The 53,790-nt window shown below is 67.4% G+C and carries 59 protein-coding genes (2 of these 59 only partly in view); 29 read left to right on the forward strand and 30 right to left on the reverse strand.

The features are described from left to right. Together IPU70_RS05150 and IPU70_RS05155 are read left to right on the forward strand one after the other, a co-directional pair. On the forward strand, window positions 1–1,295 hold the 3' portion of the coding sequence (locus tag IPU70_RS05150; protein WP_207465508.1) for a dicarboxylate/amino acid:cation symporter. Its footprint begins 4 nt before the window's first position; only the last 1,295 of its 1,299 coding nucleotides appear in the window; the start codon falls outside the window, past its left edge; it ends in the stop codon at window positions 1,293–1,295. A 149-nt stretch (window positions 1,296–1,444) separates the two neighbouring features. Next, window positions 1,445–1,834, forward strand: a complete 390-nt coding sequence (locus tag IPU70_RS05155) for a hypothetical protein (protein WP_242702329.1) — start codon at window positions 1,445–1,447, stop codon at window positions 1,832–1,834. 13 nt (window positions 1,835–1,847) lie between these two features. Here the strand turns inward: IPU70_RS05155 and IPU70_RS05160 are convergent, their stop codons facing one another. From IPU70_RS05160 to phnG, 9 genes are all read right to left on the reverse strand, one after another. Continuing rightward, entirely contained in the window at window positions 1,848–2,282 is a 435-nt protein-coding gene (locus IPU70_RS05160; RefSeq protein WP_013395680.1) for a hypothetical protein, read from the reverse strand. Between the two features lie 137 nt (window positions 2,283–2,419). Further along, on the reverse strand, window positions 2,420–2,962 hold the full coding sequence (locus IPU70_RS05165; protein WP_207465986.1) for an MOSC domain-containing protein: 543 nt from the start codon (window positions 2,960–2,962) through the stop codon (window positions 2,420–2,422). 21 nt (window positions 2,963–2,983) lie between these two features. Continuing rightward, window positions 2,984–4,183 (reverse strand): alpha-D-ribose 1-methylphosphonate 5-triphosphate diphosphatase, encoded by a 1,200-nt coding sequence (locus IPU70_RS05170; RefSeq protein ID WP_207465988.1) that lies wholly within the window; start codon window positions 4,181–4,183, stop codon window positions 2,984–2,986. Continuing rightward, window positions 4,183–4,905 carry a phosphonate C-P lyase system protein PhnL gene (phnL, locus tag IPU70_RS05175; protein ID WP_207465510.1) on the reverse strand — a complete coding sequence of 241 codons (723 nt, stop codon included), beginning with the start codon at window positions 4,903–4,905 and terminating at the stop codon, window positions 4,183–4,185. The genes IPU70_RS05170 and phnL overlap by 1 nt, the downstream gene beginning before the upstream one ends. 2 nt (window positions 4,906–4,907) lie before the next feature. Beyond that, complete coding sequence (phnK, locus tag IPU70_RS05180) at window positions 4,908–5,684, reverse strand: phosphonate C-P lyase system protein PhnK (protein ID WP_013395684.1); 777 nt, start codon at window positions 5,682–5,684, stop codon at window positions 4,908–4,910. Next, entirely contained in the window at window positions 5,681–6,574 is an 894-nt protein-coding gene (locus IPU70_RS05185; RefSeq protein ID WP_207465511.1) for an alpha-D-ribose 1-methylphosphonate 5-phosphate C-P-lyase PhnJ, read from the reverse strand. Before IPU70_RS05185 ends, phnK begins: the two co-directional genes overlap by 4 nt. Continuing rightward, window positions 6,571–7,686, reverse strand: coding sequence for a carbon-phosphorus lyase complex subunit PhnI (locus IPU70_RS05190; protein WP_207465512.1), 1,116 nt, complete (start codon window positions 7,684–7,686; stop codon window positions 6,571–6,573). Before IPU70_RS05190 ends, IPU70_RS05185 begins: the two co-directional genes overlap by 4 nt. 1 nt (window position 7,687) lies before the next feature. Further along, complete coding sequence (phnH, locus tag IPU70_RS05195; RefSeq protein WP_207465513.1) at window positions 7,688–8,305, reverse strand: phosphonate C-P lyase system protein PhnH; 618 nt, start codon at window positions 8,303–8,305, stop codon at window positions 7,688–7,690. 1 nt (window position 8,306) lies between these two features. After that, window positions 8,307–8,777 carry a phosphonate C-P lyase system protein PhnG gene (phnG, locus tag IPU70_RS05200; RefSeq protein ID WP_207465514.1) on the reverse strand — a complete coding sequence of 157 codons (471 nt, stop codon included), beginning with the start codon at window positions 8,775–8,777 and terminating at the stop codon, window positions 8,307–8,309. 184 nt (window positions 8,778–8,961) lie between these two features. Here phnG and phnF point away from each other — a divergent pair, with 184 nt between their 5' ends. From phnF to phnN, 4 genes are all read left to right on the forward strand, one after another. After that, window positions 8,962–9,684, forward strand: a complete 723-nt coding sequence (gene phnF / locus IPU70_RS05205; protein ID WP_013395689.1) for a phosphonate metabolism transcriptional regulator PhnF — start codon at window positions 8,962–8,964, stop codon at window positions 9,682–9,684. A gap of 103 nt (window positions 9,685–9,787) precedes the next feature. After that, a complete protein-coding gene (locus tag IPU70_RS05210) occupies window positions 9,788–10,987 on the forward strand; it encodes an alpha-D-ribose 1-methylphosphonate 5-triphosphate diphosphatase (RefSeq protein WP_207465516.1) in 1,200 nt (399 codons plus the stop codon). Window positions 10,988–10,989: 2 nt separating this feature from the next. Next, on the forward strand, window positions 10,990–11,733 hold the full coding sequence (locus IPU70_RS05215) for a DUF1045 domain-containing protein (RefSeq protein WP_207465517.1): 744 nt from the start codon (window positions 10,990–10,992) through the stop codon (window positions 11,731–11,733). Continuing rightward, complete coding sequence (gene phnN, locus IPU70_RS05220; protein WP_013395692.1) at window positions 11,730–12,308, forward strand: phosphonate metabolism protein/1,5-bisphosphokinase (PRPP-forming) PhnN; 579 nt, start codon at window positions 11,730–11,732, stop codon at window positions 12,306–12,308. Before IPU70_RS05215 ends, phnN begins: the two co-directional genes overlap by 4 nt. Before the next feature lie 9 nt (window positions 12,309–12,317). On the opposite strand, the gene IPU70_RS05225 is transcribed toward phnN, so the two are convergent. After that, on the reverse strand, window positions 12,318–13,289 hold the full coding sequence (locus IPU70_RS05225) for a LysR substrate-binding domain-containing protein (protein WP_207465519.1): 972 nt from the start codon (window positions 13,287–13,289) through the stop codon (window positions 12,318–12,320). Window positions 13,290–13,395: 106 nt separating this feature from the next. Between IPU70_RS05225 and IPU70_RS05230 the strand changes: the two genes are divergently transcribed. From IPU70_RS05230 to IPU70_RS05240, 3 genes are read left to right on the forward strand one after another with little or no spacing between them, the layout of a single operon-like run. Continuing rightward, on the forward strand, window positions 13,396–15,231 hold the full coding sequence (locus IPU70_RS05230; protein ID WP_207465521.1) for a gamma-glutamyltransferase family protein: 1,836 nt from the start codon (window positions 13,396–13,398) through the stop codon (window positions 15,229–15,231). Window positions 15,232–15,286: 55 nt separating this feature from the next. Continuing rightward, window positions 15,287–16,261 (forward strand): tripartite tricarboxylate transporter substrate binding protein, encoded by a 975-nt coding sequence (locus tag IPU70_RS05235; RefSeq protein WP_207465522.1) that lies wholly within the window; start codon window positions 15,287–15,289, stop codon window positions 16,259–16,261. Continuing rightward, the gene (locus IPU70_RS05240; protein WP_207465524.1) at window positions 16,258–16,770 is read left to right on the forward strand and encodes a GAF domain-containing protein; all 513 of its coding nucleotides are present in this window, start codon (window positions 16,258–16,260) and stop codon (window positions 16,768–16,770) included. Before IPU70_RS05235 ends, IPU70_RS05240 begins: the two co-directional genes overlap by 4 nt. A 30-nt stretch (window positions 16,771–16,800) precedes the next feature. Here the strand turns inward: IPU70_RS05240 and phnE are convergent, their stop codons facing one another. The 3 genes from phnE to phnC form a co-directional block, all read right to left on the reverse strand. Further along, the gene (gene phnE / locus IPU70_RS05245) at window positions 16,801–17,595 is read right to left on the reverse strand and encodes a phosphonate ABC transporter, permease protein PhnE (protein WP_013395697.1); all 795 of its coding nucleotides are present in this window, start codon (window positions 17,593–17,595) and stop codon (window positions 16,801–16,803) included. Window positions 17,596–17,679: 84 nt separating this feature from the next. Further along, window positions 17,680–18,660, reverse strand: coding sequence for a phosphonate ABC transporter substrate-binding protein (gene phnD, locus IPU70_RS05250; RefSeq protein WP_013395698.1), 981 nt, complete (start codon window positions 18,658–18,660; stop codon window positions 17,680–17,682). Window positions 18,661–18,693: 33 nt separating this feature from the next. Next, window positions 18,694–19,530, reverse strand: coding sequence for a phosphonate ABC transporter ATP-binding protein (gene phnC / locus IPU70_RS05255; RefSeq protein ID WP_013395699.1), 837 nt, complete (start codon window positions 19,528–19,530; stop codon window positions 18,694–18,696). Window positions 19,531–19,727: 197 nt separating this feature from the next. On the opposite strand from phnC, the gene IPU70_RS05260 reads away from it, so the two are divergent. From IPU70_RS05260 to IPU70_RS05280, 5 genes are all read left to right on the forward strand, one after another. Next, window positions 19,728–20,159: a GFA family protein gene (locus tag IPU70_RS05260; protein ID WP_013395700.1), complete on the forward strand. Its 432-nt coding sequence runs from the start codon at window positions 19,728–19,730 to the stop codon at window positions 20,157–20,159. Between the two features lie 53 nt (window positions 20,160–20,212). Further along, on the forward strand, window positions 20,213–20,578 hold the full coding sequence (locus tag IPU70_RS05265) for a helix-turn-helix transcriptional regulator (RefSeq protein ID WP_207465526.1): 366 nt from the start codon (window positions 20,213–20,215) through the stop codon (window positions 20,576–20,578). Then, the gene (locus tag IPU70_RS05270) at window positions 20,571–21,119 is read left to right on the forward strand and encodes an SRPBCC family protein (RefSeq protein WP_207465527.1); all 549 of its coding nucleotides are present in this window, start codon (window positions 20,571–20,573) and stop codon (window positions 21,117–21,119) included. The genes IPU70_RS05265 and IPU70_RS05270 overlap by 8 nt, the downstream gene beginning before the upstream one ends. Before the next feature lie 491 nt (window positions 21,120–21,610). Continuing rightward, a complete protein-coding gene (gene infA, locus IPU70_RS05275) occupies window positions 21,611–21,874 on the forward strand; it encodes a translation initiation factor IF-1 (protein WP_207465529.1) in 264 nt (87 codons plus the stop codon). Window positions 21,875–22,026: 152 nt separating this feature from the next. Next, complete coding sequence (locus tag IPU70_RS05280) at window positions 22,027–22,314, forward strand: hypothetical protein (RefSeq protein ID WP_207465531.1); 288 nt, start codon at window positions 22,027–22,029, stop codon at window positions 22,312–22,314. 45 nt (window positions 22,315–22,359) lie between these two features. On the opposite strand, the gene IPU70_RS05285 is transcribed toward IPU70_RS05280, so the two are convergent. The 3 genes from IPU70_RS05285 to mog all read right to left on the reverse strand — a co-directional run bounded on the left by IPU70_RS05285 (window position 22,360) and on the right by mog (window position 24,264). Continuing rightward, window positions 22,360–23,226, reverse strand: coding sequence for a peptidoglycan DD-metalloendopeptidase family protein (locus IPU70_RS05285; RefSeq protein ID WP_013395705.1), 867 nt, complete (start codon window positions 23,224–23,226; stop codon window positions 22,360–22,362). A gap of 5 nt (window positions 23,227–23,231) precedes the next feature. Next, window positions 23,232–23,570 carry a hypothetical protein gene (locus IPU70_RS05290; RefSeq protein ID WP_013395706.1) on the reverse strand — a complete coding sequence of 113 codons (339 nt, stop codon included), beginning with the start codon at window positions 23,568–23,570 and terminating at the stop codon, window positions 23,232–23,234. A 61-nt stretch (window positions 23,571–23,631) separates the two neighbouring features. After that, complete coding sequence (mog, locus tag IPU70_RS05295) at window positions 23,632–24,264, reverse strand: molybdopterin adenylyltransferase (protein ID WP_207465990.1); 633 nt, start codon at window positions 24,262–24,264, stop codon at window positions 23,632–23,634. Window positions 24,265–24,544: 280 nt separating this feature from the next. On the opposite strand from mog, the gene IPU70_RS05300 reads away from it, so the two are divergent. The 4 genes from IPU70_RS05300 (at window position 24,545) to IPU70_RS05310 (ending at window position 28,139) form a co-directional block, all read left to right on the forward strand. Then, window positions 24,545–25,669: a D-alanyl-lipoteichoic acid biosynthesis protein DltD gene (locus IPU70_RS05300; RefSeq protein WP_207465533.1), complete on the forward strand. Its 1,125-nt coding sequence runs from the start codon at window positions 24,545–24,547 to the stop codon at window positions 25,667–25,669. A 13-nt stretch (window positions 25,670–25,682) separates the two neighbouring features. Continuing rightward, a complete protein-coding gene (locus tag IPU70_RS32960) occupies window positions 25,683–25,808 on the forward strand; it encodes a hypothetical protein (protein ID WP_006222760.1) in 126 nt (41 codons plus the stop codon). Between the two features lie 104 nt (window positions 25,809–25,912). Continuing rightward, window positions 25,913–27,388, forward strand: a complete 1,476-nt coding sequence (locus IPU70_RS05305; RefSeq protein ID WP_013395710.1) for an inorganic phosphate transporter — start codon at window positions 25,913–25,915, stop codon at window positions 27,386–27,388. A gap of 97 nt (window positions 27,389–27,485) precedes the next feature. Further along, complete coding sequence (locus tag IPU70_RS05310) at window positions 27,486–28,139, forward strand: DsbA family protein (RefSeq protein WP_207465535.1); 654 nt, start codon at window positions 27,486–27,488, stop codon at window positions 28,137–28,139. 16 nt (window positions 28,140–28,155) lie between these two features. Here the strand turns inward: IPU70_RS05310 and IPU70_RS05315 are convergent, their stop codons facing one another. The 5 genes from IPU70_RS05315 to IPU70_RS05335 are packed head-to-tail and all read right to left on the reverse strand — an operon-like array spanning window position 28,156 to window position 31,197. Then, window positions 28,156–28,770: a glutathione S-transferase family protein gene (locus IPU70_RS05315; RefSeq protein WP_207465537.1), complete on the reverse strand. Its 615-nt coding sequence runs from the start codon at window positions 28,768–28,770 to the stop codon at window positions 28,156–28,158. Window positions 28,771–28,812: 42 nt separating this feature from the next. Beyond that, the gene (locus tag IPU70_RS05320) at window positions 28,813–29,160 is read right to left on the reverse strand and encodes an AzlD domain-containing protein (RefSeq protein WP_207465539.1); all 348 of its coding nucleotides are present in this window, start codon (window positions 29,158–29,160) and stop codon (window positions 28,813–28,815) included. Further along, a complete protein-coding gene (locus IPU70_RS05325) occupies window positions 29,157–29,876 on the reverse strand; it encodes an AzlC family ABC transporter permease (protein WP_207465541.1) in 720 nt (239 codons plus the stop codon). The genes IPU70_RS05320 and IPU70_RS05325 overlap by 4 nt, the downstream gene beginning before the upstream one ends. A gap of 56 nt (window positions 29,877–29,932) precedes the next feature. Continuing rightward, entirely contained in the window at window positions 29,933–30,250 is a 318-nt protein-coding gene (locus tag IPU70_RS05330) for a chaperone modulator CbpM (protein ID WP_207465543.1), read from the reverse strand. Between the two features lie 2 nt (window positions 30,251–30,252). Further along, entirely contained in the window at window positions 30,253–31,197 is a 945-nt protein-coding gene (locus IPU70_RS05335; protein WP_207465544.1) for a DnaJ C-terminal domain-containing protein, read from the reverse strand. 186 nt (window positions 31,198–31,383) lie between these two features. On the opposite strand from IPU70_RS05335, the gene IPU70_RS05340 reads away from it, so the two are divergent. From IPU70_RS05340 to fabI, 8 genes are all read left to right on the forward strand, one after another. Next, window positions 31,384–31,875 carry a GNAT family N-acetyltransferase gene (locus tag IPU70_RS05340; RefSeq protein WP_207465546.1) on the forward strand — a complete coding sequence of 164 codons (492 nt, stop codon included), beginning with the start codon at window positions 31,384–31,386 and terminating at the stop codon, window positions 31,873–31,875. Window positions 31,876–31,928: 53 nt separating this feature from the next. Then, window positions 31,929–32,258, forward strand: a complete 330-nt coding sequence (locus tag IPU70_RS05345) for a DHCW motif cupin fold protein (RefSeq protein ID WP_013395717.1) — start codon at window positions 31,929–31,931, stop codon at window positions 32,256–32,258. Between the two features lie 102 nt (window positions 32,259–32,360). Continuing rightward, window positions 32,361–32,996, forward strand: a complete 636-nt coding sequence (yfcF, locus tag IPU70_RS05350; protein ID WP_207465548.1) for a glutathione transferase — start codon at window positions 32,361–32,363, stop codon at window positions 32,994–32,996. A gap of 17 nt (window positions 32,997–33,013) precedes the next feature. Next, complete coding sequence (locus tag IPU70_RS05355; RefSeq protein WP_207465550.1) at window positions 33,014–33,409, forward strand: VOC family protein; 396 nt, start codon at window positions 33,014–33,016, stop codon at window positions 33,407–33,409. 182 nt (window positions 33,410–33,591) lie between these two features. Beyond that, entirely contained in the window at window positions 33,592–35,970 is a 2,379-nt protein-coding gene (locus IPU70_RS05360; RefSeq protein WP_207465552.1) for a DUF3141 domain-containing protein, read from the forward strand. Next, window positions 35,967–36,911: a phosphate acetyltransferase gene (locus IPU70_RS05365; RefSeq protein ID WP_207465554.1), complete on the forward strand. Its 945-nt coding sequence runs from the start codon at window positions 35,967–35,969 to the stop codon at window positions 36,909–36,911. Before IPU70_RS05360 ends, IPU70_RS05365 begins: the two co-directional genes overlap by 4 nt. 31 nt (window positions 36,912–36,942) lie before the next feature. Next, window positions 36,943–38,127, forward strand: a complete 1,185-nt coding sequence (locus tag IPU70_RS05370; protein ID WP_207465556.1) for an acetate/propionate family kinase — start codon at window positions 36,943–36,945, stop codon at window positions 38,125–38,127. Beyond that, on the forward strand, window positions 38,124–38,897 hold the full coding sequence (fabI, locus tag IPU70_RS05375; protein WP_207465558.1) for an enoyl-ACP reductase FabI: 774 nt from the start codon (window positions 38,124–38,126) through the stop codon (window positions 38,895–38,897). The genes IPU70_RS05370 and fabI overlap by 4 nt, the downstream gene beginning before the upstream one ends. Before the next feature lie 36 nt (window positions 38,898–38,933). Here the strand turns inward: fabI and IPU70_RS05380 are convergent, their stop codons facing one another. The 4 genes from IPU70_RS05380 to tkt all read right to left on the reverse strand — a co-directional run bounded on the left by IPU70_RS05380 (window position 38,934) and on the right by tkt (window position 45,132). Beyond that, the gene (locus IPU70_RS05380; RefSeq protein ID WP_207465560.1) at window positions 38,934–40,622 is read right to left on the reverse strand and encodes a SulP family inorganic anion transporter; all 1,689 of its coding nucleotides are present in this window, start codon (window positions 40,620–40,622) and stop codon (window positions 38,934–38,936) included. A 156-nt stretch (window positions 40,623–40,778) separates the two neighbouring features. Next, the gene (locus tag IPU70_RS05385) at window positions 40,779–41,975 is read right to left on the reverse strand and encodes a phosphoglycerate kinase (RefSeq protein ID WP_013395725.1); all 1,197 of its coding nucleotides are present in this window, start codon (window positions 41,973–41,975) and stop codon (window positions 40,779–40,781) included. Between the two features lie 95 nt (window positions 41,976–42,070). Further along, entirely contained in the window at window positions 42,071–43,081 is a 1,011-nt protein-coding gene (gene gap / locus IPU70_RS05390) for a type I glyceraldehyde-3-phosphate dehydrogenase (protein ID WP_013395726.1), read from the reverse strand. A 14-nt stretch (window positions 43,082–43,095) separates the two neighbouring features. After that, window positions 43,096–45,132 carry a transketolase gene (tkt, locus tag IPU70_RS05395; RefSeq protein ID WP_207465562.1) on the reverse strand — a complete coding sequence of 679 codons (2,037 nt, stop codon included), beginning with the start codon at window positions 45,130–45,132 and terminating at the stop codon, window positions 43,096–43,098. A gap of 265 nt (window positions 45,133–45,397) precedes the next feature. Between tkt and IPU70_RS05400 the strand changes: the two genes are divergently transcribed. After that, window positions 45,398–46,129, forward strand: a complete 732-nt coding sequence (locus tag IPU70_RS05400; RefSeq protein WP_207465564.1) for a 16S rRNA (uracil(1498)-N(3))-methyltransferase — start codon at window positions 45,398–45,400, stop codon at window positions 46,127–46,129. A gap of 10 nt (window positions 46,130–46,139) precedes the next feature. On the opposite strand, the gene IPU70_RS05405 is transcribed toward IPU70_RS05400, so the two are convergent. From IPU70_RS05405 to IPU70_RS05420, 4 genes are all read right to left on the reverse strand, one after another. Then, on the reverse strand, window positions 46,140–46,607 hold the full coding sequence (locus IPU70_RS05405) for a barstar family protein (RefSeq protein WP_207465565.1): 468 nt from the start codon (window positions 46,605–46,607) through the stop codon (window positions 46,140–46,142). Continuing rightward, window positions 46,604–47,833, reverse strand: coding sequence for a patatin-like phospholipase family protein (locus tag IPU70_RS05410; RefSeq protein ID WP_242702331.1), 1,230 nt, complete (start codon window positions 47,831–47,833; stop codon window positions 46,604–46,606). The genes IPU70_RS05405 and IPU70_RS05410 overlap by 4 nt, the downstream gene beginning before the upstream one ends. Further along, window positions 47,814–50,102, reverse strand: coding sequence for an NADP-dependent malic enzyme (locus tag IPU70_RS05415; protein ID WP_207465566.1), 2,289 nt, complete (start codon window positions 50,100–50,102; stop codon window positions 47,814–47,816). Before IPU70_RS05415 ends, IPU70_RS05410 begins: the two co-directional genes overlap by 20 nt. 142 nt (window positions 50,103–50,244) lie before the next feature. Next, on the reverse strand, window positions 50,245–51,132 hold the full coding sequence (locus IPU70_RS05420; protein WP_207465567.1) for an FAD-binding protein: 888 nt from the start codon (window positions 51,130–51,132) through the stop codon (window positions 50,245–50,247). A gap of 43 nt (window positions 51,133–51,175) precedes the next feature. On the opposite strand from IPU70_RS05420, the gene IPU70_RS05425 reads away from it, so the two are divergent. Continuing rightward, window positions 51,176–52,336 (forward strand): pyridoxal phosphate-dependent aminotransferase, encoded by a 1,161-nt coding sequence (locus IPU70_RS05425; RefSeq protein ID WP_207465568.1) that lies wholly within the window; start codon window positions 51,176–51,178, stop codon window positions 52,334–52,336. Window positions 52,337–52,394: 58 nt separating this feature from the next. On the opposite strand, the gene IPU70_RS05430 is transcribed toward IPU70_RS05425, so the two are convergent. After that, a complete protein-coding gene (locus IPU70_RS05430; protein ID WP_207465569.1) occupies window positions 52,395–53,216 on the reverse strand; it encodes a lytic transglycosylase domain-containing protein in 822 nt (273 codons plus the stop codon). A gap of 82 nt (window positions 53,217–53,298) precedes the next feature. On the opposite strand from IPU70_RS05430, the gene ubiD reads away from it, so the two are divergent. Next, window positions 53,299–53,790: the 5' end (the start) of a 4-hydroxy-3-polyprenylbenzoate decarboxylase gene (ubiD, locus tag IPU70_RS05435; RefSeq protein ID WP_207465570.1), read on the forward strand. It continues 1,053 nt past the right edge of the window; 492 of the gene's 1,545 nt are visible here — the first part of the coding sequence; it begins with the start codon at window positions 53,299–53,301; its stop codon lies off the right edge, out of view.

Raw genomic sequence — 53,790 nt, forward strand, 5'->3', positions numbered from 1 at the left:
ACACTAAGAAGCTGACGCGTTATATCGGCATCGCCATGGTGCTGGGCATCGTGGTGGGCTATTTCTGCCACAGGTACGCGCAGAGCGAGAAGGAGGCGGTGCAGATCGCCTCGTACTTCAGTCTCATCACCGACATCTTCCTGCGCATGATCAAGATGATCATCGCGCCGCTGGTCTTCGCCACCCTGGTGACCGGCCTGGCCAGCATGAGCGACGCCAGCGCCGTGGGCCGCATCGGCATGCGCGCCATGGTCTGGTTCATCGCCGCCTCGGCGCTGTCGCTGCTGCTGGGCCTGGCGCTGGTCAACATCTTCCAGCCCGGCGCGCACATGAACCTGGCGCTGCCGGACGCGGGCCTGACTTCGGGGCTGAAGACCGGCGATTTCACGCTCAAGGCCTTCATCACGCACGTGTTCCCGCGCAGCATCGCCGAAGCCATGGCCAACAACGAGATCCTGCAGATCCTGGTGTTCTCGCTGTTCTTCGGCGCCGCCCTGTCCTTCATCCGCGGCAAGGGCCACAACACCATCTACAACCTGATCGACGAGCTGGCCAAGATCATGTTCCGGGTGACGGACTACGTGATGCGCTTCGCGCCCATCGGCGTGTTCGCCGCCATGGCCGCCGCCATCACCACCGAGGGCCTGGGCGTGCTGGTCAGCTACGGCAAGCTGATAGGCGAGTTCTACCTGGGACTGGCGCTGCTGTGGGCCATCCTGTTCGGCGTGGGCTACCTGTTCCTGGGCAAGTCCACCTTCCGCCTGGGCGGCCTGATCAAGGAACCCACGCTGCTGGCCTTCTCCACGGCCAGCAGCGAATCGGCCTATCCCAAGACCATCGAAGCGCTGACCCGCTTTGGCGTACCCAAGCGCATCTCGGGCTTCGTCCTGCCGCTGGGCTACTCCTTCAACCTGGACGGCTCGATGATGTACCAGTCGTTCGCGGTGCTGTTCATCGCCCAGGCCTACAACATCCAGATGAGCTTTACGCAGCAGCTGACCCTGCTGCTGGTGCTGATGGTGACCAGCAAAGGCATGGCCGGCGTGGCGCGCGCCTCGCTCGTGGTGGTCGCGGCGACGCTGCCGATGTTCCATCTGCCCGAAGCCGGCCTGCTGCTGATCATGGGCATCGACCAGTTCTTCGACATGGGCCGCACGGCCACCAACGTGGTCGGCAACAGCCTGGCCACCGCCGTCATTTCCAAGCTGGAAGGCAATCGCGAGGACGCGGCTGAAAGCCAGCCCGCCGTTGCGGATGAAGCCCGCCCGGACCAGGCCGCGAGCCAGAACGCCTGAAGCGACAGGCATTGAAAAACGGGCCGCATGGCCCGTTTTTTTTATGGCTTGCGCCAGCTTGACCGGCGCCATGGCCGGGAGCAACATAGAAACCCTTCGCTCCCGATCCCGGCGCGGCGCGCATGGGCGCCACGCTCAGTTCTCATGCCATGAAACGCTTAAGCCTGCGCTGCGCCCTGGCGGCTGCCGCCCTGATGTCCGCCACACCCGCTACATACGCCTGGACCCGCATTTCCTGCGAGTTAGGCGGTACCGTGGCCAACCTGCCGGTTCTGATGCGCCAGTTCCGCACCGATGGCACGGAACTGACGCAGCTGACGTTCAGGCTGAAGGTCAGGAACGCGGACATACCCGAAGGCGCCCGCGCCGATACCGACTGCACCGAATTCGTCGGCCGCGAGATCGACGTGGTGCTTGAGAACATCGCCGCCGACACCGTGCGCAAGGGCAAGTCCCTGAAAATGCTCTACCGCTACGACGATTCGCTGGGGCAAAGCCAGGCGACCAAGTTCGAACTGGAACGCCAGCAACGCCCCTAGGGCCTGTACCCCTTTAGTCGTTGACCGAGCATGAGACGGGCGCGCCGTCCTCGAATTCCACGTCGTAGGTATGCACCGGGTCCCAGGGCAGCGTGAACCACAGCTCGTAGCCGTCGCCGTCTTCGTCGAACAGCCACAGCGCGCGCAGCACGGCGTGTTGGGCCATGGCTTCGGCGGTTTCTTCCTGGGGCAGCTGGTTGTCGTCCAGGCCGAGCTTCTTGTAGTGCTCGTAGGAATAGTTTTCCAGCAGCAACTCGGCTGCGGCCAGGATCTGGTCGTCGAGGTCGTCAATGATGGCCTTGACCACCTTGGACGCGCTGCTGTCGGGCTCTTCGCCGTCAGTCTGGACCATCACGTGGATGGGCGGACGGCCCTTGCCGGCGGCGACGTTCTCCGCGGCCCACAGATCGGGCTCCTCGGGATCCTGGGTGAAATTGAATCGTGCCATCGCGAACTCCGGAAAAAGGGCCAGCGCGCCGCGGAAATCGCGGCCGCGCCTTTCTTGCCATTTAACCAGATGCGCGGCCTCCCGGCTGCGCCTGCCGGCGATGTTTTTGCGACAGACAGCCCCTGCGTCCGCGGATATCAGACGCGCTCCAGCGGCAGATGCGGCAAGTCCGGCAGCGCCACGCGGATCGGATCGCCCGCGCTTACCGCCCCGCCTTCGATCACGATCCCCATGATGCCGGCGCGGCGCATCAGGCTGCCGTCCGGATGGCGGCCCAGCACGGCGGCGGTCAGGCCCTGCTGGTAGTTGTCGAGTTGCGAGCAGGGATTGCGCAGGCCGGTGATCTCGACCACCGCGTCCGCGCCGATATGCAGGCGCGCCCCGCGCGGCAGGCCCAGCAGATCGATGCCGCGGGTGGTGATGTTCTCGCCCATGGTGCCTTCGGCCACGTTGAAGCCGGCCAATTGCAGCTCATCGTGCAACTCGCCGTGGATCAGGTGGACCTGCCGCAGATTGGGCTGGGTGGGGTCTGCCTTGACGCGCGAGCGGTGCTTGACCGTCACCCCCAGGTGGGCGTCCCCTTCCACCCCCAGCCCCCGCAACAGCATGATCGCCGGCACGACGTGCTTGCTGAACCCGTGCGCGGGGCTGCAGGCCACGGCTGTCACGATGGGATGCATCATGTCTCTCCAGGAATGGGTTCAGGCGGTCAGGGCCTGCGCCTCGGACGCGCGCTGCGCGCTCGCGCGCGCCGGCGGATAGTGCGCCGAGAATACCAGCCGGCCTGCCGACCAGGTATGGCTGATCAGCGGTTGCGCGCCCACTTGCGCCACCGCCACCAGGTCCGCGCGCTGGCCGGGCGCGATGCGCCCGCGGTCGGACAGGCCGCAAGCCTGCGCCGGGTTCAGCGTGACCAGCCCAATCGCCTGCGGCAAGGTCAGGTCGGTTTGCGCGGCCACCGTGAACGCGGCGGCGATCAGCGCGGACGGCTGGTAGTCCGAGCACAGGCAGCTGGCCACGCCCGCGCGGATGGCGTCGATGGCGCGCATCGAGCCGCTCTGGCTCTGGCCGCGCAGCACATTGGGCGCGCCCAGGATAGTGGGCAGGCCGCAGGACACCGCGGCGCGCGCGGTATCCAGGGTGATCGGAAACTCGCTCATGGCCACGCCCAGGTTGCGCATGGTGGCGATACGCTGGATCGAATCGTCGTCATGGCTGGCGGTGGGGATGCCCAGTCCTTGCGCATGCGACAGCAGCGCCTCCACCCGCGTCACCGCCCCGTCCTTGGCGCGCGTCTTGGCCTGCGCGGCTTCTTCGGCCTGTTCGCGGCTCATGGCGTGGTTGCCCATCATGTACTGCAGATAGGACTCCAGCGTCTTGAACTGCCCCTGGCCGGGCGAATGGTCCATGACCGACAGCAGATCCACCGCGCCCTCGTCCATCAGCGCGCGCAACACCTCCACCGAGGTGGCGTCGGTGACTTCATAGCGGCAATGGACGCGGTTGTCGACCAGGCTGTGCTGGCGGAAGGCGCGCACGGTGCGCACCACTTCCGCCGCGGTCTGGTTGTTGCGCACGCCCCATTCGCTGTTGGCGAAGGACAGCGCGTGATACGGCGTGGTGATGCCAGCCGCGGCATTGCGGCGGTCGACCTGGGCCACCGCGAAGTCCAGCGGAAACAGCACCCGTGAACGCGGCTCGGCTTCCTTTTCGATGGCATCGCAATGCAGGTCGATCAGCCCTGGAAGCAAGGTCTGGCCGCAGAGATCGATCTCGCGGTCCGCGCGCGCGCCGGCAGGTTCGATGGCGACGATGCGACCATCGTCGATCAGCACGGCGCTGTCTTCCAGGACGCGGTCCTGCAGCACCACGCGGGCATGGGTGAGATAGGTGCTTTGCATCATTGCTCCAGGTCGGCCAGGGCGGGTTGGGCGGGACGCAAGGCCAGCGTCTGCGTGGCGACGGCGTCGCGCACTTCGGCGTCGTGGAAGATCCCCAGCAGGCAACGGCCCTCGGCCATGGCCTCGCGGATCAGCGCGATCACGACTTGGCGGTTGTCGGCGTCCAGCGACGCGGTAGGCTCGTCCAGCAACAGGATGGGATGGCGGGCGATGAAACCGCGCGCAATGTTCACGCGCTGCTGCTCGCCGCCCGAAAAGGTGGCGGGCGCCAGCCCCCACAGGCGCGGCGGCACGTTCAGGCGCTGCAGCAGGGTCGCGGCGCGGGAGCGGGCCTCGTCGGCATCCACCCCCGCCGCACGCAGCGGCTCGGCCACCACGTCCAGCGCCGACACGCGCGGAATCACGCGCAGGAACTGGCTGACGTAGCCGATGACCTCGCGGCGCAGGGCCAGGATGCGCTGCTCGGGCGCGCCGGCCAGCTCCACCCATGCATCGTTCCAGCGCACCCGGATGCTGCCCTCGGTGGCCAGATAGTTGCCATAGAGGCAGCGCAGCAAGGTGCTCTTGCCGGTGCCGGACGGCCCCGCCAGCACCAGGCAATCGCCAGCAGCCGCGTCGAAGTCGACCGACTCCAGCACGGGCAGGCGCATGCCGCCCTGGTTATGCAGGGTGAACATCTTTCCGAGGCCCCGCACCTCGATCATGGGAGTCTTTTCAGGCATGGTCAGCTCTGCAAAATGGAAGACACCAGCAACTGGGTGTAGGGATGCTGCGGGTCGTCGAGGATCTGGTCGGTCAGGCCGCTTTCGACCACCTCGCCACCGCGCATGACCAGGGTCCGGTGCGCCAGCAGGCGCGCCACGGCCAGGTCATGGGTCACGACGATGGCGGCCAGGCCCAGGTCGGCCACCAACTGGCGCAACAGGTCCAGCAGGCGCGCCTGCACCGACACGTCGAGCGAGGCGGTGGGCTCGTCCATGAACACCAGGCGGGGATGGGTAACCAGGTTGCGGGCGATCTGCAGGCGCTGCTGCATGCCGCCCGAGAACGAGGTGGGCCTGTCGTCCAGCCGGCCCGCGTCGATCTCCATCTTCTGCAGCCAGTTGCCCGCGGCCTGGCGCAGATCGCCATAGTGGCGATCGCCCACGGCCATCAGCCGCTCCGCGATATTGGCGCCGGCGCTGACCTGCATGCGCAGACCGTCCCTGGCGTTCTGCCGCACGAAGCCCCAATCGGTGCGCGACAGCAGGCGCAGGCGCGCGCCCGGCAACGCGGCCAGGTCGGTAAAACCCTGATCACGGGTGTCGTACCAGACACTGCCCGCATCCGGCCGGGTCTGGTACGACACGGCCGACAGCAGCGTGCTCTTGCCCGAGCCGGACTCGCCGACCACGCACAGTACTTCGCCGGGATACAGATCGAAGTTGACGTTGCGGCAGCCGTGCACGCCGTCCCAGGTGCGCGTCATGTTGCGCACCGAAAGCAAAGGTTGGGCGTTCATGCCGCAGCCTCCTGGTTGGATTGTTGCGCGCCCTGCCGCGCCTGGCGGTCGTTGCAGTACTCGGTGTCGGAGCAGACGAAGCGGCGCGTGCCGGCGTCGTCCAGGATGATTTCGTCCAGATAGCTCTCGCGCGATCCGCACAGGTCGCAGCATTCGCTCCAGGTCTCCACGCGGAACGGATGGTCCTCGAAATCCAGGCTTTTCACCGAGGTATAGGGCGGAACCGCGTAGACCCGCTTTTCGCGGCCCGCGCCGAACAGCATCAGCGCCGGGCTGCCGTCCAGCTTGGGGTTGTCGAACTTGGGGATGGGCGAAGGCCGCATCATGTAGCGGCCGTTCACGATGACCGGATAGTCGTAGGTGGTGGCGATGTGGCCATGCTGGGCGATGTCTTCGTACAGCTTGACGTGCATGCCGCCGTATTCCGCCAGCGCGTGCATGGTGCGAGTCTCGGTTTCGCTGGGTTCCAGCCAGCGCAGCGGCTCGGGAATGGGCACCTGGAACACCATGATCTGCCCTTCCGCCAGCGGCGTCTCGGGGATGCGGTGGCGGGTCTGGACGATGGTGGCGGCGGGCGTGGACTCCGTCGTCGCCACGCCGGTGACGCGGCCGAAGAAGCGGCGGATGTTGATGGCGTTGGTGGTGTCGTCCGAGCCCTGGTCGATCACCTTGAGCACGTCGTGGGCGCCGATGATGGACGCCGTGACCTGGATGCCGCCGGTGCCCCAACCATAGGGCAGCGGCATTTCGCGGCTGCCGAAGGGCACCTGGTAGCCGGGGATGGCGACGGCCTTGAGCAAGGCGCGCCGCAGCATGCGCTTGGTGGATTCGTCCAGGTAGGCGAAGTTGTAGTGGTCGTCGCGTTCGACCGTTGCGTGTTGCGTAGTCATGGGGAAACCGCCTCGTCCATCAGATCGGTGCGCGCGGCCTCGGGCGCGGCGCGTTCGGCGCGCATGCGCCGCAACAGTTCCAGATTGGCCTGGAAGTCCACGTAGTGCGGCAGCTTCAAGTGCTGCACGAAACCGGAGGCTTCGACGTTGTCGCTGTGGTAGAGCACGAATTCGTGGTCGTTCGCCGGGGAATCGGCGCGCTCGCCCAGGTCGCGCGCCTTGAGCGCGCGGTCCACCAGCGCCATCGACATAACCTTGCGTTCGCCGTAGCCGAAGGTCAGCCCGTAGCCCCGGGTGAACTTCGGGCCTTCCTCGGCGCTGCCGGCGAACTGGCTCACCATCTGGCATTCGGTGATCTCGATCTCGCCCACGGTGACGGCGAATCCCAGTTCCTCGATATGCATTTCCACCTCCAGCGCGCCGTAGCGGATCTCGGCGGCGAAGGGGTGGGTGTTGCCGTAGCCGCGCTGGGTCGAATAGCCCATGGACAGCAGAAAGCCTTCATCGGCGCGCGCCAGGTTCTGCAGGCGGGCCGCGCGCGAGGCCGGAAAATCCAGCGGCTGGCGGGTCAGGTCGAAGGGTTCGGGATCGCCTTCCGGCACCGGTTCCGCGTCGATCAGGTCGTCGTGCGCCAACAGGTCGGTAACGCGCGGCATGGCGCTGTCCAGTGCCTCGCCGCCCGGCGGTAAGGCGTCGGCCTCGCGCTGCGCTTCGAGCGAGAAGTCCAGCAGGCGCTGGGTGTAGTCGTAGGTCGGCCCCAGGATCTGGCCGCCCGGCACATCCTTGAAGGTGGACGAGATGCGGCGCTGCAGGCGCATGCGGCCGGTGTCGATGGGCTGGGTGTAGCCGAAGCGCGACAAGGTGGTGCGATAGGCGCGCAGCAGGAACACGGCCTCGATCACGTCGCCCGCGGCCTGCTTGATGGCCAGCGCCGCCAACTGCGGATCGTAGAGCGAGCCCTCCGCCATGACCCGCGACACCGCCAGCGGCATCTGCTCGCGGATCTGCTCCAGGCTCAGTTCGGGCACTTCGCGGTCGCCGCGCCGGTAATCGTCCAGCATGCGGTAGGAATTGAGGATGGCGCGTTCGCCCCCTTTTACGGCTACGTACATGTCAGTTCTCCTTGCGCGTGCTGCGCGGCAGCGCGCAAATCCGCCGTTGCTGCGTCAGGAACACGTCGACGCCCAGCGGAAAGCGTTGATGATTGATGCGCCATTCGCGCCAGAAACCTTCGGGCAGCCCGGCCACGTTCAGGATTTGCTGGCTCTGAATGCCTGGCCCGCTGAGGATGGCGGGCTCTCCTTCCGACAAAGACTCGACCTCGATCAGCAAGGTGGTGGACAGATCGGGATAGGCCGGGTCGCCCTGGTGGCAGGACGACAGCGCCGGCGCCTTGCCGCCGGCGGGCACCGCGGCAAAGCGCGCCAGCGACGCCGAAGGCACGATGGGGCAACCGCAATGAAAACGCAGGAAGGCAATTGCATCCGCGCTGACGCTCTCCGGCAGCCACAGCGGCGTATCTACGTCCACCAGCGTCAGCAGCATCGCCGTCATGGCCGGCGACAGGCCGGCGGGCACGCCGGTTTCGGCCAGGATCTGGTTGATGCGTCCGGGATGAGCCAGCGCGTCGAGCGCCGCGCGGAACGTGGCCTGCGCGTCGCCGACCGGGTCCGCGAACCCCGGGAGCAGCGCCCGGCCCGAGGCCGCGGCGGCTTGTATCTGTTGTTGCATGTCAGTCCTCGCCTCGCACCATCGTGAAGAATTCCACCTTGGTCTGCGCCGCCACGCGGGCCTGGCGCTCGATCCGTTCCGCATGCAGGCGGGCCAGCGGCTGAATCAGCTGGGCCTGCACCGTGTCATGCCATTCCGGCAGTTGCAGCAATGCGTCGGCCACGGCGGCCTGTTCGGCATGGCGCTGCGAGCGGCCTTGCACATACGCCACGCCGACCACGCCCTCGTCCATCGTCACCGCGCAACGTGTCACGCTCATTTCGCCCAGGTTGAAGCGGGCGCCGGTGCCGCCGCTGCGGGCGCGCACCATGGCCATGCCGGTCTGCGCCGGACGCAGCGTCCGGTGTTCCGGCTTGCCGGTCAACGCGCAAAAGGCGCCATCCAACGCGGCCGGGTCGGCCAGCGCCAGCACGCGCATCCAGGCGGCGCGTTGCGCGCCTGCCGCATCCTGCCCTGTCTTGGGGTGATCCATTTTTTCCTCTAAACGTCTAGACGACTGGATGGAGTATGATCGCTTCGAAAACGAAGTTCAACAGCCTGGCGTGAATTTTTGATGACAGTTGCAGCCTGCCCGCAGCGCCTTTGCGGCGGCCGCCTCATGGTGCACAATCACTGCCATTCTTCATGAAGCTGATGTGACAGCACGAGCACACCCTATGGTCGAAAGAGGTTCCGGCATCGCCGTCTGGCGGCAAATCGGCGAAGCGCTTGCGGACGATATCCGCAACAAGCTCTATGCGGCAGGCGAACAGCTGCCGTCCGAGCCCGAGCTGGCCGCCAAGTTTTCCGTCAACCGCCACACCATCCGCCGCGCGATGGGCGAACTGGAACAAGGCGGCCTGGTCCGCATCGAGCAGGGCCGCGGCACCTTCGTCCAGGAACACGCGATCGACTACGCCATCGGCAAGCGCACGCGTTTTTCCGAGAACCTGCGCAGCCAGGGCATGCTGGGCCACCAGGAAGTCCTGGGCAGCCAGAGCCTGCGCGCGGGCGATATCGCCAAGCACCTTGGCCTGACCCGTACCGCGCCGCTGTTGCGCGTGCAGATCGTGGGCAAGGCCGAAAACCGCCCCATCAGCGTGTCGGAGCACTTCTTCGACGAAAAGCGTTTCCCTGATTTCGCGGAACGCCTGGCTTCCCTGCGCTCGATCTCCAAGGTCTACACCCACTACGGCATCGGCGACTACACGCGCAAGTGGTCGCGCATCACCGCCGCGCTGCCCACGCCCGAGATCGCCCGCCTGCTAGGCCAGCCCAAGACCCGCCCCATTCTTCAAGTAGAAGCCCTGAACGTGGACCAGCAAGGCGCGCCGCTGCAATACAGCGTCGCCCGCTTCGTCGGCGACATGGTGCAACTGATGGTGACGGACGACACCTGACATACAGGCGCCGCCTGCGCGCGCAGGCGGCGCGGAGCACTCATCCATACGGCTTAACTCATCTAGACATCTGGTTGTAATGCAATCCCGCTAACGTCACGCCATGAACACACACACGCACGCCCCCTCGCCCCTGGCCGGTGTCACAGGCCAACGCATCCTGACGCCGCGCGGCGTCGAGCAGGCCAGCCTGCGCTTCCATGGCGGACTGATCGAAGGCGCCGCCGCCGTGGCGCCGCGGGGCGCGCCCTGGTTCGACGCAGGCAATCTGCTGGTGCTGCCCGGCATCGTGGACCTGCACGGCGACGCCTTCGAACGCGCCGTCATGCCGCGGCCCAGCGTGACGTTTCCCTATGACAGCGCCTTGTTCGACGTGGACCGCCAACTTCTGGCCAACGGCATCACCACCGAGTTCCACGGCGTCACGCTGTCTTGGGAAGGCGGATTGCGCGGCGAGGCCTACGCCGAACGCATGTTCGAGGCGCTGGAAGGAATGCGCCACATCATGGGCGCGCGGCACTATGTGCACCTGCGCTTCGAAACCCATCACGTGGGCGGCCTGGAGACGGCCCAGCAATGGATACGCGACGGCCGCGTGCGCTTCCTGGCGCTGAACGACCACCTGCCCAGCATGGCGCGCCGCCTGGGCGACGAGCGCAAGCTGATGCAGTACGCCAACCGCGCCGAATGCGATCTCGATGTCTTCCAGGACCGTATCCGCGCCGCCATGTCGGCGGCCGATTCGGTGGCCGACGCCATGCGCGAACTGACCGCCTGCGCCCGGGATTCCGGCTTGAAGGTGGCGTCGCACGACGATCCCGATGCCGCCACGCGCCGCTACTACCACCAGCTGGGTTGCGGCGTGGCGGAGTTTCCGCTGACCCGCGAAGCTGCCGGCGTGGCCCGCGACCTGGGCGATTCCGTGGTCTTCGGCGCGCCCAACGTCGTGCGCGGCGGCAGCCACACCGGCGCGCCCAGCGCCACTGACATGATCCGCGCCGGCCTCTGCGACATCCTGACGTCCGACTATTACTACCCTGCCCCGCTGGCCGCCGTGATGAAGCTGGCCAACGACGGCGTGTTGCCGCTGGCGCAGGCCTGGGACCTGGTGTCCTTGAATCCGGCACGCGCCGCCGGCCTGAAGGACCGCGGCGCCCTGGCGCCCGGACTGATCGCCGATGCCATCGTGGTGGACGATCAGGTGCCGGGCCTGCCCCGCGTCTGCGCCGCGATCGTGGGCGGCGAACTGCGCTACGCCACGCGCGCATTCGGCGACGGCCACGGCCAGCGCATGGCGGCCTGACCATGCCGCTCGCCCATCGCTACGCTCTCTACCTGGCGCCCACCGGCCCCTGGCGCGAACACGGCAGCCGCTGGCTGGGCCGTTGCGCCGACACCGGCGAGGCGCTGCCGCCGCTACCGGGGCAGGACGCGGACTCGCACGCCTGGACCGCAGCGCCGCGCCACTACGGCTTGCACGCCACGCTGAAGCCACCCTTCCGCCTGAACCCCGGCGTCAGTCCGCAGCAGCTCGACGCGGCCGCGCGCCAGTTGGCCGGCAACGGCAGCCCGTTCTCGCTGAAACTGGAATGCGAGCCGCTGCGCGGCTTCCTGGCCTGGCGCATCGCCTCGTCCGACACGCAAGGCCGGACGCGGATCCAGGCGTTGGCCGAGGCCGCAGTGCGCGACCTGGACCCTTTGCGCGCGCCGCCCACGGCCGAGGAAACCGCCCGCCGCCAGCCGCAATCGCTGACTCCGGAGCAGCAATCCATGCTGGCGCGCTGGGGCTATCCCTATGTATTCGACACCTACGTTTTCCACATCACCCTGACCGGCAAGCTGGAAGGCAAGGCGCTGGCCCAGGCGCAAGCCGGCATCGCCGCATTCGCCGCCCCCTTGCGCGGGCAGGCCATGGCCGTGCCCGGCGTCAGCGTCTATGTGCAGCCAACGCCTGGCGCGGACTTCGTCGCGGCGCGGCACTACGGCTTTGACGGCTCCAGCACCGACGCGGCGGGCGCCGGCTATCTGCAAGGGCCGGCAGCGGCATGACGCCCTCCGTTCCCGCCGACGGCGCCCGGCTGATCTACCTGATGGGCGCGTCGGGCAGCGGCAAGGACACCTTGCTGCGCCTGCTGCGCGCGGAGTTACGCGGCGACGAGCCCGTGCTGGTCGCCCATCGCTACATCACCCGCGACAGCGGCGATACCGAAGACGCGCTGCGCCTGACCGAAGACGAGTTCGGACGCCGCGCCGCGCTGGGCTGCTTCGCATTGCGTTGGGCCAGCCATGGCTTGCAGTACGGGATCGGTATCGAGATAGACGCCTGGCTGTCCTGCGGCGCCGCGGTCATCATCAACGGCTCGCGCGCCCACCTGGAACAAGCGCACTCGCGCTACCCGGCCTTGACGGCGGTGGAAGTCACGGTCGACCCCGGCCAGCTCGCGCGCCGCCTGGCGGGACGCGGCCGCGAAAGCGCGGAACAGATCGCCCAGCGCCTGGCGCGCGCCACACAGCCTTTCCCCGTGCCTCTGCAGTGCCAACTGCTGCGTGTCAGCAACGACGCGGCGCCAGAGACGGCCGCCGCCACGCTGCTGGACATCGCGCGCGGAAAACTTGCGGCGTAAGGGCGCGGTTCAGCGCCGCCCGCCCGCGCCCTGAGCCCAGGGCGCCGCGGCATCGCCGCACAGATCCAGCAGAATGTCCGAGAACCGCTCCTCGGCCGCAAGCGGCTGTTCGCGCTTGCGGCGGATCAGGTTGATCGGCGGCAACTCCCAGCCGAAGTCCCAGGGCACCATGCCCAGCTTGCCGCGTTGGCAGAGTTCGCGCGCGATGTCTTCCGGCACCACCGAGATAAACGCCTCGTTCATGGTCAGCATGCCTTCGATCACGTCGGTGGAGTACGCCTCCAGCACCGGCGACGGCGGCAGCAACTCGGCGCGGATGAAGTGCTCCACGATCAGTTGCCGCGTCGGCGTATTGGCGGCCGGCAGCACCCAGTCCATCGCCGCCAGCGCGGCCCAATCCGGTTCGCGCCGCGCCAGCCGCTGCGCGAGCCGGCCGTGCGCGATCAGGCGCGGCCGCTGGCGGTACAGCACGCGATGGATCAAGTCGTCCGGCGCCACGGTCGAGGTGGCGCGGCTGATGATGCAATCCAGTTCATGCCGCCGCAGCATCGGCACCAGATGGTCGGTGGTGGCGCGGTGCAGGCTGAGCGTGACGCCGTGGCGCTGGTGCAGGCGGCTGATCGCCGCAGTGAGCAAGGCGCTGGACACGTAGGGCACCACGCCCACCTGCAGATGCGCGGAACGGCCGGCGTGCAAGGCCTCGACCTCGCGCGCCCACAGGTCCAGGTCGCTGAGCATGTGCCGCGCGCGCACCAGGGCCAGGTTGCCCAGCGGCGTGGCCTGCAGGCCGCGCCCGGTGCGCGTGAAAAGCGGCGCACCGAAGATGTCCTCGATCTCCGTGAGCGCCTTGGTGACGGCGGGCTGGCTGATGCCCGCCGCGGCCGCCACGCGCGTGAGCGAGCCGTGCCTGGCGATCTCGATCAGCAACGTCAGGTGGCGATGCTTGAGACGGTTGGCGAGACGGGCGGCATCCCAGGTCACGATCTTTCCTATAACCAATTGGTTATTCAATTATGCCAACAAAGACAAAACCAGTTATTTCATGTCCCTATACTGCAAACATTCCCCTGCTGGCCGGACCGGTCCCATGAGCGCATCCTTCACCACCCGCCCCGAAATACGCGGCACCTTCGGCGTGGTCTCTTCCACCCACTGGCTGGCCTCCCAGGTGGCGATGGGCGTGCTGGAACGCGGCGGCAATGCCTATGACGCGGCGGTCGCCGGCGGCTTCACGCTGCAGATCGTGGAGCCGCACCTGAACGGGCCTGGCGGCGAGGTGCCCATCCTGTTCTGGAGCGAACGGGAACAGCGCATGCGCGCGCTGTGCGGCCAGGGCCCCGCGCCCGCGCTCGCCACGCCTGCCTATTTCCGCGGCCTGGGCGTGGACCTCGTGCCCGGCATCGGCCTCTTGCCCGCCACCGTGCCCGGCGCCTTCGGGGCCTGGCTGACCTTGCTGCGCGATTACGGCACTTGGGAACTGGCCGACGTGCTGCGCCCGGCCATCGACTACGCACGCAACGGCTTTCCCCTGGTGCCGCGCATTTCGCAGGCCATCCTGGCAGTGCAGGCGCTGTTCCGCGACGAATGGACCAGTTCGCGCGAGGTCTGGCTGCCCGATGGCCGCGTGCCCGCGCCCGACGCGCTGTTCCGTACGTCCGCCATCGCCGCCACCTACACCCGCATCCTGGACCAGGCGCACGCTGGCAGCAGCGACCGGCGCGGGCGCATCGACGCGGCGCTGGAGGCCTGGTACCGCGGCTTCGTGGCCGATGCCATCGACGACTATTACACCCATGCCGCAGTGCGCGACACCACCGGCCAGCGCAATCGTGGCCTGCTGCGCAAGTCCGACCTGGCCGATTGGCGCGCCACCTACGACGAACCTCTCACCGTCCAGTACGGCCGCTACACCGTGGCCAAGTGCGGGGTCTGGTCGCAAGGCCCGGTCCACCTGCAGCAGTTGGCAATGCTGCGGCACCTGGGCCTGGACGGACTGGAGCCGACCTCGCCGCAATTCGTGCACTACGTGGCCGAGGCGGCCAAGCTGGCCTTCGCCGACCGCACCGCCTGGTACGGCGACCCCGACTTCGCGCAGGTGCCTTTGGACACCCTGCTCAGCGATGACTACGCCCGCGCGCGCGCGGCCGGCATCGGCGCCCGCGCTTCATCCGAGTTCCAGCCCGGCAGCCCGGGCGGATTGGCGCCGCGCCTGCCCGACCTGGACGCCGCGGTGCGCACCTTGGCCGCGTCCGACACGCGCTTCGGCGTGGGCGAACCGACCTTCGCGGCGCTGCCGCCGGTAGCCGAATGGGCCGCGCGCGAGATCTTCGTGGGCGACACCTGCCAGATCGACGTCATCGACCGCGACGGCAATATGGTGGCCGCCACACCGTCAGGCGGCTGGCTGTCGTCCAGCCCCGTGGTGCCCGGCCTGGGCTTCCCGCTGACCACCCGCCTGCAAATGACCTGGCTCGACGATGGCGTGCCGGGTCAGTTGCAGCCGGGCAAGCGCCCTTGCACCACCTTGTCGCCCGGCCTGGCCCTGCGCGACGGCCAGCCCTACATGGCTTTCGGCACGCCGGGCGGCGATCAGCAGGACCAATGGACGGTGGCGTTCTTCCTGCGCCATGTCATGGGCATGAATCTGCAGGAGGCAATCGAAGCGCCCTCCTGGCACGTCGATCATTTTCCGGGCTCGTTCTGGCCTCGCAGCCTGACCTTGAACCGGCTGACCGTGGAATCGCGCATGCCGGCCGCCACGCTGGAGGCGTTACGCGCGGCGGGCCACGAGGTCAAGGTAGGGCCGGACTGGTCGGAAGGCCGCATCAGCGCCTGCACCCGCGAACCTGCCGCCGGCGGCGGCCTGCTGCTGCGCGCCGGCGCCAACCCGCGCGGCATGCAGGGCTATGCCGCTGGCCGCTGAACCTGTTTCATCCAACCGGCAGACAGACCGGACACTACGCAAAGGGGTAAACACCATGACACTGCAATTCAAACGACTGCTGCGCGCCTGCGCGCTGGGCCTGGCGCTGGCCGCACCGGCGCTCACCCATGCCGCCTGGCCCGAAAAGCCCATCACCCTGATCGTGCCCTGGGCCGCGGGCGGTTCCACCGACATCCTGGCGCGCGTGCTGTCCGAAGGCCTGACCCAGTCGCTGGGCCAACCCGTCATCGTGGAAAACCGCTCGGGCGCGTCCGGCAACATCGGCACCACCTTCGTGGCCCGCGCCAAGCCCGACGGCTACACCTTGCTGGTGGGCTCGATGAGCACCCACACGATGAACCAGGCGCTCTACTCCAGCATGCCGTTCGACGGCGTGAAGGACTTCACGCCCATCGCCGAACTCGCGCTGGTCACCAACACCCTGGTGGTGAACCCGTCGGTGCCCGCGTCCAACGTCAAGGAATTCATCGCCTACCTGAAGGCCAATCCCGGCACCGTGGCCTACGCGTCCGCCGGCCAGGGTTCCACCAACCATCTGAGCGCCGCGCTGTTCGAGAAGGCCGCCGGCGTGAAGATGATGCACATCCCCTATCGCGGCGGCGCGCCCGCGGTCCTGGACACCGTGGCCGGCCGCACCCAGGTGCTGTTCAGCGCCGGCACGCAGACCCTGCCGCACGTGCAGAACGACAAGCTGAAGCTCCTGGCCGTCACCGAGGAAGCGCGTTCGCCCCTGCTGCCCAAAGTACCCACGGTGGCCGAGACCCTGCCGGGCTATGAACTGTCGGTCTGGTACGGCGCCTTCGGCCCGGCAGGCATGCCGCCCGAGCTGACCGCGCGCCTGAACCGCGAGATCAACCTGATCCTCAAGCGGCCCGAAGTCATCAAGAAAATGGGCGACATGGGCGTGCTGCTGACCGAGACCACGCCGGAACAGTTCGGCCAGATCCTGGCGCGCGACGCGGACAAGTACGGCAAGCTGATCAAAGAACTGGGAATCACCGCCGAATGACCGTCAGCATCCATCTCGCCCCGCCGGCCCAGGCCGGCGTGGCCGCCATCGCCCAGGCCTACGCCGCCGCCGATCCGGCCGCGGCCTTCCGCGCCATCGATGCCCATGCGCACGCCGCGCTGGCTCACACGCTGTGCACGGTCAACCGCTATGACGCGCAGGCCATGCGGGTGGTGCGGCTGTACAGTTCCAACCCCGAGGCCTATCCGCCCGGCGGCAGCAAGGACAAGAGCGGCACCGCCTGGGGCCGCCACGTCCTGCTGGAGCAGAAGTTGTTCGTGGGCGAAGGCGAGGAAGCGATCCGCGAGTTCTTCAATGACCACGACGCGATCCAGCGCCTGGGCCTGCGCTCCGTCATCAACGTGCCGGTGGTGTATGGCGAAGTCTGCCTGGGCACCGTCAACTTCCTGATGCCGCGCGCGGCGGTTTCGGACGCCGACGTGCAGGCTGCGCAGTTGGCGGGCCTGCTGGCCCTGCCGGCATTCCAGGCGCTGCGCCCGCAGGCCTGAAGCAGCGGGGCCCGCCTGGGCCCCGCGCCCTCAGATCAGCGCGCGACGGATACGCGCCGAGGCCATGTCGATCACGACCACGAAGGCCACGATGATGATCATCACCGCGCAGGTTTCGGCGTAGCGGAAACTGCGGATGATCTCCCACAATACGGTGCCGATGCCGCCCGCGCCCACGATGCCGACCACCGAGGCCGAGCGCACGTTGGATTCGAAGCGGTACAGCGAATACGAGATCCACAGCGGCAGCACCTGCGGGATCACGCCGTAGACGATTTCCTCCAGCGCATTCGCGCCAGTGGCGCGCACGCCCTCCACTGGCCGCGGATCGATCGCCTCGACCGCTTCCGAGAACAGCTTGGCCAGCACGCCGGTGGTATGCACCCACAGCGCCAGCACCCCGGCGAACGGGCCCAGGCCCACCGCCACGATGAACAGCATCGCGAACACCATTTCATTGATGGCGCGGCAGGCGTCCATCAGGCGCCGCATCGGCTGGTACACCCAGGCCGGCACGATGTTCGACGAGCACAGCAGCCCCAGCGGCACGGCCACCACGATGGCCAGGAAAGTGCCCCAAACCGCGATCTGTACCGTGACGATCATCTCGTCCAGGTACATGCGCCAGTCGCGAAAATTCGGCGGAAAGAAGTCAGCCGCGAACTCGGCCATGTTGCCCGAATCGCGCAGCAGGTCGAGGGGCCGCATGTCCGCGCCCTTCCACGACATGACCAGCAGCGCCAGCACGACGCCCCATACGAGCAGGACTGGCAGCGACGATCGCGGCGCGGCGGAAAGGCGAGAGGTCTGCATGGCTACGTTCATAAGAAAAGGCGATCCGCGTGATGGTTTTTTTGGTTGCGGGCCAGCCGGCGCGCCCCGCAGCGCGCCGGCTGGCCGGTAAGAGACTTATTGCTTGGCGGCGGGCTGGCCCAGGCTGGCCAGCTTGCTGTCCAGCTCGGCCAGCTGCTTCTGTTTTTCGGCCTGGCCCAGCGTGGCGTCGGCTTCGACCTTGGCCTTCTCGCGCGCCAGTTCGATCTGGCGGATCGGCACCAATTGCTGGTTGTCGGAGGGGCGGAAGCCCTGGTAGGTCAGCGCCTTCAGGTTGGCCAGTTCGCGCTCGGCGTCCTTGCCCTTGCCGTAGTTGACGAAGAAGTCGCGGATGCGGGCCTTCAGGTCGGCCGGCAGGTCGCTGCGCATGACCAGCGGATCCGCCGGGATCAGAGGCGACTTCCACAGCACGCGCACGCTGTCGTTGGCGTCCTTGCCCGTGTTCAGGCGATAACGCTCCAGCGCCTCGGTGTTGTTGACGGCCACGTCCACCTGCTTGTTGATGACCGACAGCAGATTGGTTTCGTGGTTGCTGGCGCGCACCGTCTTGAAGAAGGTCTTGGGCTCGATCTTGTTGGCGGCCCACAGGTAATAGCCCGGCACGGCCGTGCCCGAGGTCGAGTTGGGATCGCCCGCGCCGTAGCTCAGCGTGCCGCCGCGCTTGAGCACGTCGTCCAGCGTCTTCAGGTTGCTGTCCTTGTTGACGATCAGCAGCGACCAGTAGCCGGGATTGCCGTCCTTGTCGATGACGGAGGCGAACACTTCGCCCTTGGCGCGGTCCACCGCTTCGATCGCGGACTTGTTGCCGAACCAGCCCATCTGCACCTTGTTGAAGCGCATGCCTTCGATGATGCCGGCGTAGTCGGACGCGAAGAAGGGCTTGACCGGCACGCCGATGGCGCGGCTCAGGTCGTCGATGACCGGCTGCCAGACCGACTTCAGGTTGGTGGAAGATTCCGTCGAGATGATGCCGAAGTTCAGGGTCTTGGCGTCTTCGGCGTGGACCTGGGTGGACAGGGCCGCGGCGGCGATCAGGGTGACAAAGGTTCTGCGTAGCATGGAAGGCTCCGGGGATAAACGGGTCGGGAAGAATCAGGCGGCTTGCGCCAATCGGGACAGCGGCGCCATGCCCGGCATGGCCGGCGCTTGCGGCGCGTATTCGGGAAGCAGTTCGCTCAGTTCGGAGCCGTACAGGTCGCTGAGCATGGACGGCGTCAGGTCCGCGGAAGGACCGTCATAGACCACCTTGCCGTGGCGCAGCGCTACCACCCGCGGGCAGTAGCGCAAGGCCACATCCACCTGGTGCAGCGACACCACCACCGCCACCTTGCGGCTGCGGTTGATCTGGGCCAGCGTGTCCATCACGCGGCGCGAGGATTCCGGGTCGAGCGAGGCGATGGGCTCGTCGGCCAGGATCACGCGGGCGTTCTGCACCAGGGTGCGGGCGATGGCCGCGCGCTGTTGCTGGCCGCCGGACAGCGTCGAAGCGCGTTGAAATGCGTAGTCGTCTATACCAACCTGGGCAAGCGCTTCGAGGCCTTGGCGCACTTCGCCGCGCAGGAACCAGCGCGTCAGGCTGCGCCACAGCGGCACGCGCGGCAGCAGGCCGGTCAGCACGTTGGTGATGACCGGCAGGCGGCCCACCAGATTGAATTGCTGGAACACGAAACCGATGCCGGCGCGCGCGGAACGCACGTCGCGGCTCAGGCGGCCGTCGCGCTGGATCATGCGGCCGTTGACGGCCACGCTACCCGCATCGCCCGCCACGAAGCCCGACAGGTGGCGCAGCAAGGTCGATTTGCCCGAACCCGAGGCGCCCAGCAAGGCGACCATCTCGCCGTCGGCCACTTGCAGGTTCACGCCGTCCAGCGCCTTGGCGCCGGCGTGGAAGCTCTTGCTGAGCCCTAGTACTTCGATGGCGTAAGTCATCGTTGAATCCCCATGGAATGTGTTCATGGCCGCATTCTGTTTTCGCGGCATGACAGCACGATGACCTGGGAATCGATTCATTTGGCGGAAAATAGGGACGCCGCAATGATCTGAAAGACGTTCGTCATAAATGGCCGCTTCCAGCCCCGCGCGCCCAGGTATATTGGAAATATTCCCTCACCAGCCTGGCGTTCATCATGATCAAAGGTTCCTGCCTGTGCAGCCGAGTCGCCTACGAGATCAGCGGCCCGCTTACCGACGCCCTCAACTGCCATTGCACGATCTGCCGCAAAGCGCATGGCGCCGCATTCCGCAGCCGGGCGACGGTCCAGGCCAAGGACTTCGCCTGGACGCGGGGCGAAAACCACGTCACGTGGTATTGCTCGTCCCCTGGCAGCTACCGCGGCTTCTGCGAAGCCTGCGGCACGCCCTTGCTGACCCGTTTCGATCAGACCCCGGACGTCTACGGCCTGCCGCTGGGACCGCTGGACGACGACCCCGGCATCAAGCCGGCCGCCCATTGCCACGTGGCCAGCAAGGCGCCCTGGTTCGACATCAGCGACGATCTGCCGCAATACCCCGACGCGTATGGCGCGATGGAAGAAGACCATCCGCAAGCGGTTACATAAAAACTCAACCAAGAAGTTGAATTTCTTCGGAAGAGCGGGATATATTCAACCTTATGGTTGAATCAAATCCCTCCCCCGTCCTCGATGTCGTCTTTCGCGCGCTGGCCGATCCCACGCGCCGCGACATGCTGCGCAGCCTGGCCCAGGGCGAGCAAACCATAGGCGAGCTGGCGGCGCCCCACAGCATGAGTTTCGCGGGCGCCTCCAAGCATGTGCAGGCCCTGGAACGCGCCGGCCTGGTCCGGCGCTCCATCCGCGGCCGCACGCATGTATGCAGCCTCAATCCGGAACCCATGGCCGAGGCCATGCAGTGGCTGCGCTTCTATGAACAATTCTGGTCGGGCAAGCTGGGCGCGCTGGAAGCCGCGCTCATCGCCAACCGCCCCCCGGCCCCATCTTCTGGAGAACAACATGAGTGATCACGGCGTCGTCCTGGACCCCACCTCCATCCGCTTCACGCGGATATTGCCCGCCAGCGTCGATGAGGTCTGGGCCTTCCTCACTGAATCGGAAAAGCGGGGCCTCTGGCTGGCGTCCGGGGACATGGAACTGCGCGAGGGCGGCGGCGTCACGCTGCGCTTCATGCATGCCGACCTGTCCTCGGTGGCCGAGCCCGTGCCCGAGGCCTACAAACCGTATGAAGGCGGCGTCACCACGCAAGGCATCATCACGCGCTGCGAACCGCCGCGGCTGTTGGCGTTCACTTGGGGCGGCTCCCCCGGGCATCCGTCCGAAGTCACGTTCGAGCTGTCGCCCCAAGGCCAGGAGACACGCCTGGTGCTGACGCACCGCAAGCTGTCCTCGCGCGACGGCATGGTGGACGTGGCCGGCGGCTGGCATGTGCACCTGGGCGTGCTCGAAGCCCGGCTGGCCGGCCGCGCGCCCGGCCCGTTCTGGTCCGTTCTCGGCCGGGTGGAAGAAGAATATCGGGAGCGGATCCCGTCTGGCCAGAGTCGTTGAGCAACAACTATCACGGCGCAGTGACAGATAAATACTGGCTAATCACTGCGCTTTGCAGTAACATAAGTCCGTGATTTTTCCGCAAAAACCGGGCTTCGGTCACTCTGCGTGCCAACCTGTACCCCCTGCGGGCATTGCTCCGGGCCAACCCAGGACGTGCCCGGCTTTGCCGGAACAACCCCGCCCCTGCCAGATTGGCCGCCAACCCAACCGCCGCGCGGTCTGGCAGCAAAAGATCCACCCCGCTTCTTCCGGCGATTTGCGCAAAACGCGCCGCCGCGACCAAGCCGCGCACCGCGCGCACACTACCCTCGCGGCGCGAGTATCCGTCATTTCAGACATCCGCTTCGGATGCCGTGGCCCCTACCCGCGCTTGCCCGGACGTTTTACGTTCAAACCGCTGGATCCGCTAGTCCGGGTCCGACGCGCTTGCCGCCTTGCGCGGCGTGTCTTGCCGCCGGCATGGCTGCGCGTATTGATAGGAGAAAAGAATGGCTAAAGAAGAACTCATCGAACTGGATGGCATCGTTGACGAAGTGCTGCCCGATAGCCGCTACCGCGTGAAGCTGGACAACGGCATCGAAGTCGGCGCCTACGCCTCCGGCCGCATCCGCAAGCACCGCATCCGCATCCTGGCGGGCGACCGCGTCACCCTGGAAATGTCGCCGTATGACCTGACCAAGGGCCGCATCAACTTCCGCCACAAGGACGAGCGCGGTCCCGCCCCGCAGCGTCCCCAGCAATACCGCCGCTAAGCCAGGGCCACAGGGCCGGCCCCGCGCCGGCCCCCACTCTCGCGCCAGCCCTAAACCTGGACCGCGAAATGCCGTAATGCGTGGAGCGCCCGTTCATGAAAGAATGGCGCCCTCTGCCAGGCGCGACGCCGGCAGGAATAGCATGAAGCAAGATGGACCTGACACAAGATCTGCAAGCCGCCGCTGACCAGCTTGCCCTGGCGCGAAGAAAATTCGTCAAGGGCGAGGAAGGCCTGCGCCTGCTGCACCAGTCGCGCGAGGCCTTCATCAACAGCCTGCGCAATACCGGCCTGACTTACGCCGACGCCAAGACCAAGTACGACAACTGCCTGGACGACCAGGAAGCCGAGCAGTTTCACGTGCGGCAGCAGATGGACTATGCGGAACGCGTGCACCAGCACGTGCTGCAACTGATCGCGCAGCGGGCCGCCACGGCCTGAAGGCGCGCGGGCCGGACCCGCCGCGCCTTCTCTTCCCGACAGGAATCAGGGCTTGAATGCCCCGATGAAGATAGCCGGATCGACGCGCGCGTCGTTCAGGCTGACGTTCCAGTGCAGATGCGGACCGGTCGCGCGGCCGGTCGCTCCCACCTTCCCCACCAGTCCGCCGCGCGGCACCTCGTCGCCAACTTTCACGTCGATGGCCGACATGTGGCAGAACATGCTGACGAAGCCCTGGCCATGGTCCAGGAACACCGTCTTGCCATTGAAGAAGTAATCCCCCACCAGCACCACCACGCCGGCGGCCGGCGCCTTGATCGGCGTGCCCGAGGGCACGGCGAAATCCAGTCCGGAATGCGGATTGCGTTCCTCGCCATTGAAGAAGCGCCGCAGGCCGAACGGGCTGGACAGGCGGCCGCCGTTCACCGGCCGGTCCAGCAGCAGGTTGCTGGGCGTGACGCCGGCGCGATAGGCGCGGTTGGCTGCGGCCTGCTCGGCTTGTTCGCGCTCGATGCGCTTCATGTCGTCCGGATCCGGATTGACCTGGCGCGGATTCTTCAGCGTGATGTGCTGGGCCTTGTATTCCTTGGCGCCGACCTTGAACGGCAGCGCGCGCTTGCCTTGCGCGTCCTTGACCTCCGCCTGCTGTTCGCCCGGCTTCACGCTGAGCGGGATGCCGACCACGGCGATCCACTGCTTGCCCTCTTCGCGCACCACCAGCACGCGCCGCCCCAGGAAAGTAACTTCGGGCGCGCGCTCGGCGTTGCCCAGGCCGAGGACAGCGACGCCGCCCGGCACGGGAACGTTGAGCTTGCGGCTGATGAAGCCGGCCTGCTGCGCACGGGCCGGCAGGCCCAGGCAGAGAGCGGCCGCGGCCAGGCCCAGCCGCAGGACGTCGCGACGATGATGCATGGCGTTCACAGGCACAGGTTGGCGGGCTCGATGATGCTCTGATCGCGGCGCGCGATGCGCGTGGACAGGCGCACGTCGGTCTTGCCCTTCCAGTGTATGGTCGTCAGCACGGCCTCGACCCCCAGGCTGTCTTCCTGGATCAGTTCAAAGCCGTTGCGCACCGCCTTCTGCTGGAAATTGATGCCCAGGTTCTTCCAGGATTCCGCCACGCAGGCCGTGTAGTCCTCGGGCGTGCGCTGGGTGGAGCCGTAGAAGACCGGATCGCGGTCGCGCACGTCTTTGACGTTGGCGCAGGCCGACAAGGCTGCCAGGACAGTAAGGGACAAGACGGTGCGGACCTTCATGGCGATGGGACTCTCGAACGGTGGGAGGTGAAAGGGGCGGCCAATATAACGCAGCGCCGGATCAAGCCTGCGGCGCGCGGCGGGCCGATTTGGGACGAAAGGCCGTAATGACTTCCGGCCGGGTCTCGGCGTAGGGGCCGCCGATGAGATCGATACAATAGGGGATGGCGGCGAAGATGCCCGGCACCAGCACGGCGCCGTCCTCGCCCTTCAGCCCTTCCAGCGTTTCACGGATGGATTTCGGCTGGCCAGGCAGGTTCACGATCAGGGCGGCATGGTCGGGCGTTTCCCTGATGACCGCCACCTGGCGCGACAGGATGGCCGTGGGCACGAAGCGCAGGCTGATCTGGCGCATCTGCTCGCCGAAGCCGGGCATTTCCTTGGTGGCGACCGCAAGCGTCGCCTCGGGCGTGACGTCGCGGCGCGCCGGACCGGTGCCGCCGGTGGTCAGGACCAGGTCGCAGCCGCAGCCGTCCACCAGTTCGATCAGCGTCTCCGAGATGCGTGCGGGCTCGTCGGGGATCAGCCGGTCCACCGCCTGCCAGGGCGAGGCCAGGGCGCCGCCGAGCCATTCGCGCAGTGCGGGCAGTCCCAGGTCCTGGTACGTGCCGCTGGAGGCGCGGTCGGAAACGGACACCAGGCCCACGATCAGTTCGTCGGGGTGCTTGCGGGCGATACGGGTAGAAGCGGTCATGGGCTGCGCGATCTGGGTAAGGAGCATGCGGGCGGCGCGGATGCGGCGGCGGGCGAGGTCAATCATGGAAATCCAGAAGAACCCCGCCACAGCGATGCTATCGCATTCTTTCCCTGCGGGAATCGCGGCGGCAGGCCGCGCACCGGCGCCGGCCCCTGTGGCAAAAAGGCGAATCGGCTTTGGCCCCGCTTTCCCGCGCTTGTTCCAGTCATGCCCGCTCGATAACATCCGCTAACAAACTTACCCCTATAGAGAGAGCCCCGCGCGGCATTGGTTCCCCATGTTCAAACGCACACTACGGCAGCATGCGCTGGCAGCGGCGCTGGCCCTGGCCGCGGCGGCTGCCGCCGGGTGGGGCGCCCTGCACGCCCTGGCGCTGAAGACGGAGCCGGTGCCGGCCGCCGCGCCGGGCATCTATATTCCCAACCTGGGCAATACGCTGCAGGAACAGACGCGCAACCTGTCCCGCATGAGCCAGGCCTTGCGCACGGGCGACCGGCTGGTGATCCTGGGTTCGTCCGAACTGACCAGCAACGACCTGCGTTTCGTGCCCTACCGCTACCTGGCCGACGAATTGCAGATGCCGGTGCTGGCCTACGGCCATTCGGGCTTCCAGTCGCTGGGCATGCAGCTGGTGCTGGCGGCCATGGCCGAGGACTTGTCGCCGACATCGCGCGTGGTCGTGATGCTGTCGCCGGGCTGGTTCGACGGCGAGGGCGGGCTGGGGGCGGACGAATTCAAGGAGCACGCCAATCCGCTGCTGCCCCGCCTGCTGCGGCAGCCCGAGGGCCGCGCGGAGCTGGTCCGCTGGCTGCAGGCCAAGGGCGACGCGGGCGTCGCCTGGTCGATGGCGGCCGAGCAGGCCTATGTCTTCCGCCAGCGCCTGGTCGATCTGTGGGCCCCCGCCCATGCGGCGCCCGTCCCGGAGCGCGAACGCGAGGGGCCGCCCACGGCCGCCCGGGTGGTGGATTGGGAAGCGCTGGCGGCCCAGGCGCAGGGCGCCGAACAAGCCCTGATGGGCGGCAACCGCTACGCTGTGCGCGACGAGTTCTTCAATAAATACCTGCGCAGCATTCCCGCGGGCGGCAAGACCGCCTATCAGCCGCAGCCGCTGACCGGCCGCGACGAACTGCGCGAACTGGACGCCCTGATGGCTTTGCTGCGCCAGCGCGGCGTCAATGCCCTCTTTGTCATGCAGCCGCTGCACCCCCTGGTATTCAAGGACCTGGACCGCTTCGGCCCGGTGCAGCGGGAAGTCGCGGCGCTATGCCAGCGCTACGCCATGCGCTGCATGGACATGTACAGCGCGCCCTTCGAAGTGGGGACGCTGCGTGACGTGCAGCACCTGGGAGAGCTGGGCTGGCTGCGCGTGAACCAGAAGATCGCGGAAGTTTTCTACCCATGAAGGAGGGCCGGCAATGAAACGCACCCTGTGGCTGTGCCTGCTCTACCTGGGCGTCCTGGCGGTGATGCTGATCCAGGCGGATACCTCGGCAAATCTGGGCAAACCGATGGAAATCGAGTTCCAGTATTCGAAATTCTGACCCTGGGCGGGGTCCGCTGCCCGTACTTGGTAGCCGCAAGCAACCAGTGACAGGTCACAAATCTGCAATAATCGGCTCCTCTCGCCGGAACCTCCCCCGCCTCCATGTTCGACCTCTTCCACGGCCTAGACCTCTGGGTTGGCCTCAGCCTTGCGCTGGCCCTGACATTCGTCCTGGCCTTCGAATTCATCAACGGATTCCATGACACGGCGAACGCCGTGGCCACGGTCATCTACACCAAGGCCATGCCACCGCATCTGGCGGTGGTGCTTTCCGGCATATTCAACTTCCTCGGCGTGCTGCTGGGCGGCGTGGGCGTGGCCTATGCCATCGTGCACCTGCTGCCGGTGGAACTGCTGATCAATGTGGACACAGGCCGCGGACTGGCCATGGTGTTCGCCATGCTGGCCGCGGCCATCGCCTGGAACCTGGGCACCTGGTACTTCGGCATCCCGGCATCCAGCTCGCACACGCTGATCGGTTCGATCCTGGGCGTGGGCCTGGCCAATGCGCTGATCACCGACCTGCCGCTGGCGGACGGCGTCAACTGGGGCAAGGCCATCGACATCGGCCTGTCCCTGGTGGTGTCGCCGGTGGCCGGCTTCCTGGTGGCGGGCGGCCTGCTGCTGGCGCTCAAGCGCTGGCTGCCGCTGTCGAAGATGCACAAGACGCCGGAACAGCGCCGCGCCCTCGACAACAAAAAGCATCCGCCCTTCTGGAACCGCCTAGTGCTGGTACTGTCCGCCATGGGCGTGAGCTTCGTGCACGGCTCCAACGACGGCCAGAAAGGGATCGGCCTGATCATGCTGGTGCTGATCGGCATCGTCCCCGCCAACTTCGTGCTGGACACCAACAGCACCACCTACCAGATCGAGCGCACCCGCGACGCCGCCAACCACCTGAACGTGTTCTACCAGCGCAATGAAGCCATGCTGGGCGACTACCTGGCGCTCAAGCGCGTGGACGCGACCACCGAGCTGCCGCGCAACTTCCGCTGCGATCCCGAGCTGACCATGCCGACCATCGCCGCGTTGCAGACCGATCTGCACGGCGTGTCCAATTACGCCGACCTGTCGGCCGAAAAGCGCATCTCCGTGCGCCGCTACCTGCTCTGCCTGGACGACACGGCCAAGAAGGTCGCGCGCATCGAAGGCCTGCCCGCGCGCGAACGCGCCGACCTGCAGCGCCTGCGCGCCGACCTGACGGCCACCACCGAGTACGCCCCCTTCTGGGTGATCGTGGCGGTCGCCCTGGCGCTGGGCGCGGGCACCATGGTCGGCTGGCGCCGCGTGGTGCTGACGGTGGGCGAAAAGATCGGCAAGCAGGGCATGACCTATGCGCAGGGCATGTCCGCGCAGGTGACCGCCATGGGCGCGATCGGCATCGCCAACGTCTTCAGCCTGCCGGTGTCCACTACCCACGTGCTGTCCTCGGGCGTGGCCGGAACGATGATCGCCAACAAGAGCGGCCTGCAAGGCAGCACCGTGCGCAACATCCTGATGGCCTGGGTGCTGACCCTGCCCGCCTCGATGCTGCTGGCCGCCGGCCTGTTCTGGATCGGCGTGCAGATCGCCGGCTGATGCCTTACGGCCGTGCAGGCAATCTGCACGGCCGATGCAACACTCTGGCTACCCCGCCAGGCTTCCGCCCGGCACGGCCCGCGTCTACCATGGCGCCATGGCTACCTCAAATCCCACCCTGCATTACATTTTCGACCCGCTCTGCGGCTGGTGCTACGGCGCCGCGCCGCTGGTGGAGGCGGCTCGCGCCGTGCCCGGCCTGGACATCGCGCTGCATGGCGGCGGCATGATGACGGGCGGCAACCGCCAGCCGGTCACGGACAGGCTGCGCCGCTATGTCATGCCGCATGACGAACGCATCGCCGGCCTGACGGGCCAGCCCTTCGGCGACGACTACTACGACGGCCTGTTGCGCGACGAGGGCGCGGTGTTCGATTCGGAGCCGCCCACCACCGCCGTCCTGGCCGCGCAGACGCTGGCCGGCCGCGGACTGGACCTGCTCAAGCGCATCCAGCGCGCCCACTATGTGCAGGGCCTGCGCATCGCCGATCCGGCGGTGCTGGAGTCCCTGGCGGCCGACATCGGCCTGGACCCGGAAGCCTTCCGCGCCGCCTACGCCGCCGCCCAGGGGGCCGAAACGGCCGCGCACATCGCCGCCAGCCGCAGGCTGCTGGCGCAGGTCGGCGGCAGCGGCTTTCCCACCCTGGCGCTGGAACGCGCTGGCGTCCACGAAATGCTGGAGCCCAGCCGCTACCTGGGCCGCCCCGAGGAATGGCAGGCGGACCTGCGCGCGCGCATCGGGCGCGGCTAAAGCCTGCGCCGCCGCCTCAGGCTTCCTCGATGTCCCCGTCGCGCTGCAGCGCGCGATGCATGGCCGGGCGGCCGCCCAGCCGTTCCGCATAGGCGGTGAACACGGGCGTCTCGGGCATCACCTTCACCTGCATCATGTATTGCAGGGTGCCGCCCAGCACGATATCCACCGCCGAAAACCTGTCGCCCAGGAAAAACGGCCGCGCCTGCAAGACCCGGGTCAAAACCTGCTCGACTTCGTCGGCCGACCCCCAGCCCAGCGCGCTGCCCGGGTGCGGCGTCTTGAAGGCGCGTTCGGCCATGGCAGGCTCGAACACGCCGGTGGAATACGCCAGCCAGGTCAGATAGGGACCGCGCAGCGGGTCGCCCACGAGCGGACCCAGGCCGGCTTGTGGGAACAGATCGGTCAGATAAAGGGCGATGGCCGGCGTTTCGAAGACCGGCACGCCGTCATGCACCAAGGCCGGCACCTTGCGGTGCGGATGGATGTCGATGTAGTCCGAGGGCATATGACCCGCGCCGTCGCTGCCGCGGATGGACACCATCTCGGTGTCATAGGGCACGCCCAGTTCTTCAAGCAGCCAAAGTATCCGGAACGACCGCGAGCGCGGCGCGTGATAGAGCGTAAGCATGGTCGGTCTCCCTGGAAGTCCGACCATTTTGCTCCGCGGGCGTTACGCCGCCAAGGCCAGCAACACCCCGTATCCGGCCATGCCCAGCAGCACCGCGACGCCGGCATTGCTGACCAGGCGCGCGGCCACGGCAGTCACGACCAGGCCGCCGACGTAGGGGCCGATGTTCGCCGCCTGCTCGCCAGCGGCCAGCAGGTCGGGCACGATCACCGCCGCCGCGATCCCGGCCAGCAGCGACGGCCCCAAGGCGGCCAGCGCCGAGCCCTCGCGCGACAGGTGGCGCAGCAGACGGCTGCGCTCGGACAGCATGAAAGGCAAGGCGCGCGTCAGATAGGTGATGGCCGCCATGGCGATCACCGCCCCCCAGAAACCCAGTCCGTCGGTGTTCATGCGGACCTCCGCAGGCGATAGGCGGCGCAGCCGATGACCGCGCCGGCCAGGATGGCGAGGCTGGTATGGCCCAGCGCGGCCACGACGCCGGCGCCCGCCACCGCCGCCATGATGGGCAGGCCCATGCCCCGCTTTGCGCTCTGGCACACCAGGGCCATGAACAACGCGGGCAGCGCGAAGCGCATCACCTGGGACAGCATGGGGTAGTGGCGTTCCAGCCCGTCTCCCGCATAGACGCCGACGGCGGTGCCAGCGATCCAGGTCAGCCAGGCGCCCAGACCCAGCGCGATCATCCAGCGCTGGCGGCCCGCGGGCTCCACGGCCTGCAGGCGGTTGAAGGCCGTGGCAAAGACTTCATCGGTAAGCAGGAACGCGACCTTCAGGCGCTGATTCAGCGCCGCGGGCAGGAAGCGCGACAACAGCGGACCGTACAGCAGATGGCGGGCATTAAGCAGCGAGCACAGCGCCACCACCCACAGCCACGGGGTGCCGGCCTTGATGGAAGCGAGCAGCAGGAACTGGCTGGCGCCGGCGTACACCAGCACGGAAATCAGCACCACTTGCAAGGGCGACAGGCCCGCCGCCACGCCGGCGATGCCGAAGGTCACGGCCACCGGGAAGTAGCCGATCATGACGGGCAGGCAGGATTTCAGGCCATCGATGCGGGCGCTGCCCGCAAGAGCGGGCGCGGGCGCGGGGGCAGGAGGTGTCTGCAAGGGTTTTCGCTGATGTCGTTCCACAACCAGCTAGTTTACCCATCCGCGCACCGCCGTTACTTGCCTTCCAGGCCCAGCGCGCGCAGTTGCGCCTTCAGGCGACGGACTTCCTGGCTCAGGTCCAGGATCAGCGCCGCCGCGTCCAAGCCCGCGCCATAGTCCCGCAACAGGCGGCGGGCGTCCAGCGCCCGCTGCAAGTCGGCGCTGTAGAAGCGCCATTCGGCGGGCCCCTGGCCGCTGGCGGTGACGATGCCGACCTCGACCAGGCGCACGACCCATTCGACTTCCTCGCCGCAGGCGCGGGCCAGATCGTCGGCGGAAAGCGGCCGGGACTTGCCCACGACAGTGGCGGTGGTGACGACTATTTTTTTCATGGTCATACCCCCAGGTGACGCCGCGGATTGAAGGGCAGGTCCTGCTGCAGCTTGCGGTAGGCCTCCTTGGCCGCCTCGCTGTCAGCGGGCGGCAAGACCAGGTCCAGCACCAGGTAGAGGTCTCCCGGCGGATCGCCTGGAATGCCGCGTCCGCGCAGGCGCAGCTTGCGGCCGTTGGCGGACCCCGCGGGGATCGCGACTTCGACCGTACCGCCCGGCGTGGGCGCATGCACGCCGGCGCCCAGCGCGGCTTCCCAGGGCGCCACCGGCAGCGTCATGTAGAGATCGCGGCCGTCGGCGCGGTAGCGCGGATGCGGCTTGAAGCGGACTTCCAGATAGAGGTCGCCGTTCTCGCCGCCGCCATAGCCCGGCATGCCCTGCCCGGCCAGCCGGATGTATTGGCCTTCGCGCACGCCTGGGGGAATGCGCACGCTGAGCGTACGGGTCTGCATATGCGGGCGGCCCTGCTCGTCCATCTGCATGGAACGCAGGCTGATGTCGCGCGTGGCGCCCTTGAGCGCATCTTCGAGGTCCACCTCGATCGCGGCGTGGTGGTCCTCGCCGCGCGCACGGAACTCCTGTTGCTGCTGGGCCCCGCCCCGCCGGCTGCGGCCGCCGAACAGCGAGGAGAAGAACTCGCTGAACTGCGCCTCGTCGCCGGGCGCGGCGCCGCGATGGAACTCGAAGCCTTCGTCCCAGCCGGGCGGCGGCTGGAAACTGCCCTCGGGCGATACGCCGGCGGCCAGATTGTCGTAGGCCAGGCGCTTTTCCTTGTCGCGCAGCACGTCGTAGGCTTCGTTGACATCGCGCATGCGCGTTTCGGCGTCGCTTTCCTTGCTGACGTCGGGATGGTATTTGCGGGCGAGCTTGCGGTAGGCGCGCCGGATGTCGTCTTCGGAGGCCTCCCGCTCCACCCCCAGAATGCTGTAGTAGTCCTTGAACTCCATGTGCAGCCCTTGGCAAAGCGTTGCGGCCGCCTCCGGTTGCGCCGGGTTCGGCCTGGGATATCAAGAAGATAGGGGTTATGGGACGATTTTTCAATGCGCCTTGTCAGGCTTTTGGCATCGCGCATAATGTCCGGTTGGCGCCCCAATGCGCCAACCCCGAACACGGCAAGCCCACAGGAACAGATCGTGCTGGAAATCATCGACGCAGACTTCAACAACCCCGAACACGGCCGCCAGGTGCTGGCCATGCTGAACGAGTACGCCAGCGGCCCCATGGGCGGCAATGCTCCGCTGCCCGACTACGTGCAGCAGAACCTGATCGCCGAACTGGCCCGCCGTCCGGCCGCTCGCGCGCTGCTGGCCCGCATCGATGGCGAAACCGCCGGCGTGGCGGTCTACCTTGAGGGCTTCTCCACGTTCTCCTGCCGCCCGCTGCTCAATCTGCACGACCTGGGCGTGGCGGAAAAATTCCAGGGCCGCGGGGTGGGCACGGCGCTGCTGTCGGCGCTGGAAGACCGGGCGCGTGATCTGGGCTGCTGCAAGATCACGCTGGAAGTGCTGGAAGGCAACGCGGTCGCCCAGGGGCTGTACCGCAAGCTCGGTTTCGAAGGCTATGCCCTGGACGAAACCACCGGCCGCGCCATGTTCTGGCACAAGAAGCTGCCCGCGCTGGCGTAGTATCCATTCCATGCCGGACGCCGTCGCGTCCGGACCACGACGCAGGATTCACAATGAAGATGAGCAACATCCCCTTTGGCACCACCGACTGGTCCGAGGTGGAACGTACCGAACACGCCGGCGACACCGGCATGGCCTATTGGCGCACCCGGCAATTCGGCGACCTGCGCGTGCGCATGGTCGAATACACGCCGGGCTACCTGGCCGACCACTGGTGCAGCAAGGGCCACATCCTGTTCTGCCTGGAAGGCGAACTGCACACTGAACTGGAAGATGGCCGGCAGTTCGTGCTGACGCCCGGCATGAGCTACCAGGTCGCGGACCAGGCCGAGCCGCACCGCTCGTCCACCGCCGTCGGCGCCAAGCTCTTCATCGTCGACTGAGGCCCCGGCGCGACAGGCCGGCCGCAGATGCGTTACGCTTTGAAGTAGCTGCGGCCTATCGCCGCCGCGCATGCCATTACCCGTCCGACTGGAGACTAGATTTTGGGCGCCCCGCTTACGCTATTCGTCGATTCCCTGTTCCTCAGCCCCTACGCCATGTCGGCCTATGTGGCGCTGACTGAAAAACAGCTGCCGTTCGAGGTGCGCCCCATCGACCTGGAAGCGGGTGAGCAACGCATGCAGCCTTACCAGAGCCGCGCGCTGACCTCCCGGGTGCCGGCATTGACGCACGCGGACTTCAGCCTGACCGAATCCAGCGCCATCACCGAATACCTGGAAGACGCCTTCCCCGCTCCCGCACATGCCGCGCTGTATCCGCGCGACGTGCGCCAGCGCGCCCGCGCCCGCCAGTTGCAGGCCTGGCTGCGCAGCGACCTGGGCGCGCTGCGCCAGGAACGCCCGACCGAAACCGTGTTCTACGGCGCCGCCGGCCTGCCGCTATCGGATGCCGCGCACGCCGCCGCGGCCAAGCTCATCCACGTGGGCACCCATCTGCTGGGGACGGGCCGGACCTCGCTGTTCGATGAATGGAGCATCGCGGATACCGACCTCGCCGTCATGCTCAAGCGCCTGTTCCAGGACGACCTGCCAGACGCCCTGCGCGCCTATGCCGATGCCCAGTGGCAGCGCCCCTCCGTCCAGAAATGGCTGGAGCACAACGCCGCCGCGCGCGCCTGACCCGAGCGGGAGCCGCGATGCAACTGCTGGATCACGTCTCCATCGCCGTTTCCCGCCTGGACGCCGCACGGCCGTTCTACGACGCCATCATGCAGGCGCTGGGCGCGGCCAAGGTCTATGACCGCCCCGACGCGCTCGGCTACGGTGAACGCTGCCAGGCCGGCCGCAGCCAGCACAGCTACCTGTCCGTTTTCGCCGACGACGCCGCTGCACCGGCCGCGCGCCGCCACTGGTGCTTCAAGGCGCCCAGCCGCGCCGCGGTCGACGCATTCCACGCCGCTGGCCTGGCCCATGAGGGGCGCGATGACGGCGCCCCGGGCTTGCGCCGGCATTACCACCCCCACTACTACGCCGCTTTCCTGCTGGACCCTTCGGGTAACCGCATCGAAGCAGTCTGCCACGACCCGGTTTGAACCGTCGCCCGGCGGCCCGGCTCTAAAAGGGGACGGGAAGATCAGTGCCATTTGACCTGCGTCAAGACCCATGATGTTGCACCGCAACATCAGTTGCGGTGTAATGGAGAGGTCAACTCGGCCGGTTCCACTCGGAATCGGCGCGGCGGTTCGCCGCCGCAAGCAACCTACAGGAGATCGCCATGGCCGGATCCGGCAACGATCGCGTACCCGCCCCGCCCTTCAACCCCTGGACGGCCGCCTACGAATACGCAGTGGACGCCTGGCAGCGCGGCGTGCTTTACGCCGATGTGATGCGCCAGCGCGGCAACCAGTACCACGAGCACATGGCCAAGCGCGCCCCGAATGTGCTGAGCATGGAATCCGAACTGGTGATGGACGGCCGCTGCCTGCCGCGGCCCGTCAACTACGGCCTGCTGCGCATCAAGCCGCCCGAAGGCGTGGAAACCGATCCCATCAAGCGGCCCTTCCTGGTGGTCGACCCGCGCGCTGGACACGGCCCCGGCATCGGCGGCTTCAAGCCCGAGAGCGAGATCGGCGTGGCGCTGCGCGCCGGCCACCCCTGCTACTTCGCCACCTTCCTGCCGCAGCCCATGCCGACGCAGACCGTCGAAGACGTGATGATGGCCGAGGCCCGCTTCCTCGAGGAAATCATCGCGCTGCACCCCAACGCCGAAGGCAAGCCGGTGGTGGTGGCCAATTGCCAGGCGGGCTGGCAGATCATGATGACCGCCGCGGTGCGGCCCGAACTGTTCGGCCCCATCATCGTGGCCGGCGCCCCCCTGTCGTACTGGGCCGGCTGGCGCGGCATGAACCCCATGCGCTACGCCGGCGGCCTGTTGGGCGGCAGCTGGCTCACCGCCATGACCAGCGACCTGGGCGACGGCAAATTCGACGGCGCCTGGCTGGTGCAGAACTTCGAGAACCTAAATCCGGCCAACACGCTGTGGTCCAAGCAGTACAACCTGTACGCCAATGTCGACACCGAGGCCAAGCGCTACCTGAGCTTCGAGAAATGGTGGGGCGGCCATGTCTTCCTGAACGGCCCGGAAATCCAGTACATCGTCGACAACCTGTTCGTGGGCAACCGCCTGGCCACCGCCGGCCTGGTGACCTCGGACGGAATCCGCATCGACCTGCGCAACATCCGCTCGCCCATCGTGGTGTTCTGCTCCAAGGGTGACAACATCACGCCCCCGCCGCAGGCGCTGGGCTGGATCCCCGACCTGTACCAGGACGAATCCGAAGTGCTGGCGCATGGCCAGACCATCGTCTATGCCGTGCACGAAAGCATCGGCCACCTGGGCATCTTCGTGTCCGGCAGCGTGGCGCGCAAGGAGCACCAGGAGTTCACCTCCAACATCGACATGATCGACGTGCTGCCGCCGGGCATCTATCAGGCGGAAATCGCCGACAAGACGCCCGACACGCCCAACGCCGACCTGGCTTTCGGCAATTACGTGCTGTCGTTCGAGCAGCGCAGCCTGGACGACGTGCGCGCCATCGTCGAGCGCAATGAAGAGGACGACCGCCGCTTCGCCGCCGTCGCCCGCATTTCGGACATCAACCTGGGCATGTACCGCAGCTTCGTGCAGCCCTGGCTGCGCGCCCTGGTCACGCCGCAGTCGGCGGAATGGTCGCAGCGCCTGCATCCGCTGCGCCTGCCCTATGAATTGATCTCCGACCGCAATCCGGCCATCGCGCCCATCGCGCAGGTCGCCGAGCAAGTGCGCGAGCATCGCCAGCCGGCCTCGCCCGCCAACCCCTTCCTGATGGCCCAGGAAATGTTCTCGAACCTGATCGAGACCAGCCTGAACATCTGGCAGGAGCTGCGCGATTCCGCCGACGAGCGCACCTTCATGGGCGTGTACGGCTCCCCCCTGGTGCAGGACCTGGCCGGCCTGGGCGCGCGCTCCGGCCCGCCGCGCAAGCACCCGGGCGTATCGCCCGAACACCGCCGCTTCATGGAAGAGCGCGCCGCGGAACTGCGGTCGCTGATGCTGGAAGGCGGCCTGCGCGTCGCCGCGATCCGGATGCTGCTGTACGTGTCGGGTGCCGAAGGCGGCCTGGACGAACGCAGCTATGCGCTGATCCGCAAGATGCGCGCCGAATCCGACACCGCCCTGTCGCTGCAGGAATTCAAGGACATCATCCGCGACCAGGCCTTGCTGATGACCCTGGACGCGGCCGGCTCGATCCAGGCCATACCGCAGCTGCTGGAGCACGCGCCGGCCCCCGCGATCCGCGAGACGCTGGACACCATGAAACACGTGCTGGAAGCCGCCGAGCCCCTGAGCGAGGCCGCCCGCATCAGCCTGGACGAGATGGAACGCCTCTTCGAGTATGCCGAGCGTCGCGCGCAGAAGCGCGACGAGGCGTTGCAACCGGCGCCCAAAAAGACGCCGGCCGTGACGCGCAAATCGGTGCGCGCGGCGGCGGCCAGGCACGAGTCCCCCTCGGCCGCGGCCCAGCCTGCCGTTCCGGTGCGCGCCAAGCGCAGCGCCTCGGCCAAGCCCGCCGCGCGTCCCGCGCGCAAATCCGCCAAGGCAAAATCCGAATGACGCTGCCACCCTCGACCCATTACGACAAGCTCATCGCGCGCGCGCAGACGCTGGCGCCGGCGCATTGCGCCATCGCCCACCCCTGCGACGAACCCTCGCTGTCGGCCGCGCTCGAAGCGCGCGACCTGGGCCTGCTCAAGCCTATCCTGGTGGGCCCGGAGCAGAAGATCCGCGCCGTCGCCGCCGAGCACAAGCTGAACCTGGGCGACGCCCGCATCGTCGACGCGCCGCACAGCCACGCGGCGGCCGAATGCGCCGTCGCCCTGGTGCGCAGCGGCGAGGCCGAGCTGCTGATGAAAGGCAGCCTGCACACGGACGAACTGATGCATGAAGTGGTGGCGCGCAGCACCGGGCTGCGCAGCAGCCGGCGCATCAGCCACGTCTTCATCATGGAAGTGCCGACCTACGCGGAGCCGCTGTTCATCACCGACGCCGCCATCAACATCTTCCCGGACCTGGAAACCAAGGCCGACATCATCCGCAACGTGATCGACCTGCACCACGGCCTGGGCCTGGGCGAGCCGCGCGTGGCGATCCTGTCGGCGGTCGAGCAGGTCAACCCCAGCATCCCCAGCACCATCGAAGCCGCCGCGCTATGCAAGATGGCCGACCGCGGCCAGATCTCAGGCGGGCTGCTGGACGGCCCGCTGGCGCTGGACAACGCCATCAGTCCCGACGCCGCCCGCATCAAGGGCATCCGCTCGCCGGTGGCCGGCGTAGCCCAGGTGCTGGTCGTGCCTGATCTGGAAGCCGGCAACATGCTGGCCAAGAACCTGACCTTCCTGGCCAACGCCGAAGCGGCCGGCATCGTGCTGGGCGCGCGCGTGCCCATCATCCTGACCAGCCGCGCCGACAGCCCGCGCTCGCGCCTCGCATCCTGCGCGGTGGCCGCGATCTACGCGCACCACCTGGCCCAGCAACAAGCCCGTCCGCTAGCCTGAAGCACCACACGCAACCCGGAATCACAGCGCCATGACCGATACCATCCTCGTCATCAACGCCGGCAGTTCCAGCATCAAGTTTTACCTGTACGACATCGACGGCGCGCAGGAGCTGGCCCCGCGCCTGGGCGGCCAGCTCGAAGGCATAGGCACTTCGCACCCCAAGCTGAAAGTGCGCGACGCCGCCGGCCAGACCCTGGTCGAACGCGAGATCGCGCCCAGCCACGCGCCCGACGTGCCCAACGGCCAGGAAGTCGTCGGCACCTGGCTCAGCGGCCACCTGGGCGGCGCGCCGCTGGCCGTGGGCCACCGCGTGGTGCACGGCGGACCCGACCTGTCCGAGCCGGTACTGATCGACGATGCCATCCTGGCCAAGCTCGACACCTTCACGCCGCTGGCGCCGCTGCACCAGCCGAACAACCTGGCGCCCATCCGCGTGATCCGCGAGCGCCGCCCCTGGATCCCGCAAGTCGCCTGCTTCGACACCGCGTTCCACCGCAGCCATTCCGACGTGGCCGACCGCTACGCCCTGCCGGAACGGCTGTACCAGGAAGGCGTGCGCCGCTACGGCTTCCATGGCCTGTCCTATGAGTACATCGCGCAGCGCCTGCGGAAGGCGCTGCCGGACATCGCCGGCGGCAAGATCATCGTGGCCCATCTGGGCTCGGGCGTTTCCGCCTGCGCCATGCACCACGGCAAGAGCGTGGACAGCACCATGGGCTTCACCGCGCTGGAAGGCCTGCCCATGGGCACCCGCCCCGGCCGCCTCGACCCAGGCGTGGTGCTGTGGATGATGGAACGCGGCATGAACCACGATGAGATCGAGCACCTGCTCTATCACGATTGCGGCATGAAGGGCCTCTCCGGCATCAGCAACGACATGCGCGAACTGCTGGCCAGCGACGCCCCCTCGGCCAAGCTGGCGCTGCAGTACTTTGCCTGGCGCGTGGCCGAGGGCATGATAGGCCTGGCCTGCGCCATGAACGGCGTGGACGGCATCGTCTTCACGGCGGGCGTGGGCGAAAACTCCGCCGAGATCCGCCAGGCCATCAGCGAGCACTGGGGCTGGCTGGGCATCAAGCTGGACCCTGAACGCAACGCCCGCCACGGGCCGCGCATCTCCAGCGACGACAGCCGCATCGGCGTCTACGTGGTGCGCACCAACGAAGAACTGATCATCGCCCAGCACACGCTGGCGCTGGTGAAGCAACGATGAGCGCGGCACTGCCGCTGGCCGGCAAGCGCGGCCTGGTGACCGGCATCGCCAATGCGGACTCGATCGCCTGGGGCTGCGCCAAGGCCTTCCGCGCCCTGGGCGCGGAGCTGGCCGTGACCTACCTGAACGACAAGGCCCTGCGCCATGTGGAGCCGCTGGCCCGCCAGGTGGAAGCGCCGCTGCTGCTGCCGCTGGACCTGACGCGCGCAGGCCAGTTGGAGGCCGTGTTCGACAGCGTCGCCGCCGAATGGGGCCAGCTGGATTTCGTGCTGCACTCCATCGCCTTCGCGCCGCGCGACGATCTGCACGGCCGCGTGACCGACTGCTCGCGCGAGGGCTTCCTGCAGGCCATGGACCTGTCCTGCTGGTCCTTCATCCGCATGGCCAAGCTGGCCGAGCCGCTGATGCGCAAGGGCGGCGCGCTGTTCTGCATGAGCTATTACGGCTCGCAGATGGTGGTCGAGCACTACAACATGATGGGGCCGGTGAAGGCCGCGCTGGAATCCGCCACCCGCTATCTGGCGGCGGAACTGGGTCCGCAGGGCATACGCGTGCACGCGATATCGCCGGGGCCGTTGAAGACGCGCGCCGCTTCGGGCATCGCCGAATTCGACGCGCTGCTGGACCGGGCCCAAGCCAAGGCCCCCACGCGCAGCCTGGTGTCCATCGACGACGTGGGCGAAGCCACCGCCTGGCTGGCCACCGACGCCGCCCGCCGCATGACCGGGCAGACGATATACATCGACGGCGGGTATCACATCATCGACTAGCCGGGGGCGCCTAGCCGGGCGCCTGACCGGAGCTCCCTAGCCCAGCGCCGCGGGCGGCGCCTGGCGCCAGCGTTCGATCGCTTCCACCGCCTGTTCGGGGCTGCCAAAAATCTTTTCGCGGCCAATCTTCTTGACCAGGCCGGAACGTTCCAGCGCGGTGCGGAACTGGCCGTGTCCGCCCGCCACCAGCAGCGTAATGCCACGCTCATCCAAGGTGTGCTTGAGCTCGTACAGCGCCTCGACCGCGTCGGCGTCGGCCTGGGTCATGGCCTCGGCGTCCAGCACGAACCAGCGCACGTCGCCCGCCTGCTCGATGATCTCGCGCGCGCGCCGGCGGAAGGCATCGGCGTTGAAGAACCACACCGAGGACTCGAACAGCCAGATCACCGCGCCCGGCACCGGCTGCGCCTCGGGATTCAGGTGCAGCTTGCCCAGCACCGTTTCCCCGGGGAGCCGGCCCAGCAGGGCATCGCGCGGATTGCCGGACACGTACATCGCATACAGCAGCGTGGCGCCCACCGACACCGCCACGCCTTGCAGCACACCAAAGCCCACCACGCCCACCGCGGCCAGGATGCCGAACGCCAGCTCGATGCGCGAGATGCGGGCCAACCGCATGAAGGCGTGCCCGTCGAACAGGCTGATGGCGGCCAGCAGCAGAATGGCCGACAACACGGCCTGCGGCAGCCAGTACAGCGGTCCGCTCAACAGGCCCACCACCACCGCCAGCGCCGCCGCTGCGGTGACGCTGACCAGCGGCGAGGAACCGCCGGCCACCAGTCCCACCGCCGTGCGCGAATCCGCGCCGGTCACCACGAATCCCTGGAACAGGCCCGCCGCCATATTGGCCGCGCCAAAGCCCACCAGCTCGCGGTTGGGATCAACGTGTTCGCCCGTGCGTGCGGCAAAGCTGCGCGCCGTCACGATGCCGCTGGAAAAGCTGACCACCAAGACTCCCGCCGCGCCCAGCAGGATGCCGTCCAGGCCCTCCAGCCGCACCGGCAGGCTCAGCGCCGGCAAACCGGCGGGCACCTCGCCCACCACCGCGATACCCAGCCCGGGAAAATTGAACAGCCACGACAGCAGGCAGGCCAGCACCACCAGCAGGATGGGCCCAGGCCAGGTCGGCCGCCAGCGCTTCACCGCCACCAGCAGCGCGCAGGATGTCAGGCCCAGGATCAGCGTCGGGATCTGGATTTCGGGCAGGCGCCGCGACAACTCCAGGAAGGGATGCACCAGGCCGCTGTTGCGCAGGCCCACACCGGTCAGGCCGCTCAGCTGCGACAGGGCCAGCGTGATCGCCACCCCCGCCATGTAGCCGATCAGCACCGGCCTCGACAGCAGGTTGGCCAGCACGCCCAGCCGCAAGGCACGCGCGATCAGGCAGCCCACACCCACCGTCAGGGCGATGCCGGTGGCAGCCACCAGCCGGTCTTCCGGCGTGGTCAGCGCCATCCCGGTCAGGGTGGCCGCGATCAGGGTGCAGGTGGCCGTGTCCGGCCCGACGATCAAGGTGCGTGAAGAGCCGAACAAGGCGTAGCCCAGCATCCCGGCGATGGCCGCCCACAGGCCGGCCACGGGCGGCACGCCCATCATGGCCGCGTATGCCAGGCCCACCGGCAGCGCCACCGCCGCCACGCTCAGGCCGGCGGTGACGTCGCGCCGCGCCGATTCCCGGGTGATGCCGCGGAAGTTGTTGAGGCCGGGAATGAAACGTAAGTTCATGATGCTGCGAGGGAAAATCGGGGAGGAAGCGCGCTCGGAGCGGCTGTTTGCGCCAAGGCTACACCAAGCCAGCCGAACCGGGGCGGCCGCCATCAAATAGCGTGCGTGAAAAAGCCGCCCCATCGGGGCGGCTTCGGCTTTGCGGGGCAAACCGTTTTACTTGGCGTAGCGGGCTTCCAGCACGGCCACGGCGGGCAGGGTCTTGCCTTCCAGGAATTCCAGGAAAGCGCCGCCGCCGGTCGAGATGTAGCCGACCTGTTCGCCAATGCCGTACTTGGCGATGGCGGCCAGCGTGTCGCCACCGCCGGCGATCGAGAAGCCTGCCGATTCGGCGATCGCGCGCGCCACCACTTCGGTGCCGTTGGCGAACTGGTCGAACTCGAACACGCCCACGGGACCGTTCCAGACGATGGTGCCGGCTTGCTTCAGGATCTCGGCCAGCTGCGCCGCGGTCTTGGGGCCGATGTCCAGGATCATGTCGTCGTCGGCCACGTCTTCAGCCGCCTTGACGGTGGCTTCGGCGTCGGCGCCGAACGCCTTGGCGCACACCACGTCCACCGGAATCGGCACGGCCGCGCCGCGCTGCTTCATGATGTCGATCACGGCGCGCGCCTGGTCGACCTGGTCGGGTTCGGCCAGCGACTTGCCGATGGACAGGCCGGCGGCCAGCATGAAGGTGTTGGCGATGCCGCCGCCCACGACCAGCTGGTCGACCTTGTCGGCCAGCGACTGCAGGATCGACAGCTTGGTCGACACCTTGGAGCCGCCCACGATGGCGACCAGCGGGCGCTTGGGTTCGTGCAGCGCGCGGCCCAGGGCATCCAGTTCAGCGGCCAGCAGCGGGCCGGCGCAGGCCACGGGCGCAAAGCGCGCGATGCCATGGGTGGTGGCTTCGGCGCGATGGGCGGTGCCGAACGCGTCGTTGACGTAGACGTCGCACAGCGCCGCCATCTTCCTGGACAGCGTCTCGTCGTCTTTCTTCTCGCCGACGTTGACGCGGCAGTTTTCCAGCAGCACGACCTGGCCGTGATCGACCTGGACGCCGTCGACCCAGTCGCGCACCAGCTGCACGGGCATGCCCAGCAGCTCGGACAGGCGCTGGCCGACCTTGGCCAGCGAATCGGCGTCGGTCAGCACGCCTTCCTTGGGACGGCCCAGGTGGGAGGTGACCATGACAGCGGCGCCGGCGTCCAGCGCCATGCGGATGCCGGGCACCGAGGCGCGGATGCGGGTGTCTTCGCTGATGCGGCCGGCGTCGTCGAACGGCACGTTCAGATCGGCGCGGATGAACACGCGCTTGCCGGACAAGGCGCCGGACTTGGCCAGCGCGGACAGAGTGTTGACCTTGGACATATTTGGATTCCTACGATGGGCGTACAAAGGGGACGAACCCATTTTCCGCACTCGCGGAAAACAAATCCGTCCCCTCTATGGACTAGCCGTATTGCTTACTTGGCCGACATCAGCGCGACGGTGGTGTCGAGCATGCGGTTCGAGAAGCCCCACTCGTTGTCGTACCAGGACGAGACCTTGACCAGACGACCCGAAACCTTGGTCAGCGACGCGTCAACGGTGCTGGAGGCCGGGTTGTGGTTGTAGTCCACCGAAACCAGGGGCTCGGTGTTGTAGTCCAGGATGCCCTTGAGCTCGCCTTCCGAGGCGGCCTTCAGGATGCCGTTCACTTCTTCGGCGGTCGTGTCGCGGCTGGCCACGAACGACAGGTCGACCAGCGACACGTTGATGGTCGGAACGCGGATGGCGTAGCCGTCCAGCTTGCCGTTCAGTTCCGGCAGCACCAGGCCCACGGCGGCGGCGGCGCCGGTCTTCGTGGGGATCATGCTCATGGTGGCCGAACGCGCGCGGCGCAGGTCTTCGTGGTAGACGTCGGTCAGGACCTGGTCGTTGGTGTAGGCGTGGACGGTGGTCATCAGGCCGTTTTCCAGGCCCAGCTTGTCGTTCAGCGGCTTGACCAGCGGGGCCAGGCAGTTGGTGGTGCACGACGCGTTGGAGATGACGGTGTCGGTAGCCTTCAGCACGCCGTGGTTGACGCCGTACACGATGGTGGCGTCAACGTCCTTGCCGCCGGGGGCCGAGATGATGACTTTCTTGGCGCCGCCCTTGATGTGCGCGCCGGCCTTTTCCTTGGTCGTGAAAAAGCCCGTGCACTCCAGCACCACGTCGACCTTCAGCTCGCCCCAGGGCAGCTCGGCCGGGTTGCGGTTGGCCAGCACGCGGATCTTGTCGCCATTGACGACCATGAAGTCGCCGTCGACTTCGACGGTGCCCGGGAACTTGCCGTGGGCGGTGTCGTAGCGCGTCAGGTGGGCGTTGGTCTTGGGATCGCCCAGGTCATTGATGGCGACGATTTCGATATCGTGCTTCTTGCCACCTTCGTAGTGGGCACGCAGGATGTTGCGGCCGATGCGACCGTAACCGTTGATGGCGACGCGAATAGTCATGACTGAGCTCCTTTTTACAAAACTTGCTTGACGGTCTCGGCCACCTTGTCGGCGGTCAGCCCGAAGAACTTGAACAGTGCGCCGGCAGGCGCGGATTCACCGTAGCGGTCGATGCCGACGACGGCGCCTTCCAGGCCCACGTACTTATGCCAGAAGGCGGTGATGCCGGCTTCGACGGCCACCCGCGGCAGGCCCTTGGGCAGCACGGATTGCTTCCAGGCGGCGTCCTGGCGGTCGAACACGTCGGTGCTGGGCATGGAGACCACGCGCACGGCGACGCCTTCCTTGGCCAGCTGCGCCTGCGCATCCAGCGCGATGGCGACTTCCGAGCCGGTGGCGATGATGACGGCGCGGGCGCCTTCGGCATCGCGCAGCACATAGCCGCCGCGGGCGATGGCCTCGACGGTGGCGGCGTCGCGCGGCACGAACGGCAGGTTCTGGCGCGACAGCAACAGGGCCGTCGGGCCGCCGTCGTGCACGTCCATGCCGATGCTGGTCGGGCGCGTCACGGCCGCGTTCCAGGCCACGGCGGTTTCGGCCGTATCGCAAGGACGCCACAGGGACAGGTTGGGAATCAGGCGCAGGCTGGAGGCGTGTTCGATCGACTGGTGAGTCGGGCCGTCTTCGCCCAGGCCGATCGAGTCGTGCGTGAACACGTGCACCACGCGCTGCTTCATCAGCGCGGCCATGCGGATGGCGTTGCGCGAGTAGTCGGAGAACGTCAGGAACGTGCCGCCGAACGGCAGGTAGCCGCCGTGCAGGGCCACGCCGTTCATGATGGCGGCCATGCCGAATTCGCGCACGCCGTAGTTGATGTGGCGGCCGAACTGGATGCCCTTGTCGCCGGCGCGGACGGCGGCAACGCCCTTCCAGTCGGTGAAGTTGGAGCCCGTCAGGTCGGCCGAGCCGCCCAACATTTCCGGCAGCAGCGGAGCCAGCGCGGTGATCGCAAACTGCGAAGCCTTGCGGGTAGCGACGGTTTCGGCCTTTTCCAGCGTGGCGTCCAGGAACGCCTTGAACTGTTCGGCGTAACCGGCGGGCATTTCGCCCTTCATGCGGCGCGTGAATTCGGCGGCTTCGGCGGGGAATTCGGCGGCGTAGGCGTCAAATGCCGACTGCCATTCAGCCTGGGCGGCGGCGCCCTGCTTGCGGCCATCCCAGCCGTCGTAGATGTCTTGCGGAATCTGGAACGGTTCCGACGACCAGCCCAGCGCGGCGCGGGTGGCGGCGATTTCGTCCTTGCCCAGCGGCGCGCCGTGCACATTGTGCGTGCCGGCCATATTGGGCGAACCCTTGCCGATGACGGTGCGGCAGACGATCAGCGTCGGCTTTTCCGATTGCTTGCGCGCGGCCTTGATGGCGGCGTCCACGGCCGCGACGTCATGGCCGTCCACGCCGCGGATCACGTTCCAGCCGTAGCCTTCGAAGCGCTTGGCGGTGTCGTCGGCGAACCAGTGTTCGACGTGGCCGTCGATGGAAATGCCGTTGTCGTCATACAGCACCACCAGCTTGCCCAGCTTGAGCGTGCCGGCCAGCGAGCAGACTTCGTGCGAGATGCCTTCCATCAGGCAGCCGTCGCCGGTGAAGGCGTAGGTGTGATGATCGACCAGAGTGTGGCCGGGCTTGTTGAACTCGGCGGCCAGCAGCGCTTCGGCCAGCGCCATGCCCACGGCATTGCCCAGGCCCTGGCCCAGCGGGCCGGTGGTCGTTTCCACGCCCGGGGTGATGCCCACTTCGGGGTGGCCCGGCGTCTTGGAATGCAGCTGGCGGAAATTCTTCAGTTCTTCGATCGGCAGGTCGTAGCCGGTCAGGTGCAGCAAGGCGTAGATCAGCATCGAGCCGTGGCCGTTGGACAGCACGAAGCGGTCGCGGTTGGCCCAGGCGGGATCCTTGGGATTGTGACGCAGGTTGCCGGCCCACAAGGCCTGGGCGATTTCCGCCATGCCCATGGGAGCACCCGGATGCCCGGAGTTCGCTTGTTGCACGGCGTCCATCGCGAGGGCGCGGATGGCATCCGCCAAGGCAAGTTTAGGGGCGGTCGGATTGCTCATTCGGAAGGCTCTTTGAAGCTGGCGGGCCTACGATCGAAATAGGGGCCAGTTGAGTAGGTTGCGAAGCATGGGATTTTAGCATCCAGGGGTTTCCCCGACGCCATCGGCCAGATGGCGGCCCCGTGCTAGGCTACTGACCCGAGAACAAGCGCCCCCAAGCCGGGCCCGCTGCGCCGGCCAGCTGCCCCCAAGGAGCGTTTTTTGCCTTGAAAAGGCCCGGCGGCAAGAAAGTCTTTCTCCACATCAAATCAGTTTGCACACATTCATGTCAGCCCCCCGTTTCTTCTGCGACATCCCCCTGACCGCCGGCGCCCGCGTGGCGCTGCCGGACGCCCTGGCGCACCATGCGCTGCGCGTGCTCCGGCTGCGCGCGGGCGAAGCCGTGGCGCTGTTCAACGGCCAGGGCGGCGAATATCCCGCCACGCTCGAGGTGGACGGCAAGGCCGGCTTTGCGCAACTGGGCCAATTCCTGCCGCGCGAAGCCGAACTGGCCGGACGCGTTACTTTGGTGCAGGGGCTGCCCTCCGGGGACAAGATGGACTGGGTGGTGGAGAAGGCCGTGGAGCTGGGCGCCGCGCGCGTCTGCCCCATCGCCGCCCAGCGCAGCGTGCTGCAATTGTCGGGCCCCCGGCTCGACAAGCGCGTGGCGCATTGGCAGCGCATCGCGCAATCCGCCAGCGAACAATGCGGCCGCAACCGGCTGATGGCGGTGGACGCGCCGCTCACGTTGGCCGACTGGCTGCAACAGCCCGCCGACGGCCTGCGGCTAATGTGTCATCCCGAAGCGAGTGACAATCTTGCCGGCGCGCTGCGTGCCATGCCGAACCTGCAGGCCCTGACCTTGCTGGTGGGGCCCGAAGGCGGATGGTCGGACAAGGAATTGGCCCAGGCCCGCGAGGCGGGCGTGCAGGCCGTGCGCTTCGGCCCCCGGGTGCTACGCACCGAGACCGCGGGACTGGCGCTACTGTCGGCGGCCAGCGCGCTGCTGGCCTGGTAAGGCGATCAGGTCAGTTGTCTTCGCCGTAGGGCGCTGCCGCCACGCCGGGCTCGGGGTCCGGATGGCGTCCGGCGTGCTCGATGACATACGCAAAAACGCGACCGTTTTCGCGGGCGAAATCCGCCGCGTCGGAGCACACGGTTTCGATGCGGCCGGCGTCTTCTTCCAGCGCCGGATCGCCCGAATGCAGCTTGTACAGCCACAGCACCACGCCGGTCTTGTGGTCCAGCACGGTGTCGCACAGGCAGTCGTAGAGCGCGTCCAGGTTGCCACCGAAGTATTCGGGGAAATCGACCGCCTTGACGATGGCGCGCAGCACCGCGGAACGGCTGCGGGCAGGATCGCAATTGGCGACGAACAGGGCCAAGCCAAGCTCATGGGCGGCATCCACCACGGCCTTCTTGTCCAGCCCGTCATGGGCCAGCGCACCGCCGCGCATCAGCTGCCGCTGCAGAGTAGATTGGCCATTGCGCGTCATGCCTGAGCCCCCTTGAAAAAGGCGATCACTTCGTCGTTACGCTGCATCGTATCGGCATAACCCAGTTCAATCAATCGCTTGGTGTAGCTGGATTCAAATAAGAGGTAGGACATCAGCGACCCGCCGCCGGGACGGTCTGGGTCGGACGATACACCGAGTACGCGGAAAAGGGCACGGGCCTGGGCCGGCATATCCTGCAAATGTTCCAGCGCCATGACATCCAGCGACTGGCTGGGGGTGATCGTCAGGACCTCGATGCGGCGCGCGTGGCCCTGCGCGCCGTCCGTACTGGACTGGTCCATCAGAAAGTTGATGCGTTCCAGGCGCTCGACATCGGCCGACAGGCCATCCAGGAAAATGCTGGCCAGCGCATGCCCGCCGACCTGGGCCAGCGAGGGATAGGGTGGCGAATCCTCGCGGTTTTCAGGGTGGGTTTCGTCGCGGAAACCCGTGCCTATCACCAGCACCCGATGCGCCCCCAGGTGTATGGCCGGACTGATGGGCGCAAGCTGGCGCATCGAGCCGTCGCCGCACCACTCCCCCTTGCCATGCACCTGCACCTGGCGGGCCGGGAAGACGAAGGGAATGGCGGACGAGGCCATCAGGTGGTCGATGCCGATGGGCGTGGGCAGCGCCAGCCGCAGATAGCGGTGCCAGGGCTCGATGGGCGTATGCGCCTGATAGAAGGTCAAGTGCTCGCCGCTGGTGTAGCCCGAGGCCGTGATCGCCAACGCCGACAGCGCGCCGCTTTCAAGATTGGTGCGCAGGTGCTGGAAGTCCAGCACCCGCTCCAGCAGGCCCTGCATGGGGCTGTTGTCCAGCAGCGAATGGGGCCGCTTGCGCGTCAGGCCCGAGTACATCCACCCCAGCGACAGCAAGCCCAGCCAGCGCACGCCGGTACGGATCAGGCCGGGCGCATCGGCCCGGTAGATCATGTCGGTGTTCAGGGAGGACCACAGCCGGCGGATGCGGCGCACGCCCAGATGAGGCCGGTCGGCGCGGCAGGCCAGCGCGGCGGCGTTGATGGCGCCGGCGGACGTGCCGCAGATGATGTGGAAAGGATTTTGAAAGCGCGAGTGCCAGTCCGGATCCAGCAACTCCATGATGGCGCTGAGCACGCCCACCTGATAGGCGGCGCGGGCGCCGCCTCCGGTCAGGACCAGGCCGGTCGGCGTGCGCGGGCACGCCGGACCGGGTGGCGTCACATCAACGCGGTGTATTGACATCGACCACCGTCATCGCGGTCATGTTGACGATGCGGCGCACGGTGGAACTGGAGGTCAGGATGTGCACCGGCGCGTTCGCGCCCAGCAGGAACGGCCCCACCGCCACGTTGCCGCCGGCGGCCGTCTTGAGCAGGTTGTAGGCGATGTTGCCCGAGTCCACGTTCGGGCACACCAGCAGGTTGGCCTGGCCCTTGAGCGTGGACGACGGCAGGATGCGCATGCGCAGCGCTTCGTCCAGCGCGCAGTCGCCGTGCATCTCGCCGTCGATCTCCAGGTCCGGCGCGGCCTGGCGCACCAGCTCCAGCGCGCGGCGCATCTTCGCGCCCGAGGCCGAACTGCCCGACCCAAAGTTCGAACGCGACAGCAGCGCGATCTTGGGCGCCAGGTACATGCGGCGCATCTCGTTGGCGGCGGCGATGGTGAATTCGGCGATCTGCTCGGCCGAGGGTTCGTCATTGACGTGCGTGTCCACCAGCACCACCGTGCGCTCATTGAGCAGCAGGATGTTCATGGCGGCGTACACATTGTGGCCAGGGCGGCGGCCGATGACTTCGTCCACGAAGCGCAGGTGGTCGTGGTACGCGCCCACCGAACCGCAGACCATGCCGTCGGCATCGCCCAGGCGCACCATCATCGCGCCGATCAGCGTCATGCGGCGGCGCATTTCCACACGCGCCATTTCCTTGGTGATGCCACGGCGGCACATCAGTTCCCAGTACGTGGTCCAGTACTGGTGGAAGCGCTCGTCGTATTCCGGGTTGGTGACTTCGACGTCCTCGCCCAGGCGCAGCCGCAGGCCCAGCTTTTCGATGCGGGTCAGCAGCACCGACGGACGGCCCACCAGGATGGGACGAGCCAGGCCTTCGTCCACGATCACCTGCACCGCGCGCAGCACGCGCTCGTCCTCGCCTTCGGCGAACACGATGCGGGCCGGGCCGCCTTCACGCACGATGCGCTTGGACGCGGAGAACAGCGGCTTCATGAACGCGCCCGAGTGGTACACGAACTGCTGCAGCTGCTCTTCGTAGGCTTCCAGGTCGGCCAGCGGACGCGTGGCCACGCCGCCTTCCATGGCGGCCTTGGCCACCGCCGGGGCGATGCGCACGATCAGGCGCGGATCGAAAGGCTTGGGAATCAGGTATTCAGGACCGAAGGAAATGTCGTAGGTGCCATAGGCCGCCGCCACGACTTCGTTCTGCTCTTCCTCGGCCAGCTCGGCAATGGCGTAGACCGCCGCCTTTTCCATTTCACGCGTGATGGTGGTGGCGCCCACGTCCAGCGCGCCGCGGAAGATGTAGGGGAAGCACAGCACGTTGTTGACCTGGTTCGGATAGTCCGAACGGCCGGTCGCCATGACCACGTCGTCGCGCACCGATTGCGCCAGTTCCGGCAGGATCTCGGGCGTGGGGTTGGCCAGCGCCAGGATCAGCGGGCGCGGGCCCATCGCCGCGACCATCTCGGGCTTGAGCACGCCGCCGGCCGACAGGCCCAGGAACACGTCGGCGTCCTGGATCACCTCGGCCAGCTTGCGCGCGTCCGTCTTTTGCGCGAAGCGCGCCTTGTCCGGGTCCATCAGCACGGTGCGGCCTTCGTAGACCACGCCTTCGATGTCGGTGACCCAGATGTTTTCCAGCGGCAGGCCCAGGTCCACCATCAGGTCCAGGCAGGCCAGCGCGGCGGCGCCGGCGCCCGAGGTCACCACCTTGACCTGCTTGATGTCCTTGCCCACGACCTTCAGGCCGTTGATGAAGGCGGCCGACACGCAGATCGCGGTGCCATGCTGGTCATCGTGGAAGACAGGGATCTTCATGCGCTCGCGCAGCTTGCGCTCGACGGTGAAGCATTCGGGGGCCTTGATGTCTTCAAGATTGATGCCGCCGAAGGTGGCTTCCAGGCCGGCGATGATCTCGACCAGCTTGTCCGGGTCGGTCTCGTTGATTTCGATGTCGAAGACGTCCAGGCCAGCGAACTTCTTGAACAGCACCGCCTTGCCTTCCATCACCGGCTTGGAGGCCAGCGCGCCGATGTTGCCCAGGCCCAGCACCGCGGTGCCGTTGGTGATCACGCCCACCAAGTTGCCGCGCGCCGTATAGCGGTACACATTGGCCGGATCGGCCACGATCTCTTCACAGGCTGCCGCCACGCCGGGCGAGTACGCCAGGGCCAGGTCGCGCTGATTGGTGAGCTGCTTGGTCGGCGTGACCGAGATTTTGCCGGGGCGACCAAGCTCATGGTATTCAAGGGCGGCTTTGCGGAGATTGGCATCCATAGGGGCGGCTACTGGCTAGAGTGTGTGACACGAAAGGGGGGAATTCTATTCCGATGGCGGGCGCCGCGATACCTCGGCAATCCCCGCCTGCCCCTTGGATAAGCATGCGCATCCCATGTTAGCGCCGGCTTACAAATTGTCGCTATTCCGCGATGTGGAATGAGGGAAAACGACCATCGGGATCGAACAGCGCCTTCACCCGGGAATCCAGGCGGGTGGTGGCCAAGCCGGGCGGCTCGTCCCCGCTCATGGGCGTTTGGGGCGCGGGCGCGGCGTCGGCCAGCGTCACCGTCTGCACCCAGGCCAGCGTGCCGCCCTGTCCCAGCAGCAGATGCGCCAGGTTGACGGTGGCGGGCGCTTCCGGCTTCAGGGCATCCAGCCGGTAGCGGCCCAGCCAGCGCTCGCCGTCCCGGGTGGCGAAGGCATCGCCGCCCGCAGCCAGCTGGAACAGCGTCGGCACCAGGCGCTGCACCGTGGCGGAACGCAGGGGCTGGACGTCCGACTCGCCGAACGGTCCCAGCGTTTCTTCTATGCCGTCCGCCAGCATCACGTCCAGCGCCAGCACCCCCGACTCTGCGCAACGCCCGGCGGGCCAGTTGGCCTTGGCCGCCAGCCACGCGGCCAGCGTCAGGTCCGCGGGCAGGCCGGCGAACTGTCTCAGCCCGGCCTGGGCCAGCGCCGCCACCAGCGTCCCGGGCTGCGCGCGCCAGCGTCCGGTATCGCCGGACAGGCGCACCAGCCCGGTCAGGGCGGACGGATCCACCCGCAGGAGCGGGCCGTGGGCCGTCTTGAAGGGTCCTTCGGCTCCCGTCAGCGCCAGCGTCACGCGGTATTCGGCGCAAAGCGTGCGCGCATGCGCCACGTCCGCGTCCTGCGCCGCTGCCAGCACGGCCCGGGGGGCGCCCTCTTCCGCCTCGCCCAGGTCTCGGACGGATCCCTGGCAGAGCAGGGCCAGCCGCTCCATGAAGGCCGACCACGGGCTGCGGGCCGGACGACGGCCCAGGAGGAAAGCGCGCCGGGATGGCTGCATGACTACAATTCCTTTTCCGCTACAAAACGCCTTCGAGAATCCGATGCCCCGCCTTGCCCATCGCACCAACGATTTCCTGACCTTCCAGGTAATGGAACTATTCAAGCAGGCGCAAGCGCTGCAGGCAGCGGGCAAGGACATTATCAGCCTGGGCATCGGCGAACCGGACTTTACCGCGCCCCCCCAGGTCGTGGAAGCGCTGGAGCGCGCGGCGCGCGCCGGCCTCAGCGGCTACAGTCCCTCGGCCGGCCTGACGCCGCTGCGCGAGGCCATCGCCCAGTTCTATCAAGAGCAGTTCGGCGCCCGGATCAATCCGGCCCGCGTCATTGTCACCGCCGGCGCCTCCGGTGCCCTGACGCTGGCCTGCGCGGCGCTGGTCAATCAGGGCGGTGAAGTGCTGATGCCGGATCCGTCCTACCCCGCCAACAGCAATTTCGTGCTGGCGGCGGGCGGCGTGCAGCGCCTGATCCCCAGCACGGCGGCCAAGCGCTTCCAGTTGTCGGCGCAGGACGTGGCCAGCCACTGGACGCCCGCCACCCAGGGCGTGCTGGTCGCCTCGCCCAGCAACCCCACCGGCACGTCCATCGACCACGGCGAACTGGCCGAATTGCTGGCGCAGGTCCGCGCCCGCGACGGCTTCGCCATCGTCGATGAAATCTATCTGGGCCTGTCCTACGAAGGCCAGCCACGCTCGGCCCTGACGCTGGACGACGACGTCATCGTCATCAACAGCTTCTCGAAGTACTTCCACATGACGGGCTGGCGCCTGGGCTGGATGATCGTGCCCGAGGACATGGTGGCGCCGGTGGAGAAAATCGCCGCCAGCCTGGCGATCTGCGCGCCCACCTTGGCGCAGCACGCCGCGCTGGCCTGCTTCTCGCCCGGCGCCATGAAGACCTTCGAGCACCGCCGCGAAGCCTTCAAGCAACGCCGCGACTACCTGCTGCCGGAATTCGAGCGCCTGGGCATCCAGGTGCCGGTCAAGCCGGACGGCGCTTTCTATATCTATGCCGACATCGCCAACCTGGGCATGGACAGCGCCGCGTTCTCGCAGCGCCTGCTGCTGGAAGCCGGCGTGGCCGCCGTGCCAGGCCTGGACTTCGGGCCGGCCCATGGCGGCCACACCATGCGCTTTTCCTATGCCACCGGCCTGGACCGGCTGGAAGAGGCAGTCGTCCGCATCGGCCGCCTGCTGCAAGGCTGACCCCAAAAACAAAGCGCGTCCCCAGGGGACGCGCTTTGCGCTCAGGCCAGGCCGGCTGTCAGTCGCGCGCCAGCGCGATGCCGGAGGCCAGCGCCAGGCGGCGGCGCTCCGCCTGCACCTTGGCGCCATAGCCGTTGTCGTCCGGCCCCGTGGAACCCACGTAACAGGCCAAGCCCCCATCCACCGAACCGCGGCGGTTGATGCAGTCGCGCAGGATGGTGGCGCCCACGCCGATATTGGCGGCGGGGTCTAGCGGGTTCTTGCCGACCGCGTCGAACTTGTCCTGGTGCACGCTGGTCATCACCTGCATCAGCCCCTGGGCGCCCACATGGCTTTCGGCCAGGGGGTTGTAGCGGGACTCGATGGCGATCACGGCCAGCACCAGCAGCGGGTCCAGCTGCTTTTCGCGGCTGACCTTGTACACGACGTTCAAGAGCGGGCCGGTGGCGTCATAGGCGACCTTGTACTTGCGCGAAATATAGTTGCGCAAGGCTTCCGCCTGAGGACCGGTGGCGGTCATCACGGCAGGTTTCTTGGGCGCCGGAGGGGCGACACGGGCGGGCCCCAGCATGCCGGTGGCATTGCTGGCGGGAGCAGAGGGAACGGCCATGGCAATTGCCGACGCACTGTCGGAACCCAGTTCGGAACCGGCTTCGGATTCGATGCCGGCTTGCATGGATGAAGGCGCTAGGGCGGTCAACAAGGCTTTGTGCACTTGCAGTGCCTGGTCGCGCAAACCAGGCAGGGCGAATCCCATGCTTACCGTCACAATGACCGCAATGCCCAGATAAACGGAGCAGATGCGCAGGGACTCGGCAAGATATTGGTGCACTCCTTGGGCCAGGCTTCGGAACAAGCTGGCCACTGACGCATCGGGCATAAAACCTCCTGCGTTAAAAAAGAGGGAGTCAATGTTAACCTCTCTGTCTACCCAACATGTAACCAAATAGCTGGGATCTGTAGTGAAATACCGCGACCTTAGAGACTTCATCGCCCAACTTGAACGCATGGGCGAGCTCAGACGCATCGCTGCGCCGGTGTCCACCCGGCTGGAAATGACTGAAATATCGGACCGTGTCCTGCGCGCGGAAGGGCCCGCCCTGCTGTTTGAAAACGCGCAGCACAACGGGCAGCCCGCGCAGATGCCGGTGCTGACCAACCTGTTCGGCACCCCGGCCCGCGTGGCCCGCGGCATGGGCGCCGACGACGTCAGCGCCCTGCGTGACATCGGCGAGCTGCTGGCCTCGCTGCGCGAGCCCGAAGCACCCAAGGGTCTGCGCGACGCACTGGCCAAGGTCTCGATGCTGAAGTCCGCGCTGTGGGACATGAGCCCCAAGAACGTCAGGAGCCCTGCCTGCCAGGAAATCGTCTGGGAAGGCAAGGACGTGGACCTGAACCGCCTGCCGATCCAGACCTGCTGGCCCGGCGACGTGGCGCCGCTCTTGACCTGGGGC

Origin of the sequence: Achromobacter sp. SD115 (genome assembly GCF_017355315.1) — a bacterium.
Taxonomy (GTDB): domain Bacteria; phylum Pseudomonadota; class Gammaproteobacteria; order Burkholderiales; family Burkholderiaceae_B; genus Achromobacter; species Achromobacter xylosoxidans_B.

Excerpts from the sequence above, each read along its gene's own strand:
- IPU70_RS05155 (WP_242702329.1), top strand. The coding sequence starts at position 1,445 with ATGAAACGCTTAAGCCTGCGCTGCGCCCTGGCGGCTGCCGCCCTGATG.
- IPU70_RS05160 (WP_013395680.1), bottom strand. The coding sequence starts at position 2,282 with ATGGCACGATTCAATTTCACCCAGGATCCCGAGGAGCCCGATCTGTGG.
- IPU70_RS05165 (WP_207465986.1), bottom strand. The coding sequence starts at position 2,962 with ATGCATCCCATCGTGACAGCCGTGGCCTGCAGCCCCGCGCACGGGTTC.
- IPU70_RS05170 (WP_207465988.1), bottom strand. The coding sequence starts at position 4,183 with ATGCAAAGCACCTATCTCACCCATGCCCGCGTGGTGCTGCAGGACCGC.
- phnL (WP_207465510.1), bottom strand. The coding sequence starts at position 4,905 with ATGCCTGAAAAGACTCCCATGATCGAGGTGCGGGGCCTCGGAAAGATG.
- phnK (WP_013395684.1), bottom strand. The coding sequence starts at position 5,684 with ATGAACGCCCAACCTTTGCTTTCGGTGCGCAACATGACGCGCACCTGG.
- IPU70_RS05185 (WP_207465511.1), bottom strand. The coding sequence starts at position 6,574 with ATGACTACGCAACACGCAACGGTCGAACGCGACGACCACTACAACTTC.
- IPU70_RS05190 (WP_207465512.1), bottom strand. The coding sequence starts at position 7,686 with ATGTACGTAGCCGTAAAAGGGGGCGAACGCGCCATCCTCAATTCCTAC.
- phnH (WP_207465513.1), bottom strand. The coding sequence starts at position 8,305 with ATGCAACAACAGATACAAGCCGCCGCGGCCTCGGGCCGGGCGCTGCTC.
- phnG (WP_207465514.1), bottom strand. The coding sequence starts at position 8,777 with ATGGATCACCCCAAGACAGGGCAGGATGCGGCAGGCGCGCAACGCGCC.
- phnF (WP_013395689.1), top strand. The coding sequence starts at position 8,962 with ATGGTCGAAAGAGGTTCCGGCATCGCCGTCTGGCGGCAAATCGGCGAA.
- IPU70_RS05210 (WP_207465516.1), top strand. The coding sequence starts at position 9,788 with ATGAACACACACACGCACGCCCCCTCGCCCCTGGCCGGTGTCACAGGC.
- IPU70_RS05215 (WP_207465517.1), top strand. The coding sequence starts at position 10,990 with ATGCCGCTCGCCCATCGCTACGCTCTCTACCTGGCGCCCACCGGCCCC.
- phnN (WP_013395692.1), top strand. The coding sequence starts at position 11,730 with ATGACGCCCTCCGTTCCCGCCGACGGCGCCCGGCTGATCTACCTGATG.
- IPU70_RS05230 (WP_207465521.1), top strand. The coding sequence starts at position 13,396 with ATGAGCGCATCCTTCACCACCCGCCCCGAAATACGCGGCACCTTCGGC.
- IPU70_RS05235 (WP_207465522.1), top strand. The coding sequence starts at position 15,287 with ATGACACTGCAATTCAAACGACTGCTGCGCGCCTGCGCGCTGGGCCTG.
- IPU70_RS05240 (WP_207465524.1), top strand. The coding sequence starts at position 16,258 with ATGACCGTCAGCATCCATCTCGCCCCGCCGGCCCAGGCCGGCGTGGCC.
- phnE (WP_013395697.1), bottom strand. The coding sequence starts at position 17,595 with ATGAACGTAGCCATGCAGACCTCTCGCCTTTCCGCCGCGCCGCGATCG.
- phnD (WP_013395698.1), bottom strand. The coding sequence starts at position 18,660 with ATGCTACGCAGAACCTTTGTCACCCTGATCGCCGCCGCGGCCCTGTCC.
- phnC (WP_013395699.1), bottom strand. The coding sequence starts at position 19,530 with ATGACTTACGCCATCGAAGTACTAGGGCTCAGCAAGAGCTTCCACGCC.
- IPU70_RS05260 (WP_013395700.1), top strand. The coding sequence starts at position 19,728 with ATGATCAAAGGTTCCTGCCTGTGCAGCCGAGTCGCCTACGAGATCAGC.
- IPU70_RS05265 (WP_207465526.1), top strand. The coding sequence starts at position 20,213 with ATGGTTGAATCAAATCCCTCCCCCGTCCTCGATGTCGTCTTTCGCGCG.
- IPU70_RS05270 (WP_207465527.1), top strand. The coding sequence starts at position 20,571 with ATGAGTGATCACGGCGTCGTCCTGGACCCCACCTCCATCCGCTTCACG.
- infA (WP_207465529.1), top strand. The coding sequence starts at position 21,611 with ATGGCTAAAGAAGAACTCATCGAACTGGATGGCATCGTTGACGAAGTG.
- IPU70_RS05280 (WP_207465531.1), top strand. The coding sequence starts at position 22,027 with ATGGACCTGACACAAGATCTGCAAGCCGCCGCTGACCAGCTTGCCCTG.
- IPU70_RS05285 (WP_013395705.1), bottom strand. The coding sequence starts at position 23,226 with ATGCATCATCGTCGCGACGTCCTGCGGCTGGGCCTGGCCGCGGCCGCT.
- IPU70_RS05290 (WP_013395706.1), bottom strand. The coding sequence starts at position 23,570 with ATGAAGGTCCGCACCGTCTTGTCCCTTACTGTCCTGGCAGCCTTGTCG.
- mog (WP_207465990.1), bottom strand. The coding sequence starts at position 24,264 with ATGACCGCTTCTACCCGTATCGCCCGCAAGCACCCCGACGAACTGATC.
- IPU70_RS05300 (WP_207465533.1), top strand. The coding sequence starts at position 24,545 with ATGTTCAAACGCACACTACGGCAGCATGCGCTGGCAGCGGCGCTGGCC.
- IPU70_RS32960 (WP_006222760.1), top strand. The coding sequence starts at position 25,683 with ATGAAACGCACCCTGTGGCTGTGCCTGCTCTACCTGGGCGTCCTGGCG.
- IPU70_RS05305 (WP_013395710.1), top strand. The coding sequence starts at position 25,913 with ATGTTCGACCTCTTCCACGGCCTAGACCTCTGGGTTGGCCTCAGCCTT.
- IPU70_RS05310 (WP_207465535.1), top strand. The coding sequence starts at position 27,486 with ATGGCTACCTCAAATCCCACCCTGCATTACATTTTCGACCCGCTCTGC.
- IPU70_RS05315 (WP_207465537.1), bottom strand. The coding sequence starts at position 28,770 with ATGCTTACGCTCTATCACGCGCCGCGCTCGCGGTCGTTCCGGATACTT.
- IPU70_RS05320 (WP_207465539.1), bottom strand. The coding sequence starts at position 29,160 with ATGAACACCGACGGACTGGGTTTCTGGGGGGCGGTGATCGCCATGGCG.
- IPU70_RS05330 (WP_207465543.1), bottom strand. The coding sequence starts at position 30,250 with ATGAAAAAAATAGTCGTCACCACCGCCACTGTCGTGGGCAAGTCCCGG.
- IPU70_RS05335 (WP_207465544.1), bottom strand. The coding sequence starts at position 31,197 with ATGGAGTTCAAGGACTACTACAGCATTCTGGGGGTGGAGCGGGAGGCC.
- IPU70_RS05345 (WP_013395717.1), top strand. The coding sequence starts at position 31,929 with ATGAAGATGAGCAACATCCCCTTTGGCACCACCGACTGGTCCGAGGTG.
- IPU70_RS05355 (WP_207465550.1), top strand. The coding sequence starts at position 33,014 with ATGCAACTGCTGGATCACGTCTCCATCGCCGTTTCCCGCCTGGACGCC.
- IPU70_RS05360 (WP_207465552.1), top strand. The coding sequence starts at position 33,592 with ATGGCCGGATCCGGCAACGATCGCGTACCCGCCCCGCCCTTCAACCCC.
- IPU70_RS05365 (WP_207465554.1), top strand. The coding sequence starts at position 35,967 with ATGACGCTGCCACCCTCGACCCATTACGACAAGCTCATCGCGCGCGCG.
- IPU70_RS05370 (WP_207465556.1), top strand. The coding sequence starts at position 36,943 with ATGACCGATACCATCCTCGTCATCAACGCCGGCAGTTCCAGCATCAAG.
- fabI (WP_207465558.1), top strand. The coding sequence starts at position 38,124 with ATGAGCGCGGCACTGCCGCTGGCCGGCAAGCGCGGCCTGGTGACCGGC.
- IPU70_RS05380 (WP_207465560.1), bottom strand. The coding sequence starts at position 40,622 with ATGAACTTACGTTTCATTCCCGGCCTCAACAACTTCCGCGGCATCACC.
- IPU70_RS05385 (WP_013395725.1), bottom strand. The coding sequence starts at position 41,975 with ATGTCCAAGGTCAACACTCTGTCCGCGCTGGCCAAGTCCGGCGCCTTG.
- gap (WP_013395726.1), bottom strand. The coding sequence starts at position 43,081 with ATGACTATTCGCGTCGCCATCAACGGTTACGGTCGCATCGGCCGCAAC.
- tkt (WP_207465562.1), bottom strand. The coding sequence starts at position 45,132 with ATGAGCAATCCGACCGCCCCTAAACTTGCCTTGGCGGATGCCATCCGC.
- IPU70_RS05400 (WP_207465564.1), top strand. The coding sequence starts at position 45,398 with ATGTCAGCCCCCCGTTTCTTCTGCGACATCCCCCTGACCGCCGGCGCC.
- IPU70_RS05405 (WP_207465565.1), bottom strand. The coding sequence starts at position 46,607 with ATGACGCGCAATGGCCAATCTACTCTGCAGCGGCAGCTGATGCGCGGC.
- IPU70_RS05410 (WP_242702331.1), bottom strand. The coding sequence starts at position 47,833 with ATGTCAATACACCGCGTTGATGTGACGCCACCCGGTCCGGCGTGCCCG.
- IPU70_RS05415 (WP_207465566.1), bottom strand. The coding sequence starts at position 50,102 with ATGGATGCCAATCTCCGCAAAGCCGCCCTTGAATACCATGAGCTTGGT.
- IPU70_RS05420 (WP_207465567.1), bottom strand. The coding sequence starts at position 51,132 with ATGCAGCCATCCCGGCGCGCTTTCCTCCTGGGCCGTCGTCCGGCCCGC.
- IPU70_RS05425 (WP_207465568.1), top strand. The coding sequence starts at position 51,176 with ATGCCCCGCCTTGCCCATCGCACCAACGATTTCCTGACCTTCCAGGTA.
- IPU70_RS05430 (WP_207465569.1), bottom strand. The coding sequence starts at position 53,216 with ATGCCCGATGCGTCAGTGGCCAGCTTGTTCCGAAGCCTGGCCCAAGGA.